General features: G+C 72.6%; 48 protein-coding genes and 3 pseudogenes (2 of these 51 only partly in view). 29 read left to right on the forward strand and 22 right to left on the reverse strand.

From position 1 onward, the window contains the following. From AB0389_RS22305 to AB0389_RS22315, 3 genes are all read right to left on the reverse strand, one after another. Positions 1-204, reverse strand: partial view of a SigB/SigF/SigG family RNA polymerase sigma factor gene (locus tag AB0389_RS22305; RefSeq protein WP_366397196.1) — the 5' portion only. 957 nt of this gene lie to the left of the window's left edge; 204 of the gene's 1,161 nt are visible here — the first part of the coding sequence; the start codon lies at positions 202-204; its stop codon lies off the left edge, out of view. Beyond that, positions 201-614: an anti-sigma regulatory factor gene (locus AB0389_RS22310; RefSeq protein WP_114622250.1), complete on the reverse strand. Its 414-nt coding sequence runs from the start codon at positions 612-614 to the stop codon at positions 201-203. The genes AB0389_RS22305 and AB0389_RS22310 overlap by 4 nt, the downstream gene beginning before the upstream one ends. A 244-nt stretch (positions 615-858) precedes the next feature. Further along, on the reverse strand, positions 859-1,119 hold the full coding sequence (locus tag AB0389_RS22315) for a UBP-type zinc finger domain-containing protein (protein ID WP_366397197.1): 261 nt from the start codon (positions 1,117-1,119) through the stop codon (positions 859-861). Between the two features lie 35 nt (positions 1,120-1,154). On the opposite strand from AB0389_RS22315, the gene AB0389_RS22320 reads away from it, so the two are divergent. After that, positions 1,155-2,756, forward strand: coding sequence for a Na+/H+ antiporter (locus AB0389_RS22320; protein WP_366397198.1), 1,602 nt, complete (start codon positions 1,155-1,157; stop codon positions 2,754-2,756). A 70-nt stretch (positions 2,757-2,826) separates the two neighbouring features. Here the strand turns inward: AB0389_RS22320 and AB0389_RS22325 are convergent, their stop codons facing one another. Continuing rightward, the gene (locus AB0389_RS22325) at positions 2,827-3,780 is read right to left on the reverse strand and encodes a pyridoxal-phosphate dependent enzyme (protein ID WP_366397199.1); all 954 of its coding nucleotides are present in this window, start codon (positions 3,778-3,780) and stop codon (positions 2,827-2,829) included. Between the two features lie 163 nt (positions 3,781-3,943). On the opposite strand from AB0389_RS22325, the gene AB0389_RS22330 reads away from it, so the two are divergent. The 4 genes from AB0389_RS22330 (at position 3,944) to AB0389_RS22345 (ending at position 7,702) form a co-directional block, all read left to right on the forward strand. Beyond that, on the forward strand, positions 3,944-5,350 hold the full coding sequence (locus AB0389_RS22330) for a family 2B encapsulin nanocompartment shell protein (protein WP_366397200.1): 1,407 nt from the start codon (positions 3,944-3,946) through the stop codon (positions 5,348-5,350). An 87-nt stretch (positions 5,351-5,437) separates the two neighbouring features. Next, positions 5,438-6,499, forward strand: a complete 1,062-nt coding sequence (locus tag AB0389_RS22335; RefSeq protein ID WP_366397201.1) for a family 2 encapsulin nanocompartment cargo protein polyprenyl transferase — start codon at positions 5,438-5,440, stop codon at positions 6,497-6,499. Between the two features lie 66 nt (positions 6,500-6,565). Then, entirely contained in the window at positions 6,566-7,165 is a 600-nt protein-coding gene (locus tag AB0389_RS22340) for a GNAT family N-acetyltransferase (protein ID WP_366397202.1), read from the forward strand. 93 nt (positions 7,166-7,258) lie between these two features. After that, positions 7,259-7,702 (forward strand): DUF6304 family protein, encoded by a 444-nt coding sequence (locus AB0389_RS22345; RefSeq protein WP_366397203.1) that lies wholly within the window; start codon positions 7,259-7,261, stop codon positions 7,700-7,702. 77 nt (positions 7,703-7,779) lie between these two features. On the opposite strand, the gene AB0389_RS22350 is transcribed toward AB0389_RS22345, so the two are convergent. Beyond that, positions 7,780-8,502 carry a hypothetical protein gene (locus tag AB0389_RS22350; RefSeq protein WP_366397204.1) on the reverse strand — a complete coding sequence of 241 codons (723 nt, stop codon included), beginning with the start codon at positions 8,500-8,502 and terminating at the stop codon, positions 7,780-7,782. 134 nt (positions 8,503-8,636) lie between these two features. Between AB0389_RS22350 and AB0389_RS22355 the strand changes: the two genes are divergently transcribed. The 3 genes from AB0389_RS22355 to AB0389_RS22365 all read left to right on the forward strand — a co-directional run bounded on the left by AB0389_RS22355 (position 8,637) and on the right by AB0389_RS22365 (position 10,420). Then, on the forward strand, positions 8,637-9,044 hold the full coding sequence (locus AB0389_RS22355) for a RidA family protein (RefSeq protein WP_366397205.1): 408 nt from the start codon (positions 8,637-8,639) through the stop codon (positions 9,042-9,044). Positions 9,045-9,095: 51 nt separating this feature from the next. Continuing rightward, entirely contained in the window at positions 9,096-9,959 is an 864-nt protein-coding gene (locus AB0389_RS22360) for a metallophosphoesterase family protein (protein ID WP_366397206.1), read from the forward strand. A 104-nt stretch (positions 9,960-10,063) separates the two neighbouring features. Further along, positions 10,064-10,420, forward strand: a complete 357-nt coding sequence (locus AB0389_RS22365; protein WP_366397207.1) for a hypothetical protein — start codon at positions 10,064-10,066, stop codon at positions 10,418-10,420. Here AB0389_RS22365 and AB0389_RS22370 read toward each other — a convergent pair. Then, positions 10,407-11,894, reverse strand: coding sequence for an MFS transporter (locus tag AB0389_RS22370; RefSeq protein WP_366397208.1), 1,488 nt, complete (start codon positions 11,892-11,894; stop codon positions 10,407-10,409). The two genes, AB0389_RS22365 and AB0389_RS22370, sit on opposite strands and share 14 nt — an antisense overlap. Beyond that, positions 11,894-12,502 (reverse strand): TetR/AcrR family transcriptional regulator, encoded by a 609-nt coding sequence (locus tag AB0389_RS22375; RefSeq protein WP_366397209.1) that lies wholly within the window; start codon positions 12,500-12,502, stop codon positions 11,894-11,896. Before AB0389_RS22375 ends, AB0389_RS22370 begins: the two co-directional genes overlap by 1 nt. A gap of 128 nt (positions 12,503-12,630) precedes the next feature. Here AB0389_RS22375 and AB0389_RS22380 point away from each other — a divergent pair. Continuing rightward, positions 12,631-13,323, forward strand: a pseudogene (locus AB0389_RS22380) (protein kinase); the annotation flags it as partial. Positions 13,324-13,403: 80 nt separating this feature from the next. Further along, the gene (locus AB0389_RS22385; RefSeq protein ID WP_366397271.1) at positions 13,404-13,931 is read left to right on the forward strand and encodes a hypothetical protein; all 528 of its coding nucleotides are present in this window, start codon (positions 13,404-13,406) and stop codon (positions 13,929-13,931) included. 267 nt (positions 13,932-14,198) lie between these two features. Here AB0389_RS22385 and AB0389_RS22390 read toward each other — a convergent pair whose 3' ends face one another. The 4 genes from AB0389_RS22390 to AB0389_RS22405 all read right to left on the reverse strand — a co-directional run bounded on the left by AB0389_RS22390 (position 14,199) and on the right by AB0389_RS22405 (position 16,888). Next, the gene (locus AB0389_RS22390; protein WP_366397210.1) at positions 14,199-14,717 is read right to left on the reverse strand and encodes a hypothetical protein; all 519 of its coding nucleotides are present in this window, start codon (positions 14,715-14,717) and stop codon (positions 14,199-14,201) included. A gap of 86 nt (positions 14,718-14,803) precedes the next feature. Beyond that, the gene (locus tag AB0389_RS22395) at positions 14,804-14,998 is read right to left on the reverse strand and encodes a hypothetical protein (protein ID WP_366397211.1); all 195 of its coding nucleotides are present in this window, start codon (positions 14,996-14,998) and stop codon (positions 14,804-14,806) included. 137 nt (positions 14,999-15,135) lie between these two features. Next, positions 15,136-15,543 carry a hypothetical protein gene (locus AB0389_RS22400; RefSeq protein WP_366397212.1) on the reverse strand — a complete coding sequence of 136 codons (408 nt, stop codon included), beginning with the start codon at positions 15,541-15,543 and terminating at the stop codon, positions 15,136-15,138. 157 nt (positions 15,544-15,700) lie between these two features. Then, entirely contained in the window at positions 15,701-16,888 is a 1,188-nt protein-coding gene (locus AB0389_RS22405) for a helix-turn-helix transcriptional regulator (RefSeq protein ID WP_366397213.1), read from the reverse strand. A gap of 98 nt (positions 16,889-16,986) precedes the next feature. On the opposite strand from AB0389_RS22405, the gene AB0389_RS22410 reads away from it, so the two are divergent. Then, positions 16,987-17,514 carry a flavoprotein gene (locus AB0389_RS22410; protein ID WP_366397214.1) on the forward strand — a complete coding sequence of 176 codons (528 nt, stop codon included), beginning with the start codon at positions 16,987-16,989 and terminating at the stop codon, positions 17,512-17,514. Between the two features lie 10 nt (positions 17,515-17,524). Here AB0389_RS22410 and AB0389_RS22415 read toward each other — a convergent pair. Further along, a pseudogene (locus AB0389_RS22415) lies at positions 17,525-17,763 on the reverse strand (NUDIX hydrolase); the annotation flags it as partial. Positions 17,764-17,957: 194 nt separating this feature from the next. Further along, positions 17,958-18,353 (reverse strand): superoxide dismutase, Ni, encoded by a 396-nt coding sequence (gene sodN, locus AB0389_RS22420; RefSeq protein ID WP_329063580.1) that lies wholly within the window; start codon positions 18,351-18,353, stop codon positions 17,958-17,960. A gap of 136 nt (positions 18,354-18,489) precedes the next feature. Between sodN and sodX the strand changes: the two are divergent. Beyond that, positions 18,490-18,918, forward strand: a pseudogene (sodX, locus tag AB0389_RS22425) (nickel-type superoxide dismutase maturation protease); the annotation flags it as partial. Here sodX and AB0389_RS22430 read toward each other — a convergent pair. Further along, positions 18,822-19,451 (reverse strand): CGNR zinc finger domain-containing protein, encoded by a 630-nt coding sequence (locus tag AB0389_RS22430; protein WP_366397215.1) that lies wholly within the window; start codon positions 19,449-19,451, stop codon positions 18,822-18,824. The pseudogene sodX and the gene AB0389_RS22430 overlap by 97 nt on opposite strands. A gap of 86 nt (positions 19,452-19,537) precedes the next feature. On the opposite strand from AB0389_RS22430, the gene AB0389_RS22435 reads away from it, so the two are divergent. Continuing rightward, positions 19,538-20,317: a class I SAM-dependent methyltransferase gene (locus tag AB0389_RS22435; RefSeq protein WP_366397216.1), complete on the forward strand. Its 780-nt coding sequence runs from the start codon at positions 19,538-19,540 to the stop codon at positions 20,315-20,317. 75 nt (positions 20,318-20,392) lie between these two features. Here AB0389_RS22435 and AB0389_RS22440 read toward each other — a convergent pair whose 3' ends face one another. From AB0389_RS22440 to AB0389_RS22450, 3 genes are all read right to left on the reverse strand, one after another. Next, the gene (locus tag AB0389_RS22440) at positions 20,393-21,145 is read right to left on the reverse strand and encodes an amino acid ABC transporter ATP-binding protein (RefSeq protein WP_366397266.1); all 753 of its coding nucleotides are present in this window, start codon (positions 21,143-21,145) and stop codon (positions 20,393-20,395) included. A 23-nt stretch (positions 21,146-21,168) separates the two neighbouring features. Next, complete coding sequence (locus AB0389_RS22445) at positions 21,169-22,056, reverse strand: amino acid ABC transporter permease (protein ID WP_366397267.1); 888 nt, start codon at positions 22,054-22,056, stop codon at positions 21,169-21,171. A gap of 185 nt (positions 22,057-22,241) precedes the next feature. After that, positions 22,242-23,207 carry an ABC transporter substrate-binding protein gene (locus AB0389_RS22450; RefSeq protein ID WP_366397217.1) on the reverse strand — a complete coding sequence of 322 codons (966 nt, stop codon included), beginning with the start codon at positions 23,205-23,207 and terminating at the stop codon, positions 22,242-22,244. A gap of 550 nt (positions 23,208-23,757) precedes the next feature. On the opposite strand from AB0389_RS22450, the gene AB0389_RS22455 reads away from it, so the two are divergent. The 6 genes from AB0389_RS22455 to AB0389_RS22480 all read left to right on the forward strand — a co-directional run bounded on the left by AB0389_RS22455 (position 23,758) and on the right by AB0389_RS22480 (position 33,654). Continuing rightward, entirely contained in the window at positions 23,758-24,963 is a 1,206-nt protein-coding gene (locus AB0389_RS22455; protein WP_366397218.1) for an NADP-dependent malic enzyme, read from the forward strand. Between the two features lie 217 nt (positions 24,964-25,180). After that, entirely contained in the window at positions 25,181-25,711 is a 531-nt protein-coding gene (locus tag AB0389_RS22460) for a phosphoesterase (protein ID WP_366397219.1), read from the forward strand. Further along, positions 25,708-27,297 carry an alkaline phosphatase D family protein gene (locus tag AB0389_RS22465; RefSeq protein ID WP_366397220.1) on the forward strand — a complete coding sequence of 530 codons (1,590 nt, stop codon included), beginning with the start codon at positions 25,708-25,710 and terminating at the stop codon, positions 27,295-27,297. The genes AB0389_RS22460 and AB0389_RS22465 overlap by 4 nt, the downstream gene beginning before the upstream one ends. Positions 27,298-27,402: 105 nt before the next feature. Next, positions 27,403-28,356: a zinc-binding dehydrogenase gene (locus AB0389_RS22470; protein WP_366397221.1), complete on the forward strand. Its 954-nt coding sequence runs from the start codon at positions 27,403-27,405 to the stop codon at positions 28,354-28,356. Between the two features lie 304 nt (positions 28,357-28,660). Continuing rightward, the gene (locus AB0389_RS22475) at positions 28,661-30,601 is read left to right on the forward strand and encodes an HSP90 family protein (RefSeq protein ID WP_366397222.1); all 1,941 of its coding nucleotides are present in this window, start codon (positions 28,661-28,663) and stop codon (positions 30,599-30,601) included. Beyond that, on the forward strand, positions 30,598-33,654 hold the full coding sequence (locus tag AB0389_RS22480; protein WP_366397223.1) for a tetratricopeptide repeat protein: 3,057 nt from the start codon (positions 30,598-30,600) through the stop codon (positions 33,652-33,654). Before AB0389_RS22475 ends, AB0389_RS22480 begins: the two co-directional genes overlap by 4 nt. Positions 33,655-33,745: 91 nt before the next feature. Here AB0389_RS22480 and AB0389_RS22485 read toward each other — a convergent pair whose 3' ends face one another. Beyond that, positions 33,746-34,711 carry a helix-turn-helix transcriptional regulator gene (locus tag AB0389_RS22485; protein WP_366397224.1) on the reverse strand — a complete coding sequence of 322 codons (966 nt, stop codon included), beginning with the start codon at positions 34,709-34,711 and terminating at the stop codon, positions 33,746-33,748. Between the two features lies 1 nt (position 34,712). Then, a complete protein-coding gene (locus AB0389_RS22490; protein ID WP_366397225.1) occupies positions 34,713-35,618 on the reverse strand; it encodes a DUF4097 family beta strand repeat-containing protein in 906 nt (301 codons plus the stop codon). 213 nt (positions 35,619-35,831) lie between these two features. On the opposite strand from AB0389_RS22490, the gene AB0389_RS22495 reads away from it, so the two are divergent. After that, positions 35,832-36,683, forward strand: coding sequence for a hypothetical protein (locus AB0389_RS22495; protein ID WP_366397226.1), 852 nt, complete (start codon positions 35,832-35,834; stop codon positions 36,681-36,683). Between the two features lie 501 nt (positions 36,684-37,184). Here AB0389_RS22495 and AB0389_RS22500 read toward each other — a convergent pair. Further along, the gene (locus AB0389_RS22500) at positions 37,185-37,358 is read right to left on the reverse strand and encodes a DUF6104 family protein (protein ID WP_366397227.1); all 174 of its coding nucleotides are present in this window, start codon (positions 37,356-37,358) and stop codon (positions 37,185-37,187) included. 110 nt (positions 37,359-37,468) lie between these two features. Between AB0389_RS22500 and AB0389_RS22505 the strand changes: the two genes are divergently transcribed. The 6 genes from AB0389_RS22505 to AB0389_RS22530 all read left to right on the forward strand — a co-directional run bounded on the left by AB0389_RS22505 (position 37,469) and on the right by AB0389_RS22530 (position 46,688). Then, the gene (locus tag AB0389_RS22505) at positions 37,469-37,966 is read left to right on the forward strand and encodes a CU044_2847 family protein (protein WP_366397228.1); all 498 of its coding nucleotides are present in this window, start codon (positions 37,469-37,471) and stop codon (positions 37,964-37,966) included. After that, positions 37,963-40,152 carry a trypsin-like peptidase domain-containing protein gene (locus AB0389_RS22510; protein ID WP_366397229.1) on the forward strand — a complete coding sequence of 730 codons (2,190 nt, stop codon included), beginning with the start codon at positions 37,963-37,965 and terminating at the stop codon, positions 40,150-40,152. Before AB0389_RS22505 ends, AB0389_RS22510 begins: the two co-directional genes overlap by 4 nt. Before the next feature lie 136 nt (positions 40,153-40,288). Beyond that, positions 40,289-41,359, forward strand: a complete 1,071-nt coding sequence (locus tag AB0389_RS22515; protein WP_366397230.1) for a MoxR family ATPase — start codon at positions 40,289-40,291, stop codon at positions 41,357-41,359. A gap of 4 nt (positions 41,360-41,363) precedes the next feature. Beyond that, the gene (locus AB0389_RS22520; RefSeq protein WP_366397231.1) at positions 41,364-44,777 is read left to right on the forward strand and encodes an SAV_2336 N-terminal domain-related protein; all 3,414 of its coding nucleotides are present in this window, start codon (positions 41,364-41,366) and stop codon (positions 44,775-44,777) included. Between the two features lie 170 nt (positions 44,778-44,947). Continuing rightward, a complete protein-coding gene (gene fxsA, locus AB0389_RS22525; RefSeq protein WP_366397268.1) occupies positions 44,948-45,103 on the forward strand; it encodes an FxSxx-COOH cyclophane-containing RiPP peptide in 156 nt (51 codons plus the stop codon). Positions 45,104-45,269: 166 nt separating this feature from the next. Continuing rightward, positions 45,270-46,688 (forward strand): hydrolase, encoded by a 1,419-nt coding sequence (locus AB0389_RS22530; protein ID WP_366397232.1) that lies wholly within the window; start codon positions 45,270-45,272, stop codon positions 46,686-46,688. Between the two features lie 59 nt (positions 46,689-46,747). Here the strand turns inward: AB0389_RS22530 and map are convergent, their stop codons facing one another. Next, on the reverse strand, positions 46,748-47,524 hold the full coding sequence (gene map, locus AB0389_RS22535) for a type I methionyl aminopeptidase (RefSeq protein ID WP_366397233.1): 777 nt from the start codon (positions 47,522-47,524) through the stop codon (positions 46,748-46,750). Positions 47,525-47,845: 321 nt separating this feature from the next. Between map and AB0389_RS22540 the strand changes: the two genes are divergently transcribed. The 3 genes from AB0389_RS22540 (at position 47,846) to fxsT (ending at position 53,581) form a co-directional block, all read left to right on the forward strand. Continuing rightward, complete coding sequence (locus tag AB0389_RS22540) at positions 47,846-49,069, forward strand: FxsB family cyclophane-forming radical SAM/SPASM peptide maturase (protein WP_366397234.1); 1,224 nt, start codon at positions 47,846-47,848, stop codon at positions 49,067-49,069. Beyond that, complete coding sequence (locus tag AB0389_RS22545; protein WP_366397235.1) at positions 49,066-50,478, forward strand: HEXXH motif-containing putative peptide modification protein; 1,413 nt, start codon at positions 49,066-49,068, stop codon at positions 50,476-50,478. Before AB0389_RS22540 ends, AB0389_RS22545 begins: the two co-directional genes overlap by 4 nt. 79 nt (positions 50,479-50,557) lie before the next feature. Next, the gene (fxsT, locus tag AB0389_RS22550; RefSeq protein WP_366397236.1) at positions 50,558-53,581 is read left to right on the forward strand and encodes an FxSxx-COOH system tetratricopeptide repeat protein; all 3,024 of its coding nucleotides are present in this window, start codon (positions 50,558-50,560) and stop codon (positions 53,579-53,581) included. A gap of 94 nt (positions 53,582-53,675) precedes the next feature. On the opposite strand, the gene AB0389_RS22555 is transcribed toward fxsT, so the two are convergent. After that, a protein-coding gene (locus AB0389_RS22555) for a multifunctional oxoglutarate decarboxylase/oxoglutarate dehydrogenase thiamine pyrophosphate-binding subunit/dihydrolipoyllysine-residue succinyltransferase subunit (protein WP_366397237.1) crosses the window boundary here: on the reverse strand, positions 53,676-56,984 show its 3' portion. It continues 573 nt past the right edge of the window; the window shows 3,309 of its 3,882 coding nt (coding positions 574-3,882); its start codon lies beyond the right edge, outside the window — the gene reads right to left on this strand; the stop codon is at positions 53,676-53,678.

Raw genomic sequence — 56,984 nt, forward strand, 5'->3', positions numbered from 1 at the left:
CGCCCGCTCTGACTGCGCCTGCTCCGCCGCGGCCGTCTGGCCGTCACATCCGGTCCTCGGGAGGCCGTCCTCCGGGTGGGGACGGGCCTGCTGCTCCGGGATGCCCGCGGGGGAGCGCGCCGGCTCCGCCGGGGCGCCGTGGCCTCCCCGCGGCTCCCGTGGGATGTGTCCTTCGTCCCGCACCGGTCCGTCCCCGTTCGTCACGCCGGCCCGGGTCCCGCGCCGCGCTGTTTGTACAGACTGATGGTGACCGTACGGTCCTCGGCGACCGTCGAGTCGACCTTGCCGGCCAGCGCGGAGAGCACCGTCCAGGCGAAGGTGTCGCGCTCCGGCGCGCGCCCGTCGGTGGTGGGGGCCGAGACGATCACTTCGAGTGAGTCCTCGACAAGGCGGAACACGCAGCTGAGGACGGAGCCGGGCACGGCCTGCTGGAGCAGGATCGCGCAGGCTTCGTCCACCGCGATGCGGAGGTCCTCGATCTCGTCGAGGGTGAAGTCCAAACGCGCCGCGAGACCGGCCGTGGCCGTACGCAGCACGGACAGATAGGCACCCGCAGCGGGCAGCCGGACTTCCACGAAGTCCTGGGTCCCGGGCTCACCTGCGATCTGGGACACCCTCACCTCCAAGGTGGCACAAGCTCTTCAGGGCTCCGGGACGGGAAGTGTCCAGGAGCCTTCGCGGTACGCGTTATTACGTAGCCGGTCTGGACTGGCGACGCTATCGCGATCCATGGTGCCGTGTCGCCGGGACCCCCGATCGGCGTTGGTCACTCATGGTAAACATATGACCACGGAGTGTGGCTAGGGGTCTGTGGTGCCCAATTACGAAGAACCGGCGGAGGGTTGACGTACCCAGTCGTCAGACGATCGAACCGTCGACATAGCACCACCGCCAGCTCTCTCCCGGCTCGAAGCTCCGCATCACCGCGTGTCCCGTCTCCGTGAAGTGCTCCGTCGCGTGCCGGTACGGCGACGAGTCGCAGCAGCCGATCTGCCCGCAGACCAGGCACAGCCGCAGCTGTACGGGGTGGCTGCCGACGGCCAGACACGCGGGGCAGGTGTCGCCCCGGGGGGCGGGCTCGGGGCGCGGCAGTTCCGCGATGTGGACGCACTCGCTCATGATGACCAGGTTACGACGCATGTGAGGACTGCCGAATGGACGTACTGCCGCTGGTCGCGCTGGTGGCGGGCAGCGCGGCGATCGCCGGGGCCGCCCGCCGGACCCCGGTGGCCGCGCCGCTGCTGCTGGTCGCCGCCGGGCTCGTCGCCGCGTACATCCCCGGTGTGCCGGCGTACACCCTCGACCCGCACATCGTGCTGCCGCTGATCCTGCCGCCGCTGCTCTACACGGCGGCGGTGGACAGTTCGTACCTCGATCTGCGGGCGAATATCAGACCGGTGGCCCTTCTGTCGGTGGGTTATGTCCTCTTCGCGACGCTCGCCGTCGGCTGGCTCGTGTACCGGCTGGTGCCCGATCTGCCGCTCACCACCGCGCTGGTGCTCGGCGCCGTCGTCGCGCCGCCGGACGCGGTGGCGGCCACGGCGATCGCCCGCAAGCTCGGGCTGCCGAGCCGGATCACCACGATCCTCCAGGGCGAGTCGCTGCTGAACGACGCGACGGCCATCACCGCGTTCAAGGTGGCGCTGGCGGCGGCGGTCGGCGCGGGCGCGAGCTGGGGCGGTGGCGTCGGGGAGTTCGCGCTGGCCTCGGTGGGCGGGGTGGGGGTCGGGCTGCTGCTGATGGTGCCGCTGCACTGGCTGCGGACGCATCTGACGGAGGCCCTGCTCCAGAACACACTGTCGCTGCTCATCCCGTTCGTCGCGTACGCCGCGGCCGAACAGGTCGGCGCGTCCGGGGTGCTGGCGGTCGTGGTGGTCGCGCTCTATCTGGGCCACCGCTCGTGGCAGGTCGACTTCGAGACACGGCTCCAGGAGGCCGCCGTGTGGAAGATGGTCGCCTTCGTCCTGGAGTCGGCGGTCTTCGCGCTGATCGGGCTGCAACTGCCGGTCGTGCTGCGGGGGCTCGGGGAGTACGGGGTCGGGGAGGCGCTGGGGTACGCCGTCGGGATCTTCGTGGCGGTGGTGGTGGTCCGCTTCGTCTGGGTCTTCCCGGCGACCTTCGTGCCGCGCGCGCTCTTCCCGCGGGTGCGTGAGCGCGAGCCCGACACCGACTGGACGGCGCCGGTGGTCATCGGCTGGGCCGGTATGCGGGGCGTGGTGTCCATGGCGATCGCGTTCTCGATCCCGCTCACGCTGGACGACGGGAAGCCCTTCCCGGGCCGGAACCTGGTCCTCTTCCTGACCTTCGCCGTGGTGATCGGCACGCTGGTCGTCCAAGGGCTCACGCTGCCGCCGCTGATCCGGCTGCTGAAGCTGCCGGGCCGCGACCGGCAGGCCGACACCCTGGCCGAGGCGCAGGCCCAGAGCGAGGCGTCGGCGGCGGCGGAACGGCGGCTTGACGCGCTGCTGGCCGATGACGCCAACGCGCTGCCCCAGCCGCTGGCCGACCGGCTCCGCACCGTACTGGATCGGCGCCGCAACGCGGTCTGGGAGCGGCTCGGGGCCGTCAACGAGGTGACGGGGGAGTCCGCCGACGAGACCTACCGGCGGCTGTCGCGCGAGATGATCGAGGCCGAGCGCGCGGTCTTCGTGGAGCTGCGGGACCGGCGGCGGATCGACGACGAGATGATGCGGACGCTGCTGCGCAGGCTGGACCTGGAGGAGGCGGCGGTGTACCGGGAGGACGGCTCGGACTGAGCGGGCCGGGCCGCGAAACGGGCGGACCGCGTAAGCCCGGCGGGGGTACGGAGTTACGGCGCGTACGGGCTCATGTCCGGTCGGCCGGCTCGGGGCTGCCCGTGATGACGGCGGCGACGGCCGTGCCGGGCGGGAAGGCGCCCTCCGCCGCCAGCGTCGTCAGGCCGTACAGCATCTTGGCGACGTAGAGCCGCTCCACGGCCAGCCCGTGCCGCTCCTCGAAGTCCGCCGCGAAGGCGTCCAGCTCGGTGGGGACGCGCGCGAAACCGCCGAAGTGGAACCGGTCTTCGAGCCTCCACTCACCGGCAGGACCGGCGAACGCGGCGCGTTGGAGGTCCCGTATCCCCGCGTCCAGAAAGCCGCCCCGGAGGACGGGAAAGCCCAGCGCGCGGCCGTCCGTGCCCAGCCCGGCGGCCAGGCCGGCCAGGGTTCCGCCGGTGCCGCAGGCGATGGCGACGGTCTCGGCCGCGCCGCGCAGCTCCCGGCCGAGTGCGGTGCAGCCGCGTACCGCGAGGGCGTTGCTGCCGCCTTCCGGTATGACGTAAACGGAATCCGGCGCGAGGTCCGCGCCGGCGAGCAGCGCGGCCACCTCGGAGGGCTCCGCGCGGCGCCGGTAGGCCGTACGGTCCACGAAGAGCAGCCGCATCCCGTCGGCCGCGCATTGGGCGAGCGACGGGTTCAGCGGCCGGCCGGCCAGCTCGTCGCCCCGGACCACCCCGACCGTTGCGAAGCCCAGCAGCCGGCCGGCGGCGGCGGTCGCGCGCAGATGGTTGGAGTACGCGCCGCCGAAGGTCAGCAGGGTGCGCCGGCCGGCCTCGGCCGCCGTGCGCAGATTGGGCGCGAGCTTGCGCCACTTGTTGCCCGGCAGCTCCGGGTGGATCAGATCGTCACGCTTGAGCAGCAGCCGCACGCCGTGCCGGGCGAACCGCTCGTCCTCGACCGGCCGCAGCGGCGACGGCAGCCGGGGCCGCAGCGCGGCGAGGCCGGCGGGGTCGCCGGGGCCGGGCGTTCTGTGCGAGGTCATGGCCCCATTGTCGTATCCGCATGCCGGCGCGGGGGTGGCGACCCTGATGCCCCGTTTTTCGCAATCCATTCCCACTCGTATGAGTAATGGCGCGGATACGCCAAGTGATGGAACGATTCCCTGGCAGGTAGAACCATGATCGGGAAACGAGGGGGCACACTTCATGTCGGTTGCTGATGAGGTCCGTACGGCACAGATTCCGCCCCAGCAGAGTCTGGGTACGGACGCCGCGCGGAACCTGGCGACCACCACCAAGTCCGCGCCGCAGATGCAGGAGATCACCTCGCGGTGGCTGCTGCGCATGCTGCCGTGGGTGCAGGTGCAGGGTGGCACCTACCGGGTGAACCGCCGGCTCAGTTACGCCGTCGGGGACGGGCGCGTCACCTTCGTACAGACCGCCGACCGCGTCGCGGTCATCCCCGCCGAGCTGGGCGAGCTGCCCGCCCTGCGGGAGTACGCCGACGAAGACGTCCTGGCCGAGCTGGCGCGCCGCTGCGAGCAGCGCGAGTTCGCGGCGGGCGAGGTCCTGGCGGCGGCGGGCGACGCCGCGGACGAGGTCTATCTGCTGGCGCACGGCCGGGTGCAGAAGCTGGGCACGGGCCCCTACGGGGACGAGGCGGAGCTCGCGGTCCTCGCCGACGGCGCGTACTTCGGCGAGCAGGCGCTGGTGGACGGGGACGCCACCTGGGGCTTCACGGCCCGCGCGGTCACGGCGTGCACCGTCCTGGTGCTCACCCGGCGGGACGTGCTGAACCTCGCGGAGCGCGAGGACTCGCTGCGCGGCCACCTGGAGGCCTTCGCCTCCGTACCGCGGCAGCGGACGAACAAGTACGGCGAGGCCGCCATCGACCTGTCCGCCGGGCATGTCGGCGAAGCCGTCGTACCGCACACGTTCGTCGACTACGAGGGGTCGCCCCGCGAGTACGAACTGAGCGTCGCGCAGACCGTGCTGAAGGTCCACAGCCGTGTCGCGGACCTCTACAACCAGCCGATGAACCAGACCGAGCAGCAGTTGCGGCTCACGGTCGAGGCGCTGCGCGAGCGCCAGGAGCACGAGCTGATCAACAACCGCGAGTTCGGGCTGCTCAACAACTGCGACTACGGCCAGCGGCTCCAGCCGCACGACGGCGCGCCGACCCCGGACGACATGGACGAGCTGCTCTCGCGCCGCCGCGGCTCGAAGCTCTTCCTGGCGCATCCGCGGGCCATCGCCGCGTTCGGCCGTGAGTGCACCAAGCGCGGGGTCTACCCGGACAGCGTGGAGATCGCCGGTCACCACGTACCGGCGTGGCGCGGGGTGCCGATCTTCCCGTCCAACAAGATCCCGATCTCCGACGCGCGGACGACCTCGATCATCTGCATGCGTACGGGCGAGGCCGAGCAGGGTGTCATCGGGCTCCAGCAGAGCGGCATCCCGGACGAGATCGAGCCGAGCCTGTCGGTCCGCTTCATGGGCATCGACGAGCAGGCGATCATCTCGTACCTGGTCACGGCGTACTACTCGGCGGCGATTCTGGTGCCGGACGCCCTCGGGGTGCTGGAGAACGTCGAAGTGGGCCGCTGGAGCTGAGCGAGCCGAACAGCGCGGGCGGGCGGCGACAGGGGGCGCGCCCGCCCGCGTACCGGCCCGTACCCCTCGTGTCTGTGAGGTGAGGAAATGACCGTGACTGTGACCACGACCGGCGCGGACGTCGGCGCGGAGAGCCAGGACGCCGTGGCCCTCCTGGCGCGCACCCGTGCCGCCGTCGAACCCGAACTCCGCTCCGCCGTCGCGTCGTTGCCCCCGGCGATACGGCGGGTCGCGGCGTACCACTTCGGCTGGGAGCACGCCGACGGGAGCCCGGCGGACGGCGGGGCGGGCAAGGCGATCAGGCCCGCGCTCGTGCTCGCCGCCGCCCGTGCGCTCGGCGGGGATCCGGCCGGCGCCGTACGGCCCGCCGTCGCCGTCGAGCTGGCGCACAACTTCACCCTGCTGCACGACGACGTGATCGACGAGGACCCCACCCGGCGCCACCGGGCCACCGCGTGGACGGTCTTCGGCACCGCCGACGCCATCGTCGCGGGTGACGCCATGATGGCGCTCGCCCTGCGGCTCCTCGCCCAGGACCCGCATCCCGCCGCGTCGGCGGCCTCGGCCCGGCTCGCGGACTGCGTCATCGAGCTGTGCGCGGGACAGCAGGCCGACTGTGCCTTCGAGGAGCGCGGCCCGCACGAGGTGACGCTCGACGAGTGCGTCGCCATGGCGACGGCCAAGACGGGCGCGCTGCTGGGCACGGCGTGCGCGCTCGGCGCGCTGTACGCCGGCGCCGGGGAGGAACGGGCCGCCGCGCTGGACGCCTTCGGCCGGGAGGCCGGGCTCGCGTTCCAGCTCATCGACGACCTCATCGGCATCTGGGGGGACCCCGACCGTACGGGCAAGCCAGCCGGCGCCGACCTCGCCGCGCACAAGAAGTCCCTGCCCGTGGTCGCGGCGCTGGTCTCGGGCACCCCGGCGGCCGAGGAGCTGGCCGAGCTGTACCGGGGGCCGCTGGACGGACCAGAGGCGGTACGGCGGGCGGCCGACGCCGTCGAACGGGCCGGCGGGCGCGAGTGGGCACAGCTCCAGGCCGCCGACCGGATGTCGGCGGCTGTCCAGCAGCTGTCGTGCGCCGTGCCCGATCTGGCGGCGGCGGGTGACCTGCTGGCCCTCGCGGAATTCGTCACCCGACGCACCCGCTGAAATCCCCCTTCCGCCCCAACTCTAGGATCACAGAGTCAAGTTGGTGATCCAGGGGAGGGCCGGAACATGGACGACGTACGGATCAGACAGGCCGGGCAGGCCGACCGGGCGACACTGGTGCGACTGCTCGAAGACGCCTTCTACGACGACCCGGTGTGCAACTGGGTGTTTCCCGACGACGAGCACCGCCGCAAGGTCAACGGGCTCTTCCTCGGGGTGTTCGCCGATCTCGCCCTCGCCGAGGGCCGGGTGGACCTCCTGGAGGACGAGACGGCCCTGGCGCTCTGGCTCCAGATCCCGGCCGGAGCGCCCGAGGAGGAGGACGAGATCCCGGCCCGGATGCGGGAGGCGGCCGACCCGGACAACGAACGGGCCGAGCTGGTGGGCCGGTTGACGGGCGCGGTGCACCCCGAGGACCGGGCGCACGAGTACCTGCTGATGATCGCGGTCTCCCCGGAGCACCAGGGCCGGGGCCTGGGCCGCGCGCTGATCGAGCCCGTCCTCGAACGCTGCGACCGCGACGGGATCCCGGCGTATCTGGAGGCGAGCAGCGAGCGGAGCAGCCGGCTCTACGAGCGGCTCGGCTTCGACTTCGCCGAACACACGGTGGACCTCCCCGACGGTCCGCACATGTGGCCCATGTGGCGGGAGCCGAAGGCGCGTTGAGCTGTCGCGAGCACTGAACCGTAAGTGACGGACCCTCATGAAGCGCCGCCCCGCGCTGCGCCGGAAACGCGCCTACCGCTACAGTCCGCTGCCATGACAGCGGAGTCGACGGATACATGGGCGGGCTGGTACCGGGACCGCCAGGGGGCGGAAGCGATCACCCTCACCGCGGGCGGACGGCAGGTCCGCACCCGGATCAGGGGTGTGGAGTACGCGGGCGGCGATTTCGCCGCGCTCGAAGCGGTGGGTGAGGGCGAGAGCCTGTCGTCCTGCGTCATGGAGTGGGACATCCCGCTGCCCGTCAGCGCGGACGGCGCGGTCGAACAGGCCACGCTCAGCTGCCTGCTCGCCCTGGGCGAGCGGGACGCGGAGGGGCCGGTCGGCCGGGCGGAGCTGAGCCTGACGCTGCACTGCCGGGGCGCGGCGTACGCGTCGGGGATCGCCGGGGGCGGCTTCGAGGAGGCGCTCGGCCGGATCCGGAGCCAGCTGCCGACGGACACGGAACTGGCGGCGGAGCCGCTGGTGGGGGCGGCCTGACCGCAGTACGTGAGGTATGTGAGGTACCTGAAGTGCCGGATGGCCGTTCCCTCTTTGCCAGGGAGCGGCCATCCGCATTACCGCCCCGACCACTCCTCCACCCAGCCGCCGTCCGCCGCCGGATTGTCGTCGTACAGGACGAACTCTTCCTGGACGTCGACCGGTTGGAACCCCGCGCCGGTGATCCCGTCCAGCAGTGCCCCCAGCCGTACGCGCGCCACCGGCCGGCCGACACCCCGTACCCGCTGGGTCACGGCGCGCTCCTGCGCCCCGCCCGGCAGCGCCCGGCGGGCGTCACGGGAGAGATGCGCGGCGTGCTGCTCGACCACGGCCGTCAGCCGGCCCGCGTGGTACGGGATCGGCAGCCGCAGCGTGACGCGGTGCTCGAAGCGGCAGCAGGCGGGGAACGCGGCGGCCTCGGCGCCGTTCCGCGGTACGCCCTCGTTCCAGGGCGCCGCCGCGAGCCTGGTCCGTACGACCGTGAACCCGGCCTCCGCCAGGCGCCGTACGCACCGCTCGGTGGCGTGCCGCTGCTCGTCCAGACGGCCCGAGCCGCGCAGGGTGAGCGTCGGCCGGGACGGGGTGCGCCCGCGGTCCAGGACGACATGGGTGAGCCGCAGGCCGTGCGCGGCGGCCCACTCGTCGAGCGCGCCGGCCCGGTCGGTCCGGTCGGCCCGGTCGGCGCGCTCGACGCGGCCCCGGCGGTCGGCCCGTACGGTCAGCTGGGTTTCGAATTCGCCCTCGATGGTGCGGCCGAGATCGCGCCGGGGCGAGGCGCCGGTCTCCGCACGGAAGTCCACCGATCGACGTTACCAAGGCGGGGGCGCTGCCGCGCGTGGCTTGCTTACCACCTGCGCGGGTGGTTTGGGGCCGGTGATGAGTAAGAGACGGCCCATAGCCGTATGAGCGGGTAGACAGCTTAAGGAGCGATGAGATGGCCCACCGTATGACCGTGCCCGGTCTGTTCCCGCCGCCGGACTACGCGCACACCGCGGTCGTCGAGACGGGCCGGCGTCTGGCTTTCCTGGCCGGGTCCGTACCGCTCGACGAGGACGGCAAACTCGTGGGCCCGGACGACTTCGTGGCGCAGACCGAGCAGGTGCTGGCCAATCTGGAGAGCGCGCTGACGGCCGTGGGCTGCGGGACGGGCGATGTGGTGGCCACGACGGTGTCGGTCGCGACGAGCGATCCGGCGGACCTCAGCCGGGTCTGGGAGGTGGTGCGCGCGGGCGGGCTGCGCACCGGGCCGCACACGTCGACGCTGCTGGGGGTCGCCTGCCTGGGCTACACGGGGCAGTTGGTGGAGATCACCGCGGTGGCGGAGGTTCCTCCGGAGCGGTGAGGTGTACGGGCCGGGTCCGGTGATCGGGAGCGTAAGGAGTGTGCGGGACACATGCCGAAACGACCGAGTGACAGCGCGGGCACACGTACGAGCGGCGACGGTGGCGGCAGTGGGTGCGGTGGCGGTGACAGCGGGGGTGGTGGCGGCGGGCGGGGTGCCCGGGTCGCGGTGCTCTCCGATATCCACGGCGTCCTGCCGGCCCTGGAGGCGGTGCTCGCCGAGCCGGACGTCGCCGCCGCGGACCGGATCCTGGTCACCGGCGATATCGCGGCCGGCCCCCAGCCCGTCGAGGTGCTCGACCGGCTGGCGCGGCTGGGGGAGCGAGCGGTCCTGCTCGGAGGCAACGCCGACCGGGAGCTCGTCGAGGTGCGCCGGGGCGGGGTCGCGTCGATCCCCGACGGGATAGGCGCCTGGGCCGCCGGCCAACTGCGCGAGGACCAGGTGGCCCTGCTGGCCGCTCTGCCGCCCACCCGCTATCTGCGGGTCGAGGGCCTGGGCCAGGTCCTGTTCTGCCACGCGACCCCGCGCGACGACGAGGAGATCGTCGTGGTGGACTCCCGGCTGGCCCGCTGGGCCGAGGTCTTCGAGGGGCTGGGCGAGGACATCCGTACGGTCGTGTGCGGCCACACCCATATGCCGTTCGTACGGCTCGCCCACGGCCGTCAGGTCGTCAACCCGGGCAGCGTGGGTATGCCGTACGGCCGTCCCGGCGCCCACTGGGCGCTGCTCGGCCCCGGGGTCGAACTGCGGGTCACCGCCTTCGACATCGACGCCGCGATCGCCGGACTGACGGCGGACTGCGGCTACGGGGACATCGCGGAGTGGGCGGACTACTTCCTGCGCGCCCGCGCCGGCGACGCGGACGCGCTGGAGGCGTTCGCGCCGAAGGACGGGCGTACGGGGGCGGCCGGCTGACCGGCGGACCGGCCGTTGTCAGTGCCGTCTGCGAGAGTGGATGTCCGGCCGGGGATCGGGGGATCGGGGGATCGGTGGGAGAGAGGACGGACACGGTGGGGCACATGGACGAGGTCTGGCGGGTGACGGCGCGCACGGCTACGGACGGGTACGGGGACGGGTACGGGGACGGGGCCGTGCGGGTGGGCGAGATCCTGATAGACGACGCCGACTTCCCCTGGCTCCGCGGCCTGTTCACCCCGGGCCCCGGATTCGCGCCGCTGAAGCCGCTGTTCAACCGGGAAGTCGCGCTGCTCGGCCGGATCAACGAGGAGCCGGACGCCTGGGCGGCGGCGTGCGAGGAGATCGAGCGGTCGGTCGTCCTGGCGGCGCCTGCCGGGCCGGTGGCGGAGTTCCTGTTGCACATATCCGGCGACCGGGCGTGGTTCCGGTGGAGCGACAACCTGGTCACGGAGGACTGACGCGGGAGGGCGCTGGCGTCGGGCGGCGCGCATCGGTGGCGTCCGTGGCGGTGCCGGTGCCGGTTTGGGTGTCGGCGGGCAGCCGCGTCGCGAGGAGCGTGCCCGCGACGGCGACCGCCGCGAGGGCGGTCAGCGCCGGGCCCATCGAGGTACGGACGGCGCCCTCGGCGCCCGTCAGCATGGTCGCGGCGGCGACGCCCAGCATCGGGCCGACGTTCATCGCGGTCTGCTGGAGCCCGCCCGCGACACCGGCGGCCCCGGCGGGCGCGTGACGGACGACGACGGCGGTGGCGGTGACCATCACCGTGCTGAACCCTGCGCCCAGGACGAGGAAGCAGCCGCCGATCTCCGGGGCCGTCGACGCCGTGTCGAGCCGTGACAGCAGAAAGGTGCCGGCCGCGACGAGCGCCATCCCGGGCACGGCCGTGCGGCGCGGACCGTACCGGCGCAGGGCCACGGCGGCGAGCGGCGCCCCGGCGACCATCATCACGGCCAGCGGCAGCGCGCGCAGTCCGCTCTGGAGCGGGTTCAGAGCCAGCACGTCCTGGAGGAAGTACGTGGCGAGGAAGAGCGCCCCGAAGAGCGCGGCGGTCGCGGCCAGCAGCACACCCAGCGCCGAGGTGACGGTGGCCGAGCGGAACACGGCGGGCGGGATCAACGGGTCGGCGGTGGACCGCTCGTGCCGGACGAACGCGGCGGTGGCGGCGGCCGTGACGGCGAGCCCCAGCGCCGTCACCACGGGCGGCCCGCCCTCGGGCAGCGCGACGAGCGTGTGTACGAGAGCGACCAGGGCCACCGCGAGCAGCCCCGCGCCGGGCAGATCGAGCCGTACGGTACGGGCGGTTGCACCGGGCGCAGGCGCACCGGTCGTGGGCGTGCCGGTCGCGGCCTCGCCGCGCGCGGGCGCCGGGGTCCGTACGGCGAGCGCCAGCGCCCCGATGACCAGGGCCGGTCCGACGCCCAGGAAGAACACGGCCCGCCAGCCAAGCCTGTCGGTGAGCGCGCCGCCCACCACCGGTCCCGCGGCGGCAGCGAGGCCGATCGCGCTCGTCCTGAGGGCGATCGGCATGGCCAGCCGGTCGCTCGGGTACGCGGCGCGCAGCATCCCGAGCGTGGCCGGTTGCAGCAGCGCGCCGAACACCCCCTGCACGACGCGCAGGGCGATCACCCAGCCGACCCCGGGCGCCACCCCGATACCGGCCGAGGCAGCGGCGAAGCCCAGGATTCCGAGGGCGAAGACGCGCCGGTGGCCGTACCGGTCGCCGAGCCGTCCCGAGAAGACGAGCAGGCTCGCCACGGCGATGAGATATCCCGTGCTGACCCACTGGACCTGGGTGAACGACGCGCCGAGATCCCGCCGCAGGGCCGGCTGCGCCACCGTCAGCACGGTCCCGTCGAGCGCGACGAGGGCGGCCCCGGTGACGCTCATGGCGAGGGTGAGCCGCCGGCGTGCGCGGGGTTCTTCCGCGCGCATCAGTGCTCCGGTCCCAGGTGCGCGTCCAACGCGGCCCGCAGCAGCGGCTCGACATCGTCCGCGCCCGTCGCGAGCCGGAGGCTGCCCCAGGCCCACAGCTGGGCGATCCCGTGCAGATTCGCCCACAGAACGCCCGCCACCACGGCGGCGTCCGCGGCGTCTGCGTCGTCCCGTACCCCCGCTCGCCCGACCAGGTCCGTCAGCACGGCGAAGAGCGGCAGGCTGGTCTCGCGCAGCCCGAGCCGGCCGCTCTCCAGCAGATCGTGCCGGAACATCAGCTCGTACATCCCGGGCCGCTCCCGGGCGAAGCCCAGATACACCCGCCCCAGCACGGTCAACCGCCCCCGCGCCGTGCCCGGCGCGGCGGTCAGGGCCTCGCCCACCCGCTCGCCCAGATCGAGGAACCCCTGCCGGGCGATGGCGGACAGCAGCTCCAGATGGGTCGGGAAGTACCTCCGGGGCGCTCCGTGCGACACCCCCGCGTGCCGGGCGATGGCCCGCAAGGACAGTGCCTGTGCCCCCTGACCCTCCAACAGTTCGACGCCCGCCCGCACCAGACGGCCCCGCAGGTCGCCGTCCGGCTCACTCACAGCACTCACAGAAGACATAGACAGTGTCTACCAGGTGGTAGTAGACACTGTCTACGCTTCGGTGGTCCGCCGTGAGCGCCACGAGCGGGTCCGTATACTCGCTGGCCTGTCCGGCAGTGGGGACCGGGCGACGGGAGGGGCGCGACATGCCGGGTGCAACCGGGCCGATCCGGTCGGGGCTGGCGCTGGCCTCCGGCCGGTACCGGCTGGAGGAACAGATCGGACAGGGCGGCATGGCGGCCGTGTTCAAGGCGCACGACACGGCGCTGAACCGGACGGTCGCCGTCAAGACCATGCTGGCCACCCTCGCCCACGACGAGGTGCTCCGCGCCCGCTTCCGGCGCGAGGCCCAGTCGGCGGCCCGGCTCAGCCATCCCAGCGTGGTGGCGGTGCACGACACCGGCGAGGAGCACTTCGAGGGCGGGGAGCGGATTCCGTACCTCGTGATGGAGTTCGTGGCGGGAGGCACGCTGAGCGAACTGCTCGCCCGCGACGCGGCGCTCGGCCGGGGCCTGCCGCTGGACCGTGCCCTCGCCCTGTCGGCCGAGGTGCTGGCCGCGCTGACGGCCAGTCATGCCGCCGGAGTCGTGCACCGCGACATCAAGCCCTCCAACGTCGTGGTGGCGGCCGACGGGCGGGTCAAGGTGATGGACTTCGGGATCGCCCGGATCCTGGACGCGGTCGGGCAGGGATCACCGCGCACGGCCCTGACCGCGGTCGGCGATCTGATCGGCACCCCGTACTACATGTCACCGGAACAGTTCGACAGCCGTGGCCGGGCCGTCGACGGCAGAGCCGATCTGTACGCGGTGGGGGTCATGCTGTTCCAGCTGATCAGCGGCGGGTCCCGTTCGAGGGCGACTCCGGCTTCTCCATCGGGTACCTGCATGTCACCGTCGCGGCGCCGACACTGGCCTCGGTGGGCTGTCGGGTCCCTGACCCGGTCGAGGAACTGGTCGCCCGCGCCCTGGAGAAGCAACCCGAGGACCGGTTCCGGGACGCCGACGAGATGCGCGCGTACATCGAACACGTACGCGAGCGCGTCAAACCCGGACCGACCACCCCGTACCTACCCCCGAAGCCACCCACCGCCCCCACACCGATCCCCGGCCCCGCCCAGATCACCCCGACCGCCCCGGCTGCCCCGACCACCCCGGTCGATCCGGCGCGGGAGCGGGCGGACAACCGGATGCGGGCACGACGGCTGCGCCACGGATACCTCCTGCTCATCCCGGCCCTGCTGCTCCAGGGCATACGGCCGGGCTTCGCCCTTGTTCCGCTGGCATTCGCGATATGGGGACTCTGGGCCTCGGCCGTCGGCGGTGCGTCCCGCGTCGGTCAGCGGCGGGGCCCGGCGCTCGGCTTCTTCCAGGCGACAGCCTTCGTCCCGCTGCTGGGCCACCTGTTTCTCATCCTGGTGTCCCTCACCCGCCTCAACGGCTCGTAGAGGAGAGCCGGCTGTCGGAATGACGTGACCGACGGCCGGGGCGGTAGTGGTGGGCGCGCCCGGCCACCGCACGTCCGGGCGCACCGTCCGGCCACCGGGGGAGTCTCGGCGCCGGGAGTGGGTTGTCAGTTCTCTGCCGGAACGATGAACCAGCGCCTCGGCCCGTCCTCGGAGTCCTCGGCTTCGGCCTGCTTCATGGCCTCCACCAGGTCCGCGTACTCCGGATTGATCCACTCCATGACGCGCCTTCCCTCGGGACGGAGCAGCCTACTCGTCCTTCGGCTTTGGCTGGGGCTTCGGCTTCTTGGGGATCAGGACGATCGGTCCGCAGCCGCCCGGGGGCGTGTGCCAGGTGGACGAGCCCACCGTGATCCGGTTCTCGTCCGGACCCTGCCACAGTTCCAGATCCGGCGTGTACCCGGCTTCGGTGATTGTGGCGAGGGTGTCTTCCGTGACGCCTTGAAGGTAGCCGGACGGCTCGGGGCGCTGCGGGTAGTGGTGGACGAAGTCGCCGCCGAGGCGGGCGCACAGGTCGGCGTACAGGAGTGTGTGGAGGATGAGCGCGTGCCATCCCTCGTCGACCACGGGCGACGGCGCGATCCTGGCGTCCCGGAAGGCGGCGGCGGTCGCGACGAACGCCAGCGCCTGCTCCACGATCCGGCCGGCCAGTTCCGCCGTCATGTCCGGGTTGCTGTCCATGACCGTCGCGCGGACATCTGCGAACTGGGTGCGGGTGAGTAACGCGCGGGCGTCCCGTGTGGGGGTCGTCGTGGTGGTGGTAGTCATAGAGGTGCCTCCCTCTCTTGTGGGTGGGTGGTGGAACCCGTTCCGGCCGGGGTTTCCTGGCCGGAGTCGTCGGCCGGGACGGGGGCTCAGTGGGGGCGTGCGGGTACGTACCGGCGCCCGGGGGGCTCGTGGGCGCGCTGGTGTATGACGATCAGGTCCTGCTCGCAGGTGCGGCAGGCGAACAGCGGGGTCTCGGCGGCGTGTGTGGCGGCGAGGTTGATGTTCACGGCGTGCAGCCGCACGGGCAGGGCCGGCCCCTGGGCAGGTGAGGGCGCAGGCACGGCGCGGACGACGTGTCGGGGAAGTCGCCGTCCCCAATGGGATCTCCGCGCCACAGGAGTGTGATGCCGTGCTCTGTGCAACGCGTGAACGACGCCTCCTCCTCGGGAGAAGTCGTGACTCCCCTCCGGGTATCTGGTCACCGTGCCTCCCCGGGGGCGGCGAGTGTGGTGGCCTGGTCGTCGTCGCCGAAGGTTGTCGACGTATACCCGCCGGCTGCCGTGATCCGGTGCTGGTATTGGCCGCGGTTGCCGTGGCGGGTGAGCCGGTCCCAGTGGTGCACCAGGCAGATCAGGGAACGGCCCGGCGCCACTTCGGACATCTCCGCCATGTCCGTCACCAGCTCGTCGAAACGGGGGCGGTCCTCATCGGTGAGCGCCTGGTCGCCGAGGTCGACCCAACGGCCGACGATCTCCCAGCGCTGCGCGGCGGCCCAGTTCTGGCAGCCCTCCAACCGAAGGTTGAGGATGCCCCGGCCTCGCCCGAGTCGGCCGGGGTAGCGGTCGTAGATGAAGACGAGCGGTGGCTCGGCCTTGGTGTCGGACATGGTCGGCTCCATGTGACGGCTCGTACGGCATGTCTCGGCGACGGGCCTCAGAGCTCATCGATGAGTTGATATGAGCCCAGCGTCACTGCCCGACAAGCGAACAGCGCTCACAGCTTGTGAGTGCTGTGAGCGCTGTGAGCGTCCACACGACCACCTGCTACAGGCCCACCCAGGACGCCATGTGCGCCAGATTGTCCGGTGCCGAGCGGGCTCGGCGGACCAGACCCGAAATCGTCTCCTGGGCACGGGGGTGATAGCGCGTCTGCTCCGGGGCAGCCGCACGTGCTTCCACCAGATGCTTCAGCGCGGCGTCCGTGTGCCCGGTCTCCATCTCTACAAGCGCTCGGTCAACGAGGAACCGGGCTCGGCGACTCGTCAACGTGCCGGCCGGTAGCTTCATCCTCCGAGCTTGGACCAGCGCCCGGTCGTATTGGCGCATCTCTACGGCCGCACCCATCTCGTGGAGCGCGATGTTCGTGTGGCCGAAGCTGAGCCAGTGGATGTCGCCGGCTTCGCCGCCGACTCTGCCCGCCAGCTCGCGGGCGGCCCCGATGTGGGACGCCACGGTGGCCTCGTCGCCCGCCCGCGCCGCGACCGCGGAGGCTCCGAGGTGCAGCTGTCCGGCCACGGCCAACGACTCCCTGGACGATTCGAAGGCGAGCAGGCTGTGACCGGACGCGATGAGCCTCTGACCGACGGCGGGCGTACCGGCCTTGTGGTACCCGAGCGCACGCTTGTACTGCCGGATCGCCGCGAGACACGGATCCGACGCCCTCGCGGCAGCCCAGTCCATCCGGTCCAGTGCCACCACTGACAGATCGGAGTACCCGACCTTGACGGCGATGTCGTGTGCCGTCCGGTAGGCGCTGGCAAGTGCCTGCCACACGGGAGTGGACGGGGTCGTCCACGCCACGTGTGTCAGCTCAGCGATGACCCACGGGAGGTCACGAGCGGCTAAACGCAGGTGGGTAGCTCGCACCCGCTGACACACCCGATCCGCCTCGGTGACGAGAACCGTGGCCGGCCGTGCGGACAGGTCGGGATTCGCCCCCAGGTCGTACAGATCGAGCGCCTCACGGATAGGCCGAACCAGCGAGGCGAGGCGGTTCTGCCGCAGGTCGCTGACGTACGGCTGCCCCGTCAGTACGGTGGCGTCGATCCCGAGGGCGCGCGACACGGCTGCGACAAAATCCGAGGTCGTCGGCCGAGCGCCGCACTCGACCTGATTGAGGAGGCTGTACGAGTAGGGGATCCGATCTGCCGGCTGACGCTGCGTGAGGCGCGCCAGCTTCCGCTGTTCCTTGATGCGGGTGCCGGTGTGGTCGTCGTCGGGACATCTGGGCATACTTGTCTCCGTTCCTGACTCGTCATCTGGAACGGTACGCGCGTCGCCCCCCGATCCAACCCTGGTTCGGGGGCGGTTGCGTGTGGTCGACTTGGCCCATGACGTCGACTCTCTACCTGTTCAGCAGCGCGGCGCCGCCTGTCTTCGACGTGGCGCAGGTGATCGAAGACGCGCAGCGCCGAGGGTGGGATGTTCGCCTCGGGTTGACGCCTACGGCCGCGCGCTGGCTGGAGCCGCAGCGCGCCGAGCTGGAGCGGCTCACCGAAGGCCCGGTGCGCTCCGAGTACAAGATGCCTGGTGAACCGGATGTCTGGCCGAAGGCGGACGCAATCCTCGTGGCGCCGGCGACGTTCAACACGATCAACAGCTGGGCACTCGGGCTGACCTCCACATTCGTGGTCGGGGTGGCCGCCGAAGGCATAGGCAAGGGCATCCCCATCGTGACAATGCCGTGCGTGAATTCCGCCTACGCACAACACCGGCGGCTCGACAAGAGCGTGGAGGAGCTGCGCGACATGGGTGTGAACGTGCTGTACGGCGAAGCTGGGTTCGTCCCGAACCAGCCCGGCGAGCGGCGACCGTACCCGTGGGCGACGGCGCTGGACGCGATCAGCACGCGGACATGACGAGAGCGTCCTACGAGCTGCCCGTCGCCTCGTTCAGCAGCAGATACAGCAGGCCGACCAGGCTGCCACTGCTGACCAACTCGCGGCGGTCGATCATGCCCGGGACTTCCGAGATCGGGATCCACTCGATCCGGTCGGACTCGTTGGCCTCGGTCGGCGGGCCCGTACACGACGCGGCCTCAGCGCGGAAGACGAGTGCCCGGAGTCGGTGATGCCGTTCGGGGGCCGCGCGTAAACCAGCGGCTTGACGCGCTCCACGGACGGTCCACCGCATGAGCCCAACGCCCTTGTCCCGGTGAGGTATCCAGCATGTCACTCTGACGAGAATCGGGGGAGCTTCCGACGTGAGAGAGGGCTCGGCGGTGGTGGCTGCCGAGCCCTCTCTCTACCCGTCTGACCTGCTCTCTCGCCGTTGACGACGGTGAGAGCCCGGCGGGGTTCAGTCAGGCCTTCTTGGTCTCCCAGAAGATCTTGTCGATCTGGGCGATGTAGTCCAGAGCCTTCTGGCCCGTGGCCGGGTCGGTCGAGCCCTTGGCCGTGGAGAGGGCCTTCAGGGTGTCGTTGACCAGCTGGTGCAGCTCCGGGTACTTCTCGAAGTGCGGCGGCTTGAAGTAGTCGCTCCAGAGCACCGAGACGTGGTGCTTGGCCAGTTCGGCGCGCTGCTCCTTGATGACCGTCGCGCGCGCCTGGAAGTGGGCGTCGTCGTTGCCCTGCATCTTCTCCTGGACGGCCTTGACCGACTCGGCCTCGATGCGGGCCTGGGCCGGGTCGTACACGCCGCAGGGGAGGTCGCAGTGGGCGCTGACCTTCACCTTGGGGGCAAACAGGCGGGAAAGCATGGAGCTGTCCTTCCTCGTGATCGTCTTCTCAGGTGGGACATTACTCCGTGAGAAGAGGTATTTCGCAGGTGCCCCTGGGGCTTAGGACGAAAGTCCGGGGTCGGGACGGGACCCGGGTCGCACCGTACGGTGGGAGCGGAGGTGGCCGATGACGGAGGACGGGCGGGAGCCGGGGGCGCGCTGGGGCATTGCCGAGGTGCGCGGTCCCTCCATGTATCCCACGCTCAAACACGGCGATCAGCTGCTCGTGCGCTACCGCGCCTCGGTGCGGCCGGGTGATGTGGCGGTGCTGCGCCACCCCTTGCAGCAGGATCTGCTCATCGTCAAGCGGCTGATCGAGCGACGCGGCGGCGGCTGGTGGGTGCTCGGCGACAATCCGGGGGCCGAGGGTGACAGCCGGGTCTTCGGGGCGGTTCCCGAGGAGCTGCTGCTCGCCCGGGTCAGGGTGCGCTACCGGCCGCTGGGCGATCAGCGGTCGGCGCGCGCGGTGGCCTCCTGGCTGGTTTCCGCGGTGCGTCCGGTGGCGGCGGTGCGTTCGGTCTCCAGGCGTTTGCGGGCCCGGTAGGCGGCGACGTTGGCGCGGGTCGCGCAGCGGTCCGAGCAGTAGCGGCGCGACCGGTTGGTGGAGGTGTCCAGATAGGCGTTGCGGCACGGCGCCGCCTGGCACAGGCCTAGCCGGTCGACCCCGTACTCCGTCAGATGGAACGCGAGGCCCATCGCCGCCGTCGCCGCGTAACCGGCGGTCGCGTTGGACGGGTGCTCCGCGAGGTGCATGTGCCAGCGCGGCCGGCCCTCGGCGTCGAGGAGTTCGTGCCCGGAGATCTGCGGGCTGACGGGGAACTCCAGCAGCAGTGAGTTCAGCATGTCCACCGCTCGGACGGCCTCGCCGTCGTCCGCCGCGGTGAAGACCGCGCGCAGCCGCGTCCGTACGGACCGGAAGCGGGTGACGTCCGCGTCGGTGGCGCGCCGGGCCGCCAGGGAGTTGGGGCCGAAGAGGGCGCGGACGGTCTCGACCGAGGTCAGGGTGTCCGTGCCGCGGGCCGGTTCCTCGGTGTTGACCAGCCGGACGGCATAGTCCGAGTAAGAGGCCAGTTCCACTTGTAGTCCTTACGGGAGCGGGCTAGTGTCGGTTTCGCGGCGGTAATAGGTCGCGCCGCTTCCAGGGTATTACGTGGGAGGTTCTTGTGACGGATACGAACACGCGCGCGGATGTCGGTACCGGTACGGACTGGCGCGCCTGGCAGGAGAGCTGGGACCGCCAGCAGGAGTGGTACCTCCCCGACCGCGAGGAGCGTTTCCGGGTCATGCTCGACATGGTCGAGGCCGTGGTCGGCCCCGAACCGCGCGTGCTCGATCTCGCCTGCGGTACGGGAAGTATCACGGCCCGGCTGCTCCACCGGTTCCCCCGCGCCGTCAGCACCGGCGTCGACCTCGATCCCGCCCTCCTCGCCATCGCCCGCGGCTCCTTCGCCGGTGACGGCCGCGTCACCTTCGTCACCGCCGACCTGAAGGACCCGCGCTGGCCGGAGCTGCTGCCGTACGACAGCTATGACGCCGTTCTCACCGCCACCGCCCTGCACTGGCTGCACGAGGAACCGCTCGCCGCGCTCTACGGCCGGCTCGGCGCGCTCGTCAGGGACGGCGGCGTGTTCCTGAACGCCGACCACATGCCCGATGACAGCACGCCCAGGATCAACGCCGCCGAGCGCGCCCACCGCCATGCCGCCATGGAGCGGGCGAAGGCCGCGGGCGCCGTCGACTGGGCCGGGTGGTGGGAGCTGGTCGCCGCCGATCCGGTCCTCGCGGGACCGGCCGCCGAGCGGTTCCGGATCTACGGGGAGCACGCCGAGGGGGACACGCCGTCCGTGGAGTGGCACGCACGTCAGCTGCGCGCGGCGGGCTTCGGGGAGGCGCGGGCCGTCTGGTCCTCGCCGTCCGACTCGCTGGTTCTCGCGCTCAAGTGACTCGGATACGGAACGGGGGCGGGAACGGGACCGGGGGCGGTACGAAAACCAGTACCGCCCCCGGTCCCGTTCCGGTTACAGCACCTTCGACAGGAACGACTTCGTACGGTCGTGCTGCGGGTTCGTCAGGACATCGCGCGGGTGGCCCGACTCCACGACCACCCCGTCGTCCATGAAGACCAGCGCGTCGCCGACCTCCCGTGCGAAACCCATCTCATGGGTGACGACGATCATCGTCATGCCGTCCTCGGCGAGCCCGCGCATCACGTCCAGCACATCGCCCACCAGCTCCGGGTCGAGAGCCGACGTCGGCTCGTCGAAGAGCATCAGCTTCGGCTCCATCGCCAGCGCGCGGGCGATCGCCACCCGCTGCTGCTGGCCGCCGGAGAGCTGCGAGGGGTAGTTCCCCGCCTTGTCGGCCAGCCCCACCCGGTCCAGCAGCTTCTCGGCGCGGGCGCGGGCCACGGCGCGCGCCTCGCCGCGTACCTGTACGGGCGCCTCCATGACGTTCTCGATCGCCGTCATGTGCGGGAAGAGGTTGAAGCGCTGGAAGACCATGCCGATGTCCCGGCGCTTCCTGGCGACCTCGCTGTCCTTCAGCTCGTAGAGCTTGTCACCCTTCTGGCGGTACCCGACCAGCTCGCCGTCGACCGAGAGCCGGCCGGCGTTGACCTTCTCCAGGTGGTTGATGCAGCGCAGGAAGGTCGACTTGCCCGAGCCGGACGGGCCGACCAGGCAGAACACCTCGCGCGGCGCCACCTCCAGATCGATGCCCTTGAGGATGTGGGCGGCGCCGAAGGACTTGTGGACGCCCTCGGCCTTCACCATCGGGGTTCCGGTCGTGGTCGCGGTCATGCCATTCCTCCCTTGGGCCGGCCGAAGGACAGCACCGTGGCCCGGACGCGCTGGAACGGGGTCTGCGGCAGGCTGCGGCTGGAGCCGCGCGCGTAGTACCGCTCCAGGTAGTACTGGCCGACGCTCAGGACCGACGTCAGGACCAGATACCAGGCGGCGGCGAGGAACAGCATCTCCACCGGGGAGCCGGACGCCTGCCCGATGTCCTGCGCGTACCGCAGCAGTTCGTAGAACTGTACGGTCGCCACCAGCGAGGTCGTCTTCAGCATGTTGATGACCTCGTTGCCGGTCGGCGGCACGATCACGCGCATGGCCTGCGGGATCACCACCCGGCGCAGGGTCTTGCCCTGGCTCATGCCCAGCGCGTGCGACGCCTCCGTCTGGCCCTCGTCGACCGAGAGCAGGCCGGCCCGGCAGATTTCGGCCATGTACGCGGCCTCGTTCAGGCCCAGGCCCAGCAGCGCCGTCAGGAACGGCGTCATGAAGCTGGACCAGTAGTCCTTGTAGATCGGCCCGAGGTTGATGTACTCGAAGACGAGCCCCAGGTTGAACCAGACCATCAGCTGGACCAGCACCGGGGTGCCGCGGAAGAACCAGATGTAGAACCACGAGATCGAGGAGACCACCGGGTTCTTCGACAGCCGCATCACCGCGAGGACGATGCCGCCGACCACACCGATCAGCATGGACAGGAGCGTGAGCAGCATGGTCTGCCCGACGCCCCTGAGGATCCGGTCGTCGAAGAAGTACTCGGGGATCGCACCCCAGTTGATCTTGCCTTGCGAGAAGGCGTACACGATGGCGACGAACAGCCCGATGACGATCACCGCGGACACATAGCGCCCGTAGTGCCGCACAGGGACGGCTCTGATCGCCTCCGGCATGACGGACGCGGCCTTCCGGAGCCCCGGTCCGGACCCGGACGCGGACCCGGACCCGGACCCAGCCCCGGCGCCCCCGCCGGCCCCGGACGTGGCGCCCGTGCCGCCGTCCTTCGGTTCGTCCGGCTTGTTGATCTCGACAGTCACGAAGTTTGCCTCTCAGCCCTCAGCGCCGGCCCGTCGGCGGATCAGGATCCGCCGTTGAGCTTGGCTTCGGTGACCGCGCCGTCCTGGACGCCCCACTTCGCCATGACCTTGCCGTACTCGCCGTTCTTGATGATCGCTTCCATGGCCTTCTGGAGCGTCGGCGTCAGCGGGTTGTTCTTCGCCAGGGCGATCCCGTACGGGGCGGCCTCGACCTGCTCGCCGACCACCTGGAAGTCCTTGCCGCCGCCCGAGGTCTTCACCGCGTACGCCGTCACCGGGAAGTCGGAGGCGCCGACCACGGCGCCGCCGCTGCGCAGCCGGGTCTGGGCCTGCTGGTCGTTGTCGAACGCCTCGATGGAGATCTTCGCCTTACCGGCCTGCGTGCACTTGGCGCTCTCGGCCTTGGCCAGGTCGTCCGAGACGGTGGCGCGCTGTACGACCATCTTCTTGCCGCAGAGGTCGGACCACTTGGTGATGCCGTTGTCCGCGCCCTTCTTGGTGTAGAGGGAGACGCCCGCGGTGAAGTAGTCGACGAAGTCGACACCCTCGCCGACCTTCTTGCCGGTGCTGCCGTCCACGCCGTTCTGGCGGTCCTTGGTGTCCGTCATGGCCGACATGACGAGGTCGTACCGCTTGGCGCGCAGACCGGTGACCAGGGTGTCGAAGGTGGCGGGCTCGAACTCGAACTTCACACCGAGCTGCTTGCCGAGCGCGTCGGCGAGATCCGGGTCGATCCCGACCGTCTTGCCGGACGTGTCCTTGAACTCCACCGGCGGGTACGCGATGTCCGAGCCGACCTTGAGGACCCCGGCGTCCTGGACGGCCTTGGGGAGCTGGTCGAAGAGGGGAGCCTTGGACTCGGCGGAGGACGACGACGGCGACGACTCCGCGCTCTTGGTCTGGTCGCCACAGGCGGTCAGCAGCAGGGCGCCGGCGACCGCGATCGTGCCGACCGCGGCCATCCGGGACTTCGCGGTGGTCGTGCGACAGCTGGTGCGTGCGGTCATGGTCTGGGTCCTCCGGCGGGGATAGCGGGCTGCCATGTGGCCTGCGCGCGTCTTCGGGGTGGCCGAGCACGCGTCTTCGAGTGTCGCGACCGAATGTGATTACGGCATCCTGCCATTTGGACTGGCACCCTCAGGGGCCCAGGCATGTCAAAATCGGGTAACGGGCCACCCCCTCACCCCACTGTGGCGGTATATCCAGCCGGACCATCTGTGGGAATGCCTCATTCCGGCCGGAGAATCTCCGGTCCGTCCCGCGCTGTCGGTGAGATTCATGCGGTTGGCCGGATCTGCCCCATTGATCGGCTATGAGTCATGTCACCGGGGGGCGCGGACTCGTGAATGACGTGGTCCGTCCGGTATGAAGGACGATTACACCCCTCATCCGGGGCCCCGGGCGCGTGTGCGGCGCGCCCGCGCGTACGTATAGACCTCCGGCAGGACGGGCATCCCGGCGCCGCCGACGACGCGAGCGCGTGCGCGGTGGCCGCCCACCCCCTCCTCGACCAGGAGCGGACACCCTCAACTGATGAAGAATTAAGGGGTTATCTACATGGCAGCGGAGATCGTCAATCCTCGCAGCGACAGCGCGAACGGTACGGACGAGCCCTTCGACCCGGCCTTCGCGCTGCACCGCGGCGGGAAGATGGCCATCCAGGCCACCGTGCCGGTCCGGGACAAGGACGACCTGTCCCTCGCGTACACCCCCGGCGTCGCCAAGGTCTGCTCCGCGATCGCGGAGCGGCCCGAGCTGGTCCACGACTACACCTGGAAGTCGCAGGTCGTCGCCGTGGTGACGGACGGCACCGCGGTGCTCGGGCTCGGTGACATCGGCCCGGAGGCGTCCCTGCCCGTGATGGAGGGCAAGGCGATCCTGTTCAAGCAGTTCGGCGGGGTCGACGCGGTGCCGCTGGCGCTCGCCACCACCGACACGGACGAGATCATCGAGACCGTCGTGCGGCTCGCGCCCTCCTTCGGCGGGGTCAACCTGGAGGACATCTCGGCGCCGCGCTGCTTCGAGATCGAGCGGCGGCTCCAGGAGCGGCTCGACATCCCGGTCTTCCACGACGACCAGCACGGTACGGCGGTGGTCACCCTCGCCGCCCTGCGCAACGCGGCGAAGCTGACCGGGCGCCCGCTCGGCGAGCTGCGCGCGGTGATCTCGGGCGCGGGCGCGGCCGGGATCGCCATCGCCAAGTTCCTGCTGGCGGCCGGCCTCGGGGATGTGGCCGTGGCCGACCGCAAGGGCATCGTCAGCACCGACCGTGACGATCTGACGGAGGTGAAGCGCGAGCTGGCGAAGATCACCAACCGCGCCGGGCTCTCCGGCTCGCTGGAGTCCGCCCTCGCCGGCGCCGACGTGTTCATCGGCGTCTCCGGCGGTACGGTCCCGGAGCCGGCGATCGCGTCGATGGCGCCGGGCGCGTTCGTCTTCGCGATGGCCAACCCGACCCCGGAGGTGCACCCCGACATCGCGCACCGGTACGCGTCGGTCGTGGCGACCGGGCGGTCCGACTACCCGAACCAGATCAACAACGTGCTCGCCTTCCCCGGCATCTTCGCGGGCGCGCTCCAGGTGCGGGCCTCCCGGATCACCGAGGGCATGAAGATCGCCGCGGCGAACGCGCTGGCCGATGTGGTCGGTGACGCCCTGGCGGCCGACTACGTCATCCCGTCCCCGTTCGATGAACGGGTGGCCCCGGCGGTCACCGCGGCCGTCGCGGCGGCGGCGCGGGCCGAGGGCGTCGCGCGGCGCTGAGTGCCGTACCGCCGTCCGGGGAGCGCGGGGCGGGCCGTCCGACGGCCCGCCCCGCGCTCGCGTCCGCATGCCGGTCCGCCGCTGAACGGAGAATTCCACACGCGGACTTCCCGGGTTCAACTGAGACTGCTGCTATGGCTGTTGATGGATTCAACGCCTGGAGGCGATGGTGAACCTGCTTGTGAACGGGGATGCCGAGAGCGGTCAGGGAGGCGGCGTGGACCCGGTGTCCTCGGTCACCGGGTGGACCGTGCGCCAAGGAGCGCCCGCGCTCATCGAGTACAACTACGGCAACGGCTACCCGACCTTGTCCGACCCCGGCCCCGCCCGGCGCGGCAGCCGGTTCTTCTCCGGCGGGAACAGCCCGCGCACCACGCTCACCCAGGACGTCACACTGCCCAGGACGGGTGCGACCGGCTGGAGTGCCGTGAACGCGGGGCGGGTCAGGTACACCCTCTCCGCCTGGCTCGGCGGATACGCGGCACAGGAGGACGGTGCCAGGCTGTCGGTGGAGTTCCGCGACGACAGGGGCACCCCGGTCGCGCTCTCCGTGCTCGGCCCGGTCACCGCCGCCGAACGGGACAGCCGTACGGCGCTCCTGGAGCGCACCGCCGGGGCCCGCGTCCCCTTCGGCGCCCGCACCGCGCGCGTGCTGCTCGTCCTCACCCGTACCGGTACCGGCACCTCCAACGACGGCTACGCCGACGCGATCTCACTGACCCTCCGGGCGACGGGAGACCGGTCATGAGCGGACTCAACCGGCGCGATCTGCTCAAGGCGGCCGGAGCCGCGGGCGCCCTGGGCACCGTCTGGCCGCTGAGCGCCGGGCTCTCGCCCGCGCAGGCCCGCGAGGCCGCCGCCGCGCTCGGATCCACCTACGACAAGGCGCCGTTCACCCTCGGCGTCGGCTCGGGCGACCCGCGCCCGACGAGCGTCGTGCTGTGGACCCGGCTCGCCCCCGAACCCTTCGCGGACGCCGCCGCGCAGCCGCTGCCCGAGGTCGCGGAGGTGCGGTGGGCGGTGGCCGAGGACCCCGGGATGCGCCGGGTCGTCGCGGCGGGCGTGGTCCCGGCATCCGTGACGCTCGCGCACAGCGTCCACGTACCGGTGACCGGACTGACCCCCGGCCGTACGTACTGGTACGTGTTCTCCGCGCTCGGCGGGACCAGCCGGACCGGCAGAACGAGAACCGCGCCCGCCGGAGCGGTGTCCTCCGTACGCTTCGCCACCGCCAACTGCCAGAACTATCCGCAGGGCCACTACGCGGCGCTGCGCGGAATCGCGCGCGAGCGGCTGGACTTCGTCATCCATCTCGGCGACTACATCTACGAGTACGGGCCGCAGAGTGGCGACCCGCTGCGTGACCACAACACCCCGATGATCTACACCCTCGACGACTACCGCAAACGCCACGCCCTCTACAAGGGGGACCCGGGGCTGCGCGCCGCCCACGCCGCCCACCCCTGGTTCCTGACCTGGGACGACCACGAGGTCGCGAACGACTACAGCGGTACGGGCGGCACCGCGCCGTTCCTCCAGCGCCGGGCCGCCGCCTACCAGGCGTGGTACGAGCATCTGCCGCACCGCGACGCGGGGGACGGCGACGGCGAGGGCCGGAGCGCCTCGGCCGCCCTGCCGGACCCCGAGATCCACCGGGTGCGCCGTTGGGGCGATCTGCTGGAGCTGGCCGTGCTCGATCTGCGCCAGTACCGCTCCGCGCAGAACCTCACCGACGGCACGATCCTGGGCGCCGGACAGAAGGAGTGGCTCAAGCGGACCGTCGACCGGGCCCCGGACGCCTGGCACATCTGGGCCAACTCGATCATGCTCAGCCAGCTGCGCGGCTCGCCGGGCGGCCGGTACATGTTCACCGACCAGTGGGACGGCTTCCTGAGCGAGCGCAAGGAGGTCCTTGAGCATGTGCGCGGGAGCGGACTGAAGGACCTGATCGTGCTCACCGGGGACTGGCACTCGGCCTTCGTCGACGACATCAGACCGGACTACGACAACCTCGACTCGCCCGTCATCGGCACGGAGTTCACGGCGCACTCGGTCTCCTCCAGCGCCTACGACGCGGCGTGGAACGCGGCCAACGGCCCGCTGATGGGCCGGGCCAACGCGCATCTCCAGTACTTCGAGGGGGACCGGTACGGGTACGACGTGTACGAGGTGACGCCGCGGCGCTTCAGCACGCACATGCGGGTGATCGAGGACCGCGGGGACCCCGCGTCGCCCGTCTCCACCCTGACCACCTTCCATGTCGACCGGGGCAGGGCCGGCGCGTACGAGGACCCGGCGACGAGGAACTCGCCGGCGCAGTACCGCAGGGACTGACCGGGGGAAGGACGGCGGTACGTGGGGCGCTCGGGGCGGCGGTACGCGGACCGACTCCGGGGCGGAGGGTTCTCCGCGTACCGCCGTCGCCCTAGAGTCGGTCCCATGTTCGCCGCCTATGCCGCACACACCGATTTCGCCGATCCGCTCTCGGGGCTCGAACTGGGCGAACGCCCGGAGCCCGAGGTGCGTCCCGGCTGGACCACCGTCACCGTGAAGGCCGCCTCCCTCAACCACCACGACCTGTGGTCCCTGCGCGGGGTGGGCCTGCCGGAGGGGCGGCTGCCGATGATCCTCGGCTGCGACGCCGCCGGGCTCGACGAGGACGGCAACGAGGTCGTCGTCCACTCCGTCATCGGCGGCGGCGACCACGGCACCGAGCCCCGTTCGATCCTCACCGAGCAGTACCAGGGGACCTTCGCCGAGCGTGTCGCCGTGCCGGCCGCGAACCTGCTGCGCAAGCCCGCCGGGCTGAGCTTCGAGGAGGCCGCCTGCCTGCCGACCGCCTGGCTCACCGCGTACCGCATGCTCTTCACCAACGCGGGCGTGCGCCCCGGCGACTCGGTCCTCGTCCAGGGCGCGGGCGGCGGGGTCGCCACGGCGGCGATCGTGCTCGGCAGCGCGGCGGGGCTGCGGGTGTACGCCACGAGCCGCGACGCGGCGAAGCGTGCGCGCGCCGTGGAGCTGGGCGCGCAGGAGGCGTTCGAGCCGGGCGCGCGGCTGCCGCACCGGGTGGACGCCGTGATCGAGACGGTCGGCGCCGCCACCTGGTCGCACTCCATCAAGTGCCTGCGGCGCGGCGGGACGCTGGTCATCTCGGGTGCGACGAGCGGCGACCGGCCTGAGCACGCCGAGCTGACCCGGATCTTCTTCCTGGAACTGCGGGTGGTGGGCTCGACGATGGGGTCGCTCGGTGAGCTGGAGGATCTGCTGGCGTTCTGCGCGCTGAAGGGCGTACGGCCGGTGATCGACGAGGTGCTGCCGCTGGACCGGGCGCGGGAGGGCTTCGAGAAGATGGCGGCCGGGGGGCTGTTCGGGAAGGTCGTGCTGACGGTCTGAGACGGAGGCGCGGATTCCGGTCTGGCCCAGGCGGGGTGACGGGGGCTCGGGCGGGCGACGGGCGGGCGGCTGACGGCCGGACTCCGGGCGAGGGAAGATCGTTTCTTGCGGAAACGCCATAGGCATTGTCAGTGGTCGTCCCTACGATGGGGAGCAATTCCGGGCCCTCCTCGGTGGCGCGCTTCCGGGCGCGCCGCCGTGGCACGGGCCGGGCCCATCGCGATTCGTGAGGGGGGGACCCCGCGATCGCCCGACCCGCGCCTGTGGCCGCCCGTCCGGGGCCGCGAGGTTGCCCCCTGCGCCCATGAATCCTGACTCGTCAGCCCTGTCCGTCTCCGATGCCTCCGACGCCCCCGGCGCCTCCGCGCCGGCCGTCAACACCTTCCAGGTCGACCTGCGCGGTCTGGTCGACCTGCTCTCCCACCACCTCTACTCCAGTCCGCGGGTCTACGTCCGCGAGCTGCTCCAGAACGCCGTCGACGCGCTCACCGCGCGCCTCGCGCACGACCCCGCCGCGCCCCGGCGCATCCGGCTCACGGCCGACGGCACCTCCGTCGTGATGGAGGACTCGGGCATCGGCCTGACCGCCGACGAGGTGCACACCCTGCTCGCCACCATCGGCCGCAGCTCCAAGCGCGACGGGCTGGAGAACGCCCGGCAGGAGTTCCTCGGCCAGTTCGGCATCGGGCTGCTGGCCTGCTTCGTCGTGGCCAAGCGCATCCGCGTGGTCTCCCGGTCCGCCCGTACGCCCGACGCGCCGCCCGTCGAGTGGCTGGCGAGCGACGACGGCTCGTACACCGTACGGATCCTGCCGCACGAGGCGCGCCCGGAGCCGGGCACCACCGTCCTGCTGGAGCCGCGGCCGGGCGCCGAGGAGTGGACCGATCCGGCGCGGGTCGCCCTGCTCGCCGCGGACTTCGGCTCCCTGCTGCCCCACGAGGTCACCTTCACCGGCCCCGACGTCACCGACCGGCCGCTGACCGAGCGGCCCGCCGTCTGGGACCGCGTCCATCCGACGCCCACCGCCCGCCGGGTCGCGCTCGCCGGACACTGCGCGAAGGTCTTCGGGTTCACCCCGCTCGACTCCATCGACCTGGACCTGCCCGTCGCCGGTGTGCGCGGCGTCGCCCATGTGCTGCCCGCCGCCACCAGCCCCGCCCAACGGGCCGCCCACCGCGTCTATCTGAAGGGCATGCTGCTCACCGACCGGGCGGACAACCTGCTGCCCGACTGGGCGTTCTTCGTCCGCGTCGTCCTCGACACCGACACCCTGCGGCCCACCGCCTCCCGGGAGAACCTGTACGACGACGAGACGCTCGCCGCCGTACGCGAGGCGCTCGGCGCCCGGATCAGGGCCTGGCTGACCGAGCTGGCGGCGGGCGCCCCCGACCGGCTCGCGGCGTTCCTGACCGTCCACCATCTGGGCGTCAAGTCCATGGCCCGGCACGACCCGGAGCTGTTCGGGCTGATGCTGCCGTGGCTGCCGTTCGAGACCAGCGACGGCCGCGTCACCCTCGACGAGTTCGCCCGTACCCACTCCGTGATCCACTTCACCCGGACCGTCGAGGAGTTCCGGCAGGTCGCGCCGATCGCCGCCGCGCACGGCCTCGGCGTCGTCAACGGCGGATACACGTACGACACCGACCTCCTCGCCCTCCTCCCGGCCGTCCGGGACGGGATCACCCTCAGCGAACTCGACGCGGGCGCCGTCACCGCGCAGCTCGACCCGGTCGACCCCGCGCAGGAGCTGGCGCTCGCCGGCTTCCTCGCCACCGCCCGCACCCGGCTCGACGCCCTCGGCTGCGACGTGGCGCTGCGCGCCTACCACCCCGTCACCGTTCCCGCGCTCTTCCTCGACGACCGCGAGGCCCGCCACGAACGGGACCGCGCGGACGCCGAGGACGGTGCCGACGCGCTGTGGAGCGGCATCCTCGGCGCGCTGCGCGGCGCCGCGCCACGCGCCAGGCTCGTCCTCAACCACCACAACCCGCTGGTGCGCCGCATCGCGGGCATCACCGACGCGGAGCTGGCCGGCACCGCGGTCGAATCGCTCTACGGGCAGGCGCTGCTGATGGCGCAGCGCCCGCTGCGCCCCGCCGACACCGCGCTGCTCAACCGGGCCTTCCTGGGCCTGCTGGAGTGGGCCACGCACCCGCTCGAAGCCCCGGCAGCCCCGGCAGCCCCGGCCGCTCCGGCCTCCGCCACGCCGCCCGCACCGCACGCTCACGAGGAGGGCGACCAGTGACCACCGACCTCGCGCCCGAGGACATCCGCCGCGCCGTGTGGGACAACGAGTCCGCGCCGAACGGCCTGCCGCGCAACACGCGCGCCGAGCAGCTCGTCGCCGCCGCCGAGGCCACCGGCGATCCCGATGTGCTCCGTACGGCGCTCTTCGGCCTGATCAGGGCGTACGAATACAGCACCGAGCGCGGCAAGATGCTCGTCCCGTTCGCGCGGCTGCTCCAGGAGTGGGACCGGGACCCGTCCGCGTTCGACGCCGGCGAGACCCACACCTTCTACTGGATGTTCAAGTGGGCCAGCTCGGGCATGCTGACGCTGCCCGAGATGCCGCTGGCCACCGTCGAGCAGTGGCTCGCCGAGATGGAGCGCCGCTACCGTACGGCCGGCTTCACCGAACGGGCCGTAAGGCAGGCCGAGTTCAGTCTGGCCGAGAACACCGGCGACAAGGAGCGGGCCGCGCGGGCGTTCGCCGCGTGGACCGCCGCCGAGCGCGACCGGATGGCCGACTGCCACGCCTGCGAGCTGAACGACCAGGGCACCTACTGGGCGGACCGGGGGGACGACGAGAAGGCGCTGCGGACCTGGGAGCCGGTGCTCGCGGGCCGCTCCCACTGCGCGGAGGAGCCGCACCGGGTGCTGTCCCAGTCGCTGCTGCCGCTCCTGCGGGCGGGCAGGCCCGACGAGGCGCGCACCCACCATCTGCGCGGATACCGGCTGGTCCGGGGCGACGAGAGCCTGCTGGCGTCGATCGGGCGGCACATCGAGTTCTGCGCGCTGACCGGCAACGAGGGCCGCGGTCTGGAGATCCTCGCCGAGCACGCGGCGCATCTGGAGTCCGTGGGCAATCCGTCGAGCCGGCTGGAGCTGCTCGGCGGCACCCTCACGCTGCTGCGCCGGCTGCTGGAACTCGGCCTCGGCGAGCGGCCCGCCGTCCCGGCAGGGATCGCGGGGGAGCGCCGTACGGTACGGGAGCTGCACGCTCTGCTCGACACGGAGGCCGCCGCGATCGCCGCCCGGTTCGACCGGCGCAACGGCAACGGCAAGGTCTCCGCCGAGCTGGCCGAACGGCTGGCGGCCCGGCCGCTGGTGGCCGCTCTGCCACTGGGCGTACGGGCACCCAGGCTCGGGCCGGCGGGGATACGACCGGCGGAGACGCCGGGCACGGGGCCGGGGCAGGCGGGGTCCGCCCAGGCCGGGCCCGGTCACGCCGGGCCGACGGCCGCCGAGCTGGCGGAGCGGGCGCGCGAGCTGCGGAGCAAGGGGCACCCGGGAGCGACCGCCGTATGGGACCGGATCGAGGCGCTGGTCGCGGAGGGCGACGGGGGAGCCGACCCGCTGCTGGCGGCCGAACTCCTCGAACACGCCGCGGTGCGTGCCGGACGTGAGGGCGAGGCCACGCTGCGCGACCTCTTCCGCGAGGTCGCCGCCGCCTACCGGGCGGCGGGCGAGCCCGGCCGGGCCGCGCTGAACGACCTGCGCGTCGTCTTCGCCGCCGGGCGGACGGGCGCGTCGCCCGAGGAGATCCGGGAGCTGCTCGCGACGGCCGACGCGGCGGCGCTCGCGCTCGACCCGGCGGATCCGGTCCGTAGACGGCGGATCGCGACGGTCGTGCTGAGCACGGCCAAGCTCGGCGGGCTGCTCAGGCACCTGGCGAGCGGCCACGGAGCGGTGGGGGACGCGGACGGAGACGTGGACGGAGACGCGGACGGGGGCGCGGACGGAGACGAGGACGGGGGCGCGGAGGAGCGGGCGCTGTTCGACGCCGATCTGGCGGCGTTCGTCGCGGAGTTCTCGGCACCGGAGAAGGCCGGGGAGACGGCAGGGGAGCCGGCGGCCGATGATGTGGCCGATCTGCTCGCCGAGGCCGAAGTCCTCCGCGCCGAGCTGGCGTGGCAGACGGGCGACGGGGAGGCCGCGGACGCGCTGTTCGCCTCGGCGGTCCGGCGCAGCGTGGCCGTCGGCCGCCCGTGGGACGCCGCCGAGCCCCTCGCGCAGCGGGCCAGGCTGCTGATGGCGATGGGCCGGGCGGAGGAGGCCGAGGCGGCGGCCCGGACCGCGCTGGAGCACGGCACCGAACTGACCGACCCGGCGGAGCTGGGCCGGCTGCGGCTGACCCTGGCCGACCTCCTCAACCAGCAGTACGGCAAGGAGGACGAGGCCGCCGCGTACGCCCTCGAAGCCGCGCACTGGTTCGACGAGGCCGGGCAGTCGGCCGGCCCGGGCGCGTACGCCCGGCTCATCCTGGCGCAGGCGTACAACGAGACCGGACGCCCCGTGGAGGCTGCCGAGGTCCTCGAATCCGCCCTGCCCGACCTGCTGGAGCACGGGCCGGAGCAGACCGTACAAGCCAGACAGACGCTCGGGCGCGCGCAGCGGGCGATGGGTGACCAGCGGGCGGCGGCCGAGCAGTATCTCCTGGCCGCCGAGATCGCCAAGGAGTGGCAGAACCAGCACCCGCACGCCCAACTGGCCACCCTGGGCGCCGAATGCCTCTCGGACGCGGGCATGCGGACCGAGGCCATCGCCGCGTACCACCGCGCCATCGAGCTGTGGCAGGCGCTCGCCGAGCCGATCGGCGCGGTGCGCGCCCTGCGCTCCGTGGCGTGGCTGGAGGCCGGCGAGGGGAACACGGACGCGGCACGCGCCCTGATGGAACAGGCGCTCGTGGCCGGCGAGGGCGAGGACGGTGAACTGCTGCGGGAGCGTGCGAGCACCTGGCTCCAGACCGCCGAAATCCTTCTGAACTCCCTCTACTCCGAGGTGGACAGGGGACACCCGGATCCCGCCGTGGCGGCCCCCGTCCGGCACGAGGCGCTCGGCCTGCTCGAACTGGCGGAAGCCACCCTGAGCACGCTCGACCTGCCGGGTGTGGTGGAGGAACGGGCCCGCTGCGCCGCCCGGATGGCCTGGACGGAACACGAACTCGACCGCACCGAGTCCGCCACCGCCCTGCTGCGGGCGCTCATCACCGAGCTGACCGCCCAGGACACGGAGGAGTGCCACGCGTCCCTGCCCCGGCTGGAACACACCCTCGGACGGCTCACCCAGTTGAACTGACCCCGGGCTGTCCCCGAGCTGCGCCGGAACCCCCGTATCCGGCGCACCTCGGGGGCCGTCGCGCCCGTCCGGACCTCCCGTCAGCCGGCTTTCAGCTCCGCGATGGCCTCAGCAGCACACCGAGTCGGCCGGCAGCTATCGACAAATGCTTTCTCGCGTCGGCCAGTTGCTCTTCCGTGACGCCGTTGTCCCGGGCGGCGTCACGGATGTCGTCCCGGAAGCGGTCCAGCAGCCGGTCCAGATCGCGGGCCGGGTCCCCGGTGGCCGGGAGGTCGCCGTACAGGTCAGTGAAGGGCTCCGGAGACCCGGAAGGCTCCGGCGGCCGGGCGGTGTCCGCCGGGGGCGGGGCCTGCTTGCCGGGCGCCGGCCAGGACGTCCCGGTCAGCCCGCCCAGCTGGACGGCCAGCTCCGAGAGGCCGTCCCGGACCCCGGTGGGCCAGTCGCCCCGGGCGAAGTGGGTCTGGACCTGGTCCTGCACCTGCTTGGCGATGCGCTGCATCTCCTGGCGGGCCGTCTCCTGGGCCTCCTTCGCCTGACGGCGTGCCTTCTGGGCGTCCTCGCGGGCGCGGCGCGACTCGTCCTTCGCCCGGCGCGCCTGCTCCTGCCACTCGTGCTTCGCGCGCTTCAGCTCCTCCTTCGCCGTACGCCAGGATTCGCTGTCCGTTCCGTTCCGGGTCTCCGAGGCCGCCGCGCGCATCTCGCTGCGCAGCTGCCCCGCCGCGCCGCGGACATCGTCGCGGATCTCCGCGGCCAGCTCGGCGACGGACTCGCGGATCTCCAGCTCCAGATCGGCCAGTTCGCCGCCGCGCCCGGCCAGTTCGGCGCGGCCGGCGTCGGTGATGGAGTAGACCTTGCGACCGCCCTCGGTGGCGTGCGTGACCAGCCCCTCGGCCTCCAGCTTGGCGAGCCGCGGGTAGACCGTGCCGGCGGATGGCGCGTACAGCCCCTGGAAGCGTTCCTCCAGCAGCCTGATCACCTCGTACCCGTGGCGGGGGGCCTCGTCGAGGAGCTTGAGGAGGTACAGCCGGAGTCGGCCGTGGGCGAAGACCGGAGGCATGTCACAGCTCCTTCGGGGCGGTGGGGGCGGCGGGGGCGGCAGGTATGGCGGACGCCGGCGTGTCGGACGGGGCCGTGGGGTGCGGGCCGTCCTCCGCCGGGGGCCGGCGCAGCAGGGCGATCGAGCCGGATACGGTCGTCGCCCGCAACGTGCCCGTGCCCGCCCCCAGATTGCCGGTGATCTTCTTGGCGCCCCACTGGCCGGTGACCCGCAGATCGTCGAACGCGTTGGACACCGAGCCGCTCGCGGTGTTCGCCTCGACGCGCGCGTCCGCCGGGTGCGGCAGCCGGATCGCGACCTCGCCCGAGACCGTCGTCAGTCTGATGTCGGTGGGCTTGTCCGCCGGATCGAGGTCGATGACCATGTCGCCGCTCACCGATTCGGCCCGTACGGACGAACCCGCCCCCTCGATGACCGTCAGATCGCCGGAGACGGAGTGGAAGCGCAGTCCGCCGGTGACCGCCTGGGCCTCCAGGCCGCCCGATACCGTGTCGGCCCTGACCTCGCCGGACAGCCCCACGAGCGTGGTGTCGCCGGTCACTCCGCGCACATCCGTACGTCCCCGGATCCCGGAGATCACGGCTCCGGCGCCGACGACCCCGACCTCGACCGAGGTGCCCGCGGGGACGGCCAGCGAGACGACCACGTCACGGTCCCAGCCCTTGGGGTCGAGCAGCTTCAGGAACCCCTTCCACGGCAGGTCCTCATAGGCGACGGTGAGGGCGGAGCCGTCCCTCGTCACGATCAGCGGCGGGCCCTTCAGCCGGGAGACCTCCAGCCAGGCGTCCTCCCTGTCCGTGCCGACCACATTCACCGTGCCGTTGACAATCCGGACGTTGAGCGTGGTGACCGGGCCGGCGAAGTCGAGCTTCTCCGGCTCGGCTACTTGCCATGTCGACTCTGCCATGGTGCTGACCTCCCGCGGGCCTGGACCGATACGTGGACCGATACGACGCAACATATCGCGTCTCATGCAGAACACGATATATCGCGGTTGGGGGAAGTCAAGGCGAGGCGGTGGGAGGTGGGGGGTGATTCGGGGTCGTGGTGGGGTTCCGATCCGGGGTGACCCGTAGGGCGCGCCGCCCAAATGCGGGCAAAGTGACCTAGCGTATGAGCCATGAACGCGACACCCGTGGGAGCGCTGCTGCTGTGCCGGGCCGAGCCGGCGGCGGTCCGGCCCGCCGCCCATCTGCTCCGCGAGCGGCTGCTGCTCGCCCCGGCGGGCGACGAGTGGAGCGTGCTCGTCCCCGAGGGCAAACCCTGGCTCGACGGCGCCGACCCCGTAGACCGCGTCCTCGCGGGCTGGGCCACCGCGCTCGCCGTCGGCGCCGGCTGGCCGGTACTCGCCCTGTGGTGGGACCGGGACCGGGCCGGATACCTGCTCGCGGCCGGATTCCGTCGCAGCGTCGGCTACGTGTGGCTGGCCGACGGCACCCCGGCCGGCGAGGACGAAGCCATGCGGACGTTCGCCGCCCGGCTCCACCTCGATCCCGTACTCGACCTCCAGGCGCTCGGCCCGCTGACCCTGCCGGACCCCGACGCCGACTCCCGGACCCGGCTGCTCGCCCTGGCCGCGTTCCTGACCCGTACGGGGCTCACCCTTCCGGCCGGTCTCACCCCCGGCGAACCGGCCGACCGGCTGCGCGAGGTGGCCCGCGTCCAGCCCGGCGTCGAGCAGATCGAATGGGCGGGGTGGCGCGACGCGGTCCGGGCCGAGCTGGACGTGGTCGAGGACGGCCCCCTCGGCCCCTGGCTGCGCGGCCCCCGGGCCCGCGGCATCAGCGCGGTCCAGCTCGCCGCCGGCGTCCCCCTCGTCCTGTGGGCCGCCCACCGCCGCAGCGCGGGCTGGGCGTTCGCGGGAGCGCTGCTGATCACGCATGGGGCGCTGGGGCTGGCGTACGACCGCTTCCGCACGGGGTCGCCTCCCGGCGAGGGGCCGGGGTCCGTCTTGGGCTGGGCCCGGTGGTGAGGTGCGGGTTGTTGCCGGGGTCCCCTCCGGGGGCACGTGCCCGGACTGCACGATTTACGCCGCGTGCGGGCCGGACCACGAGGCGCGGGTTTCGTTCAGCGGCACAAATCGCGCTTTACGTCCGGACACATACCCCCTGCGGTGCCCCCTTCACCGGCCCGTCACAGACCCACCCGCCCCAGCCCGGGACGTTTGCGCGCGAGCCGACCACCGACCGGAGGGGGCCGGGGTCGCAGGAGGTGACGTCCCCGGATGTAGAGCGTGATTTGTGCCGCTGTACGCGCCCGCAGTCGAAGAACGCCGCCGCACGCGGCGTAAATCATGCATCCGGGGATGCGCCTCCGGAGTGCCCCGGCACCCGGCACGGGGCGAACCGGCCGGACCCCGCACCCGCACCGCCAAGCCCACGGTCCCCCGCCGGGAGGCGACCCCGCACCGGCCGTACCCCGCAACCGCCCAGACCCACGGCCCCTCGCCGGGAGGCGACCCGCCGGGAGGCGGTCAGTCCTCGTCGTCCAGCCGTGCCAGCCACGTCGCCAGGCGTTCCACCGGCACCTCGAAGTCGGGGTTCAGGTCGACGAACGTACGCAGCTGTTCGGCCAGCCACTCGAAAGTGACCTCCTCCTGGCCTCGCCGCTTCTCCAGCTCCTCGATACCGCGGTCCGTGAAATACATACCGACCAGGTTAGATGACGGCCGGCGGCGAAACGCCGTCCTCCCCGCCGAACCTCGCCCGGGCGCCGTACTGCCGCTAATCTGCGGGGAATTGGGGGAATGGGGTTGCCATGGATGATGGCGAGACCGGAGTCACACGTATCGAGATGCCCGACGGGACGCCCGTCTGGGCCCGGATCAGCGGTGCGGCGGAACTGGAGCGACCCTCGGGGGGCCTGACGTACTCGGACACCGGCTTCGCCGAGCAGGTGCAGGCGCGGGTCGAGAGTCTGCACTCCGTCGTGACCAGCGTCGCGCGGTCGCTGGCCGGTCCGCTGCGGGCGGTACGGCCCGACGAGGTGAGCGTCGAGTTCGGCATCGAGCTGACCGCCAAGGCGGGCCGGGTGGTGGGGCTGCTCGCGGACGGCGAGGCCAAGGGCGGCATCACCGTCACGCTCACCTGGACCGGCGGCGGACCGCCCGCCGATCTGACGGAGCCGCCGGACGTACCGTCGCAGGCCGCCGCGCCGCCCGTCGTACCGCCCGCCGCGCCGCCCGCCGTGCCCCCCGCCGCGCCCCCCGGCGTACCGCCGCCACGGCCCACGGCGCCGCCCAGGGGCGCCCCGTGACCGACGGGCCCGGCGGGGGATTCGGCGGCTTCGGGGGCGCACCGGGAGCTCCGAACGACAGTGTGCGCGCCCTCGTGGACCTCGTCATGGCGGCGACCGTGCGCATCCATGGCCCGGAGCGCGGGTATGCCCCTGGTGAGCCGGGCGGAAGCTTCCTGGGGAGCGGCTTCTTCATCGCCCCGAGCTGGGTTCTCACATGCGCGCATGTGGCGATGCGGGGGGAGGGGCGGGAAGTGACGGTGGTCTTCGAAACCGGGCCCACGAGCGGCCTCACCTCGGTCACCGGCACCGTCGTCGCCGCACTTCCCGAAGCGGCGGCCACCACGGTCGGTGCCGGTGCCGGTGCCGGTGCCGGTATGGGTACGGGCGGACGCGGCGGCTGGCCCGCGCCCGATCTCGCCCTCGTGCGGCTCCGCCGTCCCGTCGAGCACGCCTGCGTGTACGTCGCCGAGCGTCCCGCCTCGTTCTTCGCCGGCGGCATGGTGCTCTACTCCGGCTGGACGGAGGTCGGCGGCCGGATCAAGCGGCTGACCGGGCGGTGCACCGTACAGGGCACGGTCGGCGGCTGGGCCGACGCCGACGAGCAGATGCGCCTCGGCGGGGACGTGCTGCCGCCGGGGATCTCCGGCGGGCCCACCGTCGACCTCGCGCGCGGCGAGGTGGTCGGGGTGCTCAAGTCGCAGCTCGTCGGCGCGATGGGCGGCACCTCGATCTCCATCGACCGGCTGCGCTCGCTCCCCGTACCGCCCGCCATGGCCGGGGCCGAGTCCGACGACGACTACCAGGCGGTCTGCCACGCCCACGACCGCTACCACGCCGACCAGCACGCCAGCCGGGTGGCCGCCGGGCCGACCTGGGCCGATGTGCAGGACGGCCTCGGCGCGGGGGCCGGCCGCGCGCTCAGCCCGCAGCAGCGCATCACCCTGCTCGGCCGGCTCGCCGAACTGCCGCCGCCGGTCTCCACGCACAGCCTGCTCGACCTGCTGGCCCGGCTGCCCGGCATGCGCGGCGGCGACCGCTACCCGGCGCCGCGCGGCTGGCGCGACGGGCTCGGCGCGCTGTACGGGACGCAGACGCACGGTGACGAGGCCGCCCTCAGACTCGTGCTGAGCTACTGCATGAGCGTCCTCGCCGCCGAACGTCCCTATGTCACCCCGTCCACCGCCCGCGCCGAGGAGAACCTCTGGGAGTGGGTCAACGGCATCGCCGACGACCGCCTTCCCCGCGACTTCCGCCAGGAGATCTTCCTGCTGTGGGCGGCGGCCCGGCGCCGTACGGACCGGGAGCAGCGGCGCGCCTCCCCGGCGTACGGGGAGCGTCCCCGGGAGGGCGAGCGCCCGTTCGTCCTCCTGGAGCTGGAGCCGCGCGGCTGGGAGCGGGACAGTTACGACTGGCGGGTCGGCGTCGCCCGGCACACCGGCGAGGTGGTGCCGGTCGGCGAGGACAGCAGGGGCACCCCGGGCCAGGCCCTGCCCGTACGGCTCGGTCCTTCGCTGACCGAGGCGTTCCGGCGGTGCGACGAGCCGGACAATCCGGCGGTGCTGCAAGTCGCTGTCGTACGGGCCCGGTTGGGCTTGGCGGTGGACGGCTGGCGGCTGGCGCCGGACGAGCCGCCGCTGGGCGCGGTCAGGCCCGTGCTCGTCCGCCCCTCCGACCAGGAGCCGCCGCCGACGGAGGACGAGGCGCGCGAGCACCGGGCGCGCTGGGAGCGGGCGCTGACCGTCGCGGTGCGGGCCGAGATCCTCGACTGCGAGGAAGGGCTGCGGATACCCGTACCGGCGGAGGAGCACCTGCGGTCCCTGGCGTACGAGACGGTGCCCGTGCTCTGCCGGTACGCGGACCGCTCTGACGCGGAGACGGGGGCGCCGGGCGCGCCGGGGGACGCGGGTGCCGCGGGCGAGACCGCGGCCGGGCTGGCGCGGCTGGTGCGCGGCGGCTTCCACATCGCCCTGCTGCGGCGCGGCAAGGACCGCCCCGAGATCGTCTGCGCGGACTTCCACCGGCGGGCCGTCGCCACGGTCGCCGAGGCGGGCACCGCCGACCGGCTGCCGTACACCGTCCTCGAACTGCGCCGGGGCGTGTGGGCGGGCCGTACGGAGACCTTCTGGTCGGACGGCGTCGCCCTCTTCTACGACGATCCCGCCCGTCCGCTGCCCGGATTCGGCCAGTTGCTGGAGGCGCCATGACCGGGTCGGGCCGTTCGGGCGGCAAGAGCTTCTTACGGGGTGGGCGGCGGATCGCTACGGTGAGGCACGTCCGGCGCCCGCTGTCCGCGCCGGGCCAGGTCCTGTCCGGTCGACCGAGGACGACGAGGAACACGCCATGAGTGAATCCAGCGAGTGGCTCATCTACCGGGGCGCGGGCGAACCCCACGGCGGCATCGGCCAGTTGCCCCCGCCGCCGCCCTGGCGCGACTTCGGCGGCCACGGCGGTGACGGCTCGGCCGACCGCAGGCTCGGCGGTTACCGGCACGAGGCGGAGCTTCACCGGCCGGGCGCCGAGGAGCTGGAGATGATCAACGCGGCGCTCTATCTGCGCCGTCCGCTGCTGGTGACCGGCAGCCCCGGCGCCGGCAAGAGCACCCTCGCCCACTCCGTCGCGCACGAGCTGGGGCTCGGCCGGGTGCTGCGCTGGCCCATCGTCAGCCGGTCGGCGCTTCAGGACGGGCTGTACCACTACGACGCGATCGCCCGCCTTCAGGACGTCCAGCTCGCCGCGCACCGGTACGGCGAGGACCGGTACGGCGAGGACCGTACGGACGGTGACGGCGGTGACGGCGGTGAGGGCGGCGAGGGCCGCGCGCACCGCCCCGATCCCTCCGGCGACATCGGCAGCTACATCCGCCTCGGCCCGCTGGGCACCGCGCTGCTCCCCTCCGACCGGCCGCGCGTGCTGCTCATCGACGAGCTGGACAAGAGCGACATCGACCTCCCCAACGACCTCCTCAACGTGCTGGAGGAGGGCGAGTTCGGCATTCCCGAGCTGGAGCGGATCGCCGACCGGCTGCCCGACGGCGAGGCCGAGGTCCTCGACCACGACGGCCGGAAGGTCCGGATCAAGGGCGGCCGGGTGCAGTGCCGCGCCTTCCCGTTCGTCGTCCTCACCAGCAACGGCGAGCGCGACTTCCCGGCGCCCCTGATGCGCCGCTGTATCCATCTGGAGCTGGGCCGCCCCGACCACCAGCGGCTGGCGACCTTCGTACGGGCCCACCTCGGCGACGAGGCCGCGCGCGCGGGCGGCGACCTCATCGCGCACTTCCTGGAGCGTTCGCGCAGCGAACTCATCTCCACCGACCAGCTGCTGAACGCGATCTACCTCACCGACGCCGCCGCCCCGGCCGGCCGGGAACGCCTCGCCGACCTGCTCATCCAGCGACTCGACCGGCCGAGGTGACGCAGTGACGGCCGCCGACGGTACGGAGCCGACCCCGCCCCGGTCCCACCCGCAGCCCCCGTCCCCGGCCCCGCCGTACGACGGCGCCCTGCTGACCGCGCTCGTCGCGCGGCTGCGCGGCGCCGGGCTCGATCCCGACGCCGAGCAGCTCTGCGACGCCCTGTGGCTGGCCCGGTGGACCGGGCGCGGCCGGGAGCCGACGGGCGGCGCGGGCGCGCGGGACGCGCCGGACCCGGCGGACGCGTCCGCCGGGGCGGACGGTCCAGGCGCGCCGGGCGCCGGCCCCCGCCCCGCCCTGCCCGGGCCCCCCGGCGCCCCCGCCCGCGCCGCCTCCGCCTCTCCCGCCCGCACCGACCCCGCCGCCGGCACCGACCCGCGCATCGCCCTCTACCCCGTGCCGCGCGGCGGCGCCCGGAGCGCGCCACGGGGTTCCGGATCCGACGGGGTCGTCCTGGGCGTACCGCTCGCCCCGGCGCTCCCCGCGCCGCTCGAACTCCAGCGCGCGCTTCGGCCACTCCAGCGATACCGGCCGGCCGCGCCCCCGTCGCGCCGTACTCTTGACGAGGTGGCGACCGTAGACCTGAGCGCCCGTGCCGGCGGGCTGATCATCCCGGTGTTCCGAGGGGTCTCGCGGGCGGACGCGACTCTTCAGTGCGTCCTCGACGCCTCCTCGTCGATGCGTGTGTGGGAGCGACTTTTCGCCGAACTCCAGCAAATCTTTGGACAGTTGGGCGCCTTCCGCGATGTGCAGGTGCGCTATCTGCACCAGGGCCCCGACGGCGCGCCCGCCGTCAGCAGAAGCCCCGACCCGGCCGCCGCGCCGCTCAGCTCGGCCGACCGGCTGAGCGACCCGACCGGCCGCCGCGTCACCGTCGTCGTCAGCGACTGCGCGGGCCCCCTGTGGCACAGCGGACGCGCCCACCGGCTGCTCCACCAGCTCGGCCGCCAGGCGCCCGTGGCCGTCCTGCAGCCCCTGCCGCAGCGCATGTGGAACCGGACAGGACTGCCCGTCACCTACGGCGTCCTCACCCGGGGCGAGGGGCCCGGCGGCGCCGCCGTACTGAAGGTCGGCGGCGACGCGGCCACCGCGCCCGCCGCCGAGCCCGGAGCGCTCGCCGTCCCCGTGCTGCCACCGGTCGCGGGCGCGCTCGGCGCGTGGGCGCGGCTGCTGTCGGGCACCGGCGCCGGCCGGATCTCCGGTGCGGTCGGCTGGGTACGGGCCGGCCAGCCGCCCGCCCCGGCACCGCGCCCGGGACCGGCGCTGTCCTCGCTCCAACTGGTCAGCCGGTTCCGCTCGGCGGCCTCACCGGTCGCCGGACAGCTCGCCGTCTATCTCGCGGCGGCCCCGCTCTATCTGCCGGTGATGCAGCTCGTCCAGCGCACGATGCTGCCCGACTCGGGTCCTTCCGAACTCGCGGAGGTGCTGCTCAGCGGCCTCGTCTCGCGCGACAAGAGCGGCGGCGCCGACGACGAGCCGTACTACGAGTTCGTGCCCGGCGTCCCGGAGGCGCTGCTCGGCGCGCTCGGCCGCGACGAGGCGATGCTCGTACTCAAACACTGCTCCGAGTACATAGAGCAGCGCTTCGGCCGCGGCGGCCCCAACTTCCCCGCCCTGGCGCTCGCGCAGCTCGGCGACGCCGGACACGGACCGGCCCACCCCGGCGCACTCGACGTACTCGACGGCTTCGACACCGCGAACGACGAGGAGGAGGACGGGGACGGCGCCGCCGGGCCCGGCACGCAGCGCGTCCCGCACCCCTTCGCCGAGGTCGCCGCCCGCGTCCTCGGGCTGTTCGAGCCGACTGCGGCGCCCGTGCCGCCCGGCCGGAGCGAACCCGCCGTCAGCGCCACCGTGGAGAGTGCCCGCGGCCTGGTGCGCCGGTTCGAGTCGGACAACATGGTGCAGTACCTGATCGACGCCGTACGGCTGCTGCGGGACGCCACCGGGAGCGAGCCGCCGGGCGGCTACGACGCCACGCTCTGGGCGGAGTTGGCCCGCTGTCTGCTGCGGCTCTGGGAGGTCCAGGGCGGCGGTGAACTGCTCGCCGAGGCAGAGCGCGCGGCCGAGCACGCCGTCGCGCACCCCGGCGCGGTACGCGAACGGGCCGTCCTCGCCACGGTGCTGCACGCCTCCGCCGACGACCGGCGTCGGCGCGGCGACCGGCGCGGCGCCCTGGAGCTGCTGCGCCGCGCCGACCGGCAGTACGCGGTGGCCTGCGCGGCGCCGGGACTCGCGCCCGCCGACGCGCTGCGCCTCACCCTGGAGCGGGTACGGGCGCTGGAGGCGCAGTGGCGGCTCGGCGGCGACAGCGCGCTGCTCCAGAGCGCCATCGGCATGCTGGAGGCGTTCGCGGACGGCTGGCCCGACCAGATCGTCCGGCCGGCCGGGCTGCCGCTCGCCCACGGCAGGACCCTGCTGCGGCTGTCCGGCGCGACCGGCGACACCGAACAGGCCCAGCTGTACGCGGAGCAGGCCGCCCGTTCGCTGCGCACGGCGCTCGCCCCGGGCGGCCACACCGTCGGCAGCCAGGCCCGGATCCAGCTCGACCTGGTGGACGCCCTGCTCCGCTCCGGGGAGGGCCTCGACGAGGCGTCGACCCTGATCGACCAGTCGCTGGCGACCGTACGGGACGACCGGCTGACCGCCTCGCTCCGGGCCAGGGCGGGCCGGCTGCGGATCGCCCGGTACGAGCGCGAGCGCGCGCGTACGGGGGACGCCACCGGCGGCGACCCGGGGGACCTGGAGGAGGCCGCCGAGTACTTCGGCCTCGCCGCCCATGGCACCGCCCGCGACTCCCGGGCCCACGCCGACCTGCTCGCCGAGTGGGGCAGCGCGCTGCTGACCCGCGCGGAACTCCCCGACGGAGCCCCGTACACCGGCACGGCGGTCCGCGTGCTGCGCGACTGCCGTACGGAGACGGTGACGGGCACGGCGCGGCAGGCCGAGCGGCTGCTGATGCTGGGCCGGGCGCTGATGCTGCGGCACCGCGCCAATGACGACCGGGTGGACCTGAGGGAGGCCGAGCATCTCTTCCTGCTCGCCGCGCAGGAGGCGCGCGAGCCGCTGACCGCCGCCGCCTGCTGGCTGGAGCTGGGCCGCGCCCATCTCGCCGCCCACCGCACCCTCCACCGCCCGGCCCGGCTCGACGACGCGGCGGGGGCGTTCCGCGAGGCGTCGGAGGCGGCCGGAACCGCCGAAGCGGAGCTGGAGAATCCGCAACAGCTGCTGGAAGCCGTGCGGTTGTGTGCTGAGGCACACCACTGGCGGGGTATGACCTATGAGGAGGCGGACCGCCCCCGGGCCGCGCGCGAGGCGTACCGGGCGGCCCGCACGGAGTGGAGCCGGCTGCCGGACGGCGGCGGCGAGGCGGCCCGGTCGACCGCGGCCCGTCTGGCCGAGCTGGAGAGCGGGCGCTGAGGCGGGCACGGCAACGGGGAGGCGTCATGACGGACAGGACAGAGCGATCGCGGAGTGACCAGCCGCGTGCGGCCCGGTCGGGTGCGGACCAGCCGCTTACGGACCAGCCGTGTGCGGACCGGTCGCGGGGGGAGCACGCGCCCACCGGCGAGCGCGGCGGCCCCGGTGAGCTGCCGGACGCGCCGGAGCTGCCGGATCTGCTGAGCCTCGACCTCGCCGCGCTGCGCACCCTGGACCACCCGGTGCTCGCCGCCGTGGTCGCGGACCTGAGGGGCCGCGCGGAGCAGCCGCGCGAGATGCTCTGGGGGTTCAACAACGCCTTCTAGCCCCCCGGTTCCGGCAGTTCCGGACGGATTACGCCATCGTCATCCGGGGTAGGGATGGCCATGCGCGTGTTCCCCTGGGCGGAAGGGCAGCGGGGTGGCCCCTACGGGCACCAGGTCCGCCCTCCGGGCTCCTGACGCGCGCTTCGGCGTGCCCTAACGTTGGCCTGTGAGCCTCTGGACTTCTCTTGAGCCCGCGTCCGCCATGGTGGACCCCGGCGATACGACCACTGTTCGGCTACGGCTCCGCAACACCGGCGATGTCGTGGACGAGTACCGATTCATTCCCGTCGGGGACCTCGCGCCGTTCATCCGCGTCGAGCCCGCGTCCCTCCGGCTCTTTCCCGGCACCACCGGCGCGGTGGAGCTGACGTTCGCCCCGCCCCGGAGCCCGGACGCGACCGCCGGGCCCAACCCGTACGGCGTGCGCGTCGTCCCGACGGAGTACCCCGAGGCGGCCGTCGTCACCGAGGGCAACTTCACGATCGGCGCGTTCACCGAGATACGCACCGAGCTGGTCCCGCCGACCGTCAAGGGGCGCTTCCGGGGCCGGCCCCGGCTCGCCATCGACAACCTGGGCAACACCAAGCTCACCGCCTCGCTGTCGGGCAGCGACAACGGCGATCAGCTCTCGTACGAGGTCAACCCCGCCCATGTGCAGATCGAGCCGGGGCGCGCCGCGTTCGTCGACGCGACGCTGCGGCCCCGGGCGATCACCTGGTTCGGGCAGAAGCAGGAACGGCCGTACGCCCTGGTGGTGCAGCGTTCCGGGGAGGCCCGGCTGGAGGTCGACGGCACGTTCGTCCAGCGGGGAGTCATGCCGCGCTGGGCCGCCACCTTCCTGGCCGGTGTCACCGCGCTGGCGGTCGCCGCCGTAGTGCTCTGGATCTCCTACAACCCGCAGGTACGCAGCCTGGCGCAGCCGAAGACCGAGTCGGTGGCCGCGACCTCGCTGCCGTCGGAGCCGTTGGCCTCGCCGAAACCGGAGGCGCCGCCGGCGCCCGAGCCCAGCCCGTCGGCCGTCGTCGAGAGCGTTCCCCCGCCGCCTTCGCCGCCCGCCGTCGAGAAGCAGTCCAACAGCGGTGGTGACAAGGAGAAGAAGGAGGAGGAGAAGGAGGAGCCGGCGGAGCCGCAGGAGAACACCGCGGCGGTCGCCGTCAACAAGCTGAACGCCGAGAAACCGGGCCGGCACATCTGCTACCGGGTCTATGTGACCGGTGCCTGGCAGGACCCGGTCTGCGACGGCGAGATGGCGGGAACGACCGACCAGGGCCTCCCCGTCGAGGGCATCAACCTCGCCGTGTCCGGCATCGGTGTGCTGGGCGCCAACGGCTACCTCCGCGACTCCGGGTGGGAGACGGAGTGGAAGCACTCACCCGACGGCGTCGACCTGTACGTCGGGACCGTCGGTCAGGCGAAGCACCTGGGTGTCCTCGTGGCCAACGTGAGCTCGGGATCGGTCTGCATCACCGGGCACGTCCACGACGAGGGCTGGCAGGACACGGCGTGTTCCGAGCCCGGCGGCTACATCTCCAGGGGATCCGAGTCGAACGCGCTCTGGCTGGAAGCGATCAAGCTCACCGTGTGAGCGTGAGGCGCCGGCCCGTACCGCACGGGTCGGTGCCTCGCGGGTCGGTGCCTCGCGGGTCAGTTCGGCTGCGGCAGGGTGAGGATCTCGGCTCCGTCGTCGGTGATGGCGATCGTGTGCTCCGTGTGAGCCGTCCGGCAGCCGGTCGCGCTGCGGAGCGTCCATCCGTCGGCGTCGGTGACGATCCGGGCGGTGTCCGCCATGACCCACGGCTCCAGCGCCAGCAGCAGCCCGGGGCGCAGGGTGTAGCCGCGGCCGGGCCGGCCGGTGTTCGCGACGTGCGGGTCCTGGTGCATCGTCGATCCGATGCCATGACCTCCGAACTCGGTGTTGACCTGGTATCCCGCCTTGCGCAGGACCGTGCCGATGGCGTGGGAGATGTCGCCGACGCGGACCCCGGGCCCGGCGGCGGCGATCCCCGCGGCCAGTGCGCTTTCGGTCGCACTGATCAGCGCGACGCTCTCCGGCGGCTTCGAGTCGCCCACGATGAAGCTGATGGCGGCGTCCGCGGCGACTCCGCCCTTGGAGACGGCGAGGTCGAGCGTCAGCAGATCGCCGTCCGCGAGCGTGTAGTCGTACGGTCGTCCGTGCAGCACGGCGTCGTTGACGGCCGTGCAGATGTAGTGGCCGAACGGGCCGCGTCCGAAGGACGGCGCGTAGTCGACGTAGCAGGACACCGCGCCCGCCTCGACGATCATGGCCTTGGTCCACCGGTCGATGTCCAGAAGGTTCACACCGACCGCGCTACGGCTCTTCAGCGTCCGCAGGATCTCGGCGACCAGGGCGCCGGTGTCTTTCGCCCGGGCCAGCAGGGTGGGGTTGAGGATCTCGATCATGGTGGCGCCCTTCTTATGCGGCTCTTCCGCAGCCAATAACTATACCGGCCATACTTTACCGGTATAAGAATAGGGTCACGGTCCACCGCGCCTTCCCCGTGCCTTCCCCGCGCCCAGCCGCGCCCAGCCGCGCCCAGCCGCGCCCAGCCGCGTCCAGCCGCGCCCTCCGCGACCGGATTTCGCTCCTTTTTGCGGTCCGGTGGCGGTCGAACGGGACAACCTGCCGCCGTCCGTGTTTGCCTCCCGGGCAGAACGAGAACACACGCGGGGACACCCGCCCACGGTGTCCGGGTGAGGGGGGTGCCACGTCCGGTGACAACGATGCCGAGCGGGCGACTGCCCGACGGGGCCGTGCCCTTCGGGCAGTTCATCGTCAAGGCGCACGGGCGCTGCAACCTCGCCTGCCGCTACTGCTACCTGTACGCGGGCCCCGACCGCACCTGGCGGGACCGGCCCGCCGCCGCGTCGCCCGGGGTGCTGGACCGTACCGCCACCCGGATTGCCGAACACGCCGCCGGGCACGGGCTGCGCGCGCTCGCGCTGGTGCTGCACGGCGGCGAGCCGCTCCTCGCGGGGGCCGGCCGGCTCGCCGGATTCGCGCGGCTGGTACGGGAGAGGGCCGGCCCGGAGCGTACGGTCGCGGTCACCGTGCAGACCAACGGCACGCTGCTCACCGAGGACCGCGCCGCCCTCCTCGCCCGGCACTCGATACGCGTCGGGATCAGCCTCGACGGCGGCCGGGCCGCCCACAACACCCTGCGCACCGACCACGCCGGCCGGCCGTCCTGGCCCGCCGCCGCGCGCGGCGCCCGGCTGCTCGCCGCCCGGCACCCCGGGGCGTACGCGGGCATCCTCACCGTCGTCGACCCGCGCACCGACCCCGTCGAGCTGTACGAGTCGCTGCTCGAACTGCGCCCGCCCGCCCTCGATCTGCTGCTCCCGCACGGCAACTGGACCAGCCCGCCGCCGGGACTGCCGCCAGGACTGCCGCCAGGACTGCCGTCAGGACTTCCGGCTGACCGGGCGGCCCCGCCCGGCGGCGGCGCCACCCCGTACGGCGACTGGCTCGCCGCCGTCTTCGACCGCTGGTGGCACGCCGGGCACCGGGAGACGCGGATCCGGCTCTTCGAGGAGTGCGTCGCGCTGCTGCTGGGGCTGCCCGGTGCCACCGAGTCCCTGGGGCTCGACCCGGTCAACGCGATCGTGATCGAGACCGACGGGACGATCGAACAGGTCGACTCGCTCAAGTCCGCCTACGACACCGCCGCCGCCACCGGGCTCGACGTCTTCCGCCACTCCTTCGACGACGCCCTGCGCCACCCCGGCATCGCCGCCCGGCAGGCCGGCGCCGGGGCGCTCGCAGCCGGCTGCCGCGCCTGCCCGCTGCTCACCGTCTGCGGCGGCGGCCACTACGCCCACCGCTACCGGGCCGGACACGGCTTCCGCAACCCCTCCGTGTACTGCGCCGACCTCGACCGGCTGATCCGTCATGTCGCGGGCCGGCTCGCCGGGGCGGCCCGGGCGGTACCGGGAGCCGCGCCGTGAGCTCCGCCGTCCCCGGGGCCCTGCTCCGTGAACTCGGCCGCACCGAAGGCGGTACGGACGCCCTGCGGCTGCTCGTCCGCGACCAGCACACCCGCCGCCTCGTGCTCCTGCGGGCACTGCTCGACGCCGCCGGGGCCGCCCCGCCGGCCGTCTGCCCGCCCGCGCTCCGCGACCGGCTCGGCAGGGACTGGGCACTGCTCGAAGCCGCCGAGCGCGCCGACCGCGACGCCGTACGGACCGTACTGCTCTACCCGCTCGCCGGGTCCTGGGCCGAACGCACCCTCCACGGCCTCACCGATACCGCTACCGCCACCGCTCCCGGCCCCGGCCCCGGCCCCGCGTCTCCTTCCGGACTCGACCGCGACCTCGGCCACCTCGGCGCGCTCGCCGCCGCCGCCGCGATCCGCGCCCGGCTGCCCTTCGCCGTACGCCTCACCGCCCACCGCGGCCTGCTCCCGCTGCCCACCCTCGGCGCCCTGCGCACCGGCGCAGGACCGGTCGACGCCGCCCTGCGGGACGGCCGGGTGACGCTGCGGGCGGCGAGCGGCCCGCCCGTCACCCTCACCGTCGACGCGCACGGCGCCCACTCCGCCGACCCCCGCTGGATGCCGCTGCTCACCCTGCCCGGCGTACAACCCGGCGCCGCCCCCGTACCGCTGGACGACCTCGACCCGTACCGCACCGCGGGCGGCGGCCCCGAGCGGTACGGGCTGACCGTCGCCACCGGGCTCGACGCGGCGGACCGCGCCGACTGGGCCCGGCTCTGGTCGCGTACGGCACCCCTCCTCGGCGCCGGCGGGGCGCACCGCCCCGCCGAGACCGCCACCCTCCTGCACTGCCTCGTACCGCTCGCCCCACCGCCGGGCACCGCCCCCGCGGACCGGAGCCGGGCCCAGTGCAGCGCCACCCGGCGCGAGGCGTTCGGCGCCGTCCTCACCTCCCGGCCCGTCACCCCCGAACACCTCTCCGCGACCCTCGTGCACGAACTCCAGCACACCAAACTCACCGCGCTCGCCGCCCTCGTCCCGCTGCACCACGAGGACCCCGCGCCCCGCCACTTCGCCCCCTGGCGCCCCGACCCGCGCCCCTTCGACGGGCTCCTCCAGGGCGCCTACTCCCACCTCGCGCTCGCCGGCCACTGGCAGCGCCTCGCCCTCGGCGCCGAGCGGATCCCCCGGCGCGAACTGGCCTGGGCCGAGCACGCCCGCTGCCGCGAACAGGTCGGCGCCGTACTGCCCGTACTGGCGGGATCCGGCGCCCTCACCCCCGAGGGGCGCGTCCTCGTCAACGAGATGATCACCGTCTACCACCGGCTCGCCGACCGCCCGCCGCCCGCCGGACACCTCGCCAGGGCCACCGCCTACGTACGCACCGCACGCGGGATCTGGCGCCGCGGGAACGGAACATGACGGCGCGCCCGACGAGGATGGAAACCCGGGCCCGCCGGGTATGTTAAAAGGGCGTATGACGATGCAGGGAGACGGTTGAATGCCCGGAGCGCGTAGGCCAGTTGGAGCATCCGGGCCGCAGGTTGTCACCATCAGCTTCGCCGGATTCAACCGGGCCTGGGCGGCCTGGATCGGCGACCGGCTGGAGCGCCGCGGCCTCTCCGTCGTCCACCAGCGGTGGTATCCGCTGGACGACACCCCCCTCGCCGACTACCTGCGCGACCTGCTGCTCGCGCCTGGCCCCGTGCTCGTCATCCTCAGCGACTGGTACTTCCAGCTCGGCCCACGCAGCCACGACGAGTGGAACCACGCCCTGCGCACCGTGGTGGAGCCCGCACGTGACCGGTTCGCCGCCGTCAGCGTCACCACCGCCCCGCTGCCCAGCGCCACCACCGTCTTCGCGGCGGCCGACCTGACCACCGTCGGCGAGACGGAGGCCGAACGGCGCGTCCTGGCCCGCCTCGGCCTCTCCACCGACCCCGTACCGCCACCGGTCCACGGCGACACACGGCGCGCGGCCCGCTATCCGGCCGACATCCCCGACGTGTGGGGCGGCGTACCCCGCCGCAACACCCGCTTCACCGGCCGCGAGACCCTCCTCGGCGAGGCATACGACGCGCTCCAGGCCGCCGGCCGGGGCGCCGGCGTGGTCACCCTGCACGGCATGTCCGGCGTCGGCAAGACCCAGCTCGCCGCCGAGTACGTGTACCGCTTCGGCGCCGAGTACGACGTCATCTGGTGGATCGCCGCCGACAAACGCGTCACCTGCCGCCAGCGCCTCGCCGAACTCGCCCCCGCCCTCGGCCTGTCCACCGGCGTCGAGTACGGCGAGCGGCTGCGCGCCGCCCGCGACGCACTGCGCCGCGGCGACCCGTACAGCCGCTGGCTGCTGGTCTTCGACGGCGCCGACGAACCCGACCAGATCTGGGACCTGGTGCCGACGGGCCCCGGCCATGTGCTGATCACCGCGCGCAACCCGGAGTGGGGCGAGCACAACAGCACCCTGCTGGAGATCCCGGTCTACGACCGCGACGAGTCCGTGGCGTTCGTCCGCCGCCGCGCCCCGCGCCTCAGCTACGGCGAGGCCGCGCGGCTCGCCGTGGCCCTGGAGGACCTGCCGCTGCTCCTCGACCAGACGGCCGGCTGGCTCAACGACTCCGACATGACCGTCGAGGAGTACATCGAGCTGCTGCGCGGCGGCATCGACCAGGACGTCGTCCGCGTCTCCGCCGACTTCCCGCTCGCCTTCCAGACCGGCTGGTCGATACTGCTCAACAAACTCCGCGAGACGGTCCCCGAATCCGTCGACCTGCTCCGGCTGTGCACCTTCTTCGCGCCCGGCGCCATCCCCGTACGGCTGGTGCGCGACCTGCCGCCCGACACCCTCCCGGAGAAGCTCCGCGGCCTCGTCGGCGACCCGGTGCGCTGGACGCGCGCGATCAACAAGCTCCGGCAGTACGCCGTCGTACGCGCCGCCGGGGTCGGCGAGCGCGAGGTCAGGGACCAGGCCGGCGACGGCGGCCCCGGACTGCCCGGCGACACCCTCTACATGCACCGCATGGTCCACCAGATCGTCCACCAGGACATGCCCGAGCAGGACCACCGCGACTTCATCGAGGTGGTGCGCCGCGCCCTGGTCGCCGCCGACCCGCACCGCCCCGTGGACACCCGCCTCTGGCCCCGGTACGCGGAGATCACCCCGCATCTGAAGTGGGCCGACGTCCTGCGGAGCACCGACCCCGACGTACACAGGCTCGTCCTCAACTGCCTGCGCTACATGTATCTCTCCGGCGAGTACAAGGCCGGCATCAAACTCGGCCGGCGCGCCATGGCCGCCTGGAAGACACTCCTCGGCGAGACCCACCCCCGGATCTGGGACGTCGGCTACCACTACGCCAACCTGCTGCGGGCCGTCGGCGACTACGCGGGCACCGAGGCCATCGAACGCGCCGCCTACGAACAACTGCGCGCCGAGCGCGGCCCGCAGGACCTGGAACACCTGCGCGCCGCCGGCGGCCTCGCCGCGTCCCTGTGCGGCCTCGCCCGCTACGACGAGGCATACGAGATCACCGGCCGGCAGTACGCCGCGTACCGCGAACTCCTCGGCGAGCAGGACACCCGTACCCTCAGCGCCCAGAACAACCTGGCCGTCGCACTGCGGCTGTTCGGCCGGTACGAGGAAGCCCTCGACCTCGACCGGCGCACCCTGGAGACCCGGCGGCTGGTGCTGCGCCCGCGCCACAACTGGACGCTCTACTCGGAGATCAACTACGCCACGGACCTGCGGCTCCTCGGCCGCTACGGCGAGGCGGAGTCCCTCCAGTCGCAGAGCGTGCGCGTGCACCGGATCGTCATGGGCCGCGACAATCCGCAGACCCTGCGCGCCGAGTACAACCTCGCGTTCTGCCTCTACCGCGCGGGCGACCGCGGCCGGGCCGGAGAGCTCTTCAGCCAGGTGCTGGAGAGCTGCGAGCGGGTCCTCGGCGAACACGACCCGCTGACCGTCATGTTCGCCGCGGGACAGAGCTGCTTCGCCCGCGAGCACGGCGACATCGACCAGGCCAGGGAGATAAGCGAACAGGTCGTCGCCGGCTATCTGGAGACGCTGGGCGAGAGCCACCCGTTCACCGCGGGCACCCGCGCCAACCACGCCCTGATCCTGCGCGGCGTCGGCGAGCGCGACCAGGCCCACGTCCTCATCGAGAACTCCCTCGCGGGCATGACGGCCGCGGTCGGGGAACGCCACCCCTGGACACTGGGCTGCGCCATCAACGCCTCCGCGCTGCGCAACCTCATCGGCGACCCGGAGAGCGCCGCCGCGCTGACCGCCGAGACCATCGCCCGCGCCACCGAGGCCCTCGGCCGCACCCACCCCCTGACGCTCTCGGCCCGGATCGCACACGCGGCGGACCTGCGCGCGCTGCGGGACGGACAGCGCGCGGAGAAGACCGAGGGCGAGGCACTGGACGACCTGGCGGCCACACTGGGCCCGCAACACGTCCACACGGTCGCGGCCCGCTCCCGTAACCGCCCGTACTGGGACTTCGAGCCGTCGATCGTGTGAGCGGCTCCGAGTCGTCCTTACGCCGGAGGGCCCGGTCCCGCGAGGAGATCGCGGGGCCGGGCCCTCCGGTTCGTACGGGCGTGATCGGACGCCGTCAGGCGTCGAAGACCTCGCTGACCAGCTGCTGCTGCTCCGCCTGGTGGCGCTTGGCCGAGCCGACCGCCGGGGACGAGGAGTGCGGGCGCGAGATGCGTCGCAGGCGCTCGCCGTGCGGGACGTCGGCGCCGACCGCCAGGTCCAGGTGGTCGATCAGGTTGAGCGCGATGAACGGCCACGCGCCCTGGTTCGCCGGCTCCTCCTGCGCCCACAGGTACTTCGCGGCGTTCGGGAACTTGGCGATCTCCGCCTGGAGTTCCGCGCCCGGCAGCGGGTACAGCCGCTCCACGCGCAGGATCGCGGTGTCCGTGACGCCGCGCTTCTGCCGCTCGGCGTCGAGGTCGTAGTAGACCTTGCCGGAGCAGAAGACGACCTTGCGGACCGCGTTCGGGTCCACGGCCTCGTCACCGATCACCGGGCGGAAGCCGCCGGTGGTGAACTCCTCCGCCTTGGACGCCGCCGCCTTCAGACGCAGCATCGACTTCGGGGTGAAGATGATGAGCGGCTTGTGGTGCGGGTTGTGGACCTGCCAGCGCAGCAGGTGGAAGTAGTTCGACGGCAGGGTCGGCATGGCGACCGTCATGTTGCCCTGCGCGCACATCTGGAGGAAGCGCTCGGGGCGCGCGGAGGAGTGGTCCGGGCCCTGGCCCTCGTAGCCGTGCGGCAGCAGCAGCGTGACGCCGGACGTCTGGCCCCACTTCTGCTCGGCCGACGAGATGAACTCGTCCACGACCGACTGCGCGCCGTTCACGAAGTCGCCGAACTGCGCCTCCCACATGACCAGCGCGTCCGGGCGGGCCAGCGAGTAGCCGTACTCGAAGCCCATCGCCGCGTACTCGCTGAGCAGCGAGTCGTAGACGTTGTAACGGGCCTGCTCCTCCGTCAGGTACTGGAGCGGGGTGTAGTCCTCGCCGGTGCCCTGGTCGACCAGGACCGCGTGGCGCTGGCCGAACGTACCGCGGCGGGTGTCCTGGCCCGAGAGCCTGACCGGGGTGCCCTCCATCAGCAGCGAGCCGATGGCGAGGGTCTCGCCCATGCCCCAGTCGATCGTGCCGTCCTCCACCGACGCCGCGCGGCGCAGCATCTGCGGCATCAGGCGCGGGTGGACGGTGACCGTGTCGGGGATGTTGACCTGCGACTCGGCGATCCGCTTGACGACCTCCTGCGAGACCGCGGTGGTGACGGCCACCGGGAACTCGGCACGGGCGTCGGGGACCATCGCGGGGCCGACGTGCGAGGTGGCCTCGCGGACCTCCGCGAAGACCTTCTCCAGCTGGCCCTGGAAGTCCTGGAGCGCCTGCTCCGCCTCTTCCAGCGTGATGTCGCCGCGGCCGATCAGCGACTCGGTGTAGAGCTTGCGCACCGAGCGCTTCTTGTCGATCAGCCGGACCATCTGCGGGTTGGTGAACTGCGGGTTGTCGCCCTCGTTGTGACCGCGGCGGCGGTAGCAGATGAGGTCGATCACGACGTCCTTGTTGAACGTCTGGCGGAACTCGAAGGCGAGCCGGCCCACCCGGACCACGGCCTCCGGGTCGTCACCGTTCACATGGATGATCGGCGCCTCGATCATGCGGGCCACGTCGGTGGCGTACATCGAGGAGCGCGACGACTCGGGCGAGGCGGTGAAGCCGACCTGGTTGTTGATCACGATGTGGACGGTGCCGCCGGTGCGGTAGCCGCGCAGCTGCGACATGTTGAGCGTCTCGGCGACGACGCCCTGGCCCGCGAAGGCCGCGTCGCCGTGGAGCGCGAGGGGCAGGACCGTGAAGTCCGTACCGCCCTTGTTGATGATGTCCTGCTTGGAGCGGACGACACCTTCGAGGACCGGGTCGACCGCCTCCAGGTGCGAGGGGTTGGCGACCAGCGAGACCTTGATCTGCTCGCCGTCCAGACCGGTGAAGGTGCCCTCGGCGCCCAGGTGGTACTTCACGTCGCCGGAGCCGTGCATCGACTTCGGGTCGAGGTTGCCCTCGAACTCCCGGAAGATCTGCGCGTACGACTTGCCGACGATGTTCGCCAGGACGTTCAGCCGGCCGCGGTGGGCCATGCCGATGACGACCTCGTCGAGGCGCGACTCGGCGGCGGAGTCGATGACCGCGTCGAGCAGCGGGATGACGGACTCGCCGCCCTCCAGCGAGAACCGCTTCTGGCCGACGTACTTCGTCTGGAGGAACGTCTCGAACGCCTCGGCCGCGTTGAGCCTGCGCAGGATCCGCAGCTGCTCCTCGCGCTCGGGCTTGGCGTGCGCGCCGCGCTCGATGCGGTCCTGGAGCCACTTGCGCTGCTTCGGGTCCTGGATGTGCATGAACTCGATGCCGGTGGTGCGGCAGTACGAGTCGCGCAGCACACCGAGGATGTCGCGCAGCTTCATCATCGACTTGCCGGCGAAGCCGCCGACGGCGAACTCGCGCTCCAGGTCCCAGAGCGTGAGCCCGTGCTCGGTGATGTCGAGGTCGGGGTGCTTGCGCTGGAGGTAGTCCAGCGGGTCGGTGTCGGCCATGACATGGCCGCGGACCCGGTAGGAGTGGATCAGCTCGAAGACGCGGGCGGGCTTGGTGACGTCCTCGTCGTGCGACGCGTCGATGTCCTTGAGCCAGCGGACCGGCTCGTAGGGGATGCGCAGCGCCTTGAAGATCTCGTCGTAGAACCCGTTCTCGCCGAGCAGCAGCTGACTGACGATCCGCAGGAACTCGCCGGATGCGGCGCCCTGGATGACACGGTGGTCGTACGTCGAGGTCAGCGTCATGACCTTCGAGATGCCCAGCTTGTTCAGGGTGTCCTGCGAGGTGCCCTGGAACTCGGCCGGGTAGTCCATCGAGCCGACACCCATGATGACCGACTGACCGGGCATCAGACGCGGCACGGAGTGGACGGTGCCGAGGCCGCCGGGGTTGGTCAGGGAGACCGTGACGCCGGTGAAGTCGACCATCGTCAGCTTGTTGCCGCGGGCGCGGCGGACGATGTCCTCGTACGCCTGCCAGAACTCGAAGAAGTTGAGCGTCTCGGCCTTCTTGATGCCGGCGACGACGAGCTGGCGGTCGCCGTTGGGCTTCACCAGGTCGATGGCGAGACCGAAGTTGATGTGCTCCGGCTTGACCAGGGTCGGCTTGCCGTCCTTCTCCGTGAAGGAGTAGTTCATCGACGGCATGGCCTTGATCGCCTGCACCATCGCGTACCCGATGAGGTGCGTGAAGGAGATCTTGCCGCCCCGCGCGCGCTTCAGGTGGTTGTTGATGACGATGCGGTTGTCGAAGAGGAGCTTCACCGGGACGGCGCGCACGGAGGTGGCCGTGGGCACCTCCAGCGA

The sequence above is a fragment of the Streptomyces sp. NPDC093109 genome (assembly GCF_040701725.1).
Lineage (GTDB): Bacteria > Actinomycetota > Actinomycetes > Streptomycetales > Streptomycetaceae > Streptomyces.

Excerpts from the sequence above, each read along its gene's own strand:
- AB0389_RS22500 (WP_366397227.1), bottom strand. The coding sequence starts at position 37,358 with ATGTATTTCACGGACCGCGGTATCGAGGAGCTGGAGAAGCGGCGAGGC.
- AB0389_RS22475 (WP_366397222.1), top strand. The coding sequence starts at position 28,661 with ATGAATCCTGACTCGTCAGCCCTGTCCGTCTCCGATGCCTCCGACGCC.
- AB0389_RS22440 (WP_366397266.1), bottom strand. The coding sequence starts at position 21,145 with ATGGTGAAGGCCGAGGGCGTCCACAAGTCCTTCGGCGCCGCCCACATC.
- AB0389_RS22365 (WP_366397207.1), top strand. The coding sequence starts at position 10,064 with ATGGACGAGGTCTGGCGGGTGACGGCGCGCACGGCTACGGACGGGTAC.
- AB0389_RS22335 (WP_366397201.1), top strand. The coding sequence starts at position 5,438 with ATGACCGTGACTGTGACCACGACCGGCGCGGACGTCGGCGCGGAGAGC.
- AB0389_RS22455 (WP_366397218.1), top strand. The coding sequence starts at position 23,758 with ATGGCAGCGGAGATCGTCAATCCTCGCAGCGACAGCGCGAACGGTACG.
- AB0389_RS22490 (WP_366397225.1), bottom strand. The coding sequence starts at position 35,618 with ATGGCAGAGTCGACATGGCAAGTAGCCGAGCCGGAGAAGCTCGACTTC.
- AB0389_RS22375 (WP_366397209.1), bottom strand. The coding sequence starts at position 12,502 with ATGTCTTCTGTGAGTGCTGTGAGTGAGCCGGACGGCGACCTGCGGGGC.
- AB0389_RS22470 (WP_366397221.1), top strand. The coding sequence starts at position 27,403 with ATGTTCGCCGCCTATGCCGCACACACCGATTTCGCCGATCCGCTCTCG.
- AB0389_RS22325 (WP_366397199.1), bottom strand. The coding sequence starts at position 3,780 with ATGACCTCGCACAGAACGCCCGGCCCCGGCGACCCCGCCGGCCTCGCC.
- AB0389_RS22445 (WP_366397267.1), bottom strand. The coding sequence starts at position 22,056 with ATGCCGGAGGCGATCAGAGCCGTCCCTGTGCGGCACTACGGGCGCTAT.
- sodN (WP_329063580.1), bottom strand. The coding sequence starts at position 18,353 with ATGCTTTCCCGCCTGTTTGCCCCCAAGGTGAAGGTCAGCGCCCACTGC.
- AB0389_RS22540 (WP_366397234.1), top strand. The coding sequence starts at position 47,846 with ATGCCGAGCGGGCGACTGCCCGACGGGGCCGTGCCCTTCGGGCAGTTC.
- AB0389_RS22465 (WP_366397220.1), top strand. The coding sequence starts at position 25,708 with ATGAGCGGACTCAACCGGCGCGATCTGCTCAAGGCGGCCGGAGCCGCG.
- AB0389_RS22320 (WP_366397198.1), top strand. The coding sequence starts at position 1,155 with ATGGACGTACTGCCGCTGGTCGCGCTGGTGGCGGGCAGCGCGGCGATC.
- AB0389_RS22360 (WP_366397206.1), top strand. The coding sequence starts at position 9,096 with ATGCCGAAACGACCGAGTGACAGCGCGGGCACACGTACGAGCGGCGAC.
- AB0389_RS22370 (WP_366397208.1), bottom strand. The coding sequence starts at position 11,894 with ATGCGCGCGGAAGAACCCCGCGCACGCCGGCGGCTCACCCTCGCCATG.
- AB0389_RS22400 (WP_366397212.1), bottom strand. The coding sequence starts at position 15,543 with ATGTCCGACACCAAGGCCGAGCCACCGCTCGTCTTCATCTACGACCGC.
- fxsT (WP_366397236.1), top strand. The coding sequence starts at position 50,558 with ATGCCCGGAGCGCGTAGGCCAGTTGGAGCATCCGGGCCGCAGGTTGTC.
- map (WP_366397233.1), bottom strand. The coding sequence starts at position 47,524 with ATGATCGAGATCCTCAACCCCACCCTGCTGGCCCGGGCGAAAGACACC.
- AB0389_RS22390 (WP_366397210.1), bottom strand. The coding sequence starts at position 14,717 with ATGACTACCACCACCACGACGACCCCCACACGGGACGCCCGCGCGTTA.
- AB0389_RS22515 (WP_366397230.1), top strand. The coding sequence starts at position 40,289 with ATGAGTGAATCCAGCGAGTGGCTCATCTACCGGGGCGCGGGCGAACCC.
- AB0389_RS22505 (WP_366397228.1), top strand. The coding sequence starts at position 37,469 with ATGGATGATGGCGAGACCGGAGTCACACGTATCGAGATGCCCGACGGG.
- AB0389_RS22345 (WP_366397203.1), top strand. The coding sequence starts at position 7,259 with ATGACAGCGGAGTCGACGGATACATGGGCGGGCTGGTACCGGGACCGC.
- AB0389_RS22495 (WP_366397226.1), top strand. The coding sequence starts at position 35,832 with ATGAACGCGACACCCGTGGGAGCGCTGCTGCTGTGCCGGGCCGAGCCG.
- AB0389_RS22450 (WP_366397217.1), bottom strand. The coding sequence starts at position 23,207 with ATGACCGCACGCACCAGCTGTCGCACGACCACCGCGAAGTCCCGGATG.
- AB0389_RS22405 (WP_366397213.1), bottom strand. The coding sequence starts at position 16,888 with ATGCCCAGATGTCCCGACGACGACCACACCGGCACCCGCATCAAGGAA.
- AB0389_RS22330 (WP_366397200.1), top strand. The coding sequence starts at position 3,944 with ATGTCGGTTGCTGATGAGGTCCGTACGGCACAGATTCCGCCCCAGCAG.
- AB0389_RS22340 (WP_366397202.1), top strand. The coding sequence starts at position 6,566 with ATGGACGACGTACGGATCAGACAGGCCGGGCAGGCCGACCGGGCGACA.
- AB0389_RS22355 (WP_366397205.1), top strand. The coding sequence starts at position 8,637 with ATGGCCCACCGTATGACCGTGCCCGGTCTGTTCCCGCCGCCGGACTAC.
- AB0389_RS22315 (WP_366397197.1), bottom strand. The coding sequence starts at position 1,119 with ATGAGCGAGTGCGTCCACATCGCGGAACTGCCGCGCCCCGAGCCCGCC.
- AB0389_RS22485 (WP_366397224.1), bottom strand. The coding sequence starts at position 34,711 with ATGCCTCCGGTCTTCGCCCACGGCCGACTCCGGCTGTACCTCCTCAAG.
- AB0389_RS22410 (WP_366397214.1), top strand. The coding sequence starts at position 16,987 with ATGACGTCGACTCTCTACCTGTTCAGCAGCGCGGCGCCGCCTGTCTTC.